Raw genomic sequence first — 55,963 nt, 5'->3', positions numbered from 1 at the left:
GGTACTCCGGCTCGCCTGGACCATCGCCGACCTGGACGGGCGGGATCGGCCGGGCCACGGCGACGTGGCGGAGGCCATTCAGCTCAGGACGGGAGAGGTCGCGTGAGCGCCGACGACCAGCGGTTGGCCCGGGTCGCGCTCACCTGGCTCACCGAACCCGGCAACCGGTCGACGCACGCCCTGGTCGCTCGATTCGGTCCGGTGGCCGCGCTCGACCTGCTGCTGTCCGGGAACGCTCCGGAAAGGGCGCTCCGGTCGGCCGTCGCGGCCCGCACCGCGGCCGGTGATCCCCGCGCGGTCGCGGCCGAGGCACTGACCCGGGGCGAGCGGCTCGGTGCCCGCCTGGTCACACCGGAGGACGACGAATGGCCGACGCGGGTCGGCGACCTGGAGCGGCTGGAGTTGCCCGGCGCGAGCCGCCGGGTCGACATGGAGACCGACCCGCCGCTGTGCTTCTGGGTACGCGGGGCGTGGCCCCTGGGCGAGACGCTGGCGCGCTCGGTGGCCGTGGTCGGCGCCCGGGCGGCCACCCCCTACGGCACGCACGTCGCCACCGAACTGGGCTACGGCCTGGCCGACCGGGAGTGGACCGTCGTGTCCGGCGGGGCGTTCGGCATCGACTCCGCCGCACATCGCGGGGCCCTGACCGCGGGCGGGCGCACCGTGGCCGTGCTCGCCTGCGGGGTGGACCGCCCCTACCCGATGGGCAACGCCGCCCTGTTCGACCGGATCACCGAGACCGGCCTGCTGGTGAGCGAGTGGATGCCGGGCGCGGAACCGCTGCGGCCACGGTTCCTCATCCGCAACCGGGTGATCGCGGCGGCGACAGGTGGCACGGTGCTGGTCGAGGCGGCCTCGCGCAGCGGCGCCACCCAGACGCTGAACCGGGCGCTCGGCCTGCACCGGCCGGCGATGGTGGTGCCCGGGCCGGTGACCTCCGCGATGTCGGTAGGCGGGCACGAGGTGCTGCGCGAGCGGCCGGAGGCCCGGCTGGTCGCCAACGTCGCGCACGTGCTGGAGGAGGTGGGGCGGATCGGATACGACCTGGCTCCGCTCGCCCGCGCGCCCGAGCGTCCCCGGGACCGGCTCGACGAGGAGGCTACCCAGGTGTTGGAGGCGTTGCCCCGCCGCCGCGCGCTCGACCTGGAGAGCGTCGCGGCCCGCGCCGGGGTGGACCTGCGCACCACCATGCGCAAACTGTCCATGCTGGAGGCGCTGGCGATGGTGGTGCGGCGGGACGGCGGTTACGCGCTCGCACCACCGCCGGCCGGTCCACCGTGACCCGAGCCGCCGTGCCACGGGGCAGTGGGGCCAACGCCGCTCTCCTAGGATTGTCCTTCCCGTGCGGCGCAGGCCGTTGCGGGATCGTTTGTGCCGGGCCGAGTTCCGGACGTGCCACGGGGGAGAAAGCTTGATCGAGACGGCAGACCGGCGGACATCTCCACCATCACTCACCCGGCAGCGGGCCGACACCGAGGCGCTGCGCGCGGTGCCGGGCGAGCCCGGGCCGCACCGGCGTGGAGGTGGCCGATGACCGCACCGCAGAAGGCCTCGCGCCGCGACCCCGCAGCAGGGCCGCCCGGCACCGGCCGCCGCAGCCTCGGCGGGATGACGGTGGCCGTCAGCCTCTTCGTGCTGTTCTTTGCGTTCCTGTCCCACAGCCGCGCCGGTGACTACGACCCGAACGGTCCGACGATGTGCGGCGACAAGGTGATGACTCCCCGGTACCACTGCATGTTCGGCGCCGGCGACGGCTCCTACGAGGCGCAGAAGGCGGAGGCGCGGAAGAAATACGAGCAGAACCGCAAGATCCGGGACATCGGCTTCGTCGCCGGTCCTGCCCTGTTCACGGTGGGTGTCCTGCTGATCGTGTGGGGAAAACGCCGCATCCGGGCCGCTCGGTCGACCGCCGAGGGCTGAGCCGACCGACGCCGCAGCGGGAAGCCCGCGCGCCATGGTGTCAGTCGCCCTCGAACCGGATCTCGACGTCGCGGCGCTCCCCGCACCGGCGGGCCAGCCGGGCCAACCGGCGGATGTGGTCCACCTCGGCCGGGGCCCGGGCCATTTCGGCCAGACACGGCAGCTCGGCGACCAGCTGAGCCACCCGGTCGGCGTGCACGGTCAGCTCGCCGACCGGGTCGACGCGGTCCAGCAGCGGGGTCCGACCACTGCCGCGGACCCGCTTGAGCAGGTCCAGCAGCACGTCCTGCGGGTCGGCGACGACCTCGATCGAGACGTACACCGGCCGGCGACGGTCGCTGCCCGCCCGCACCTGCCGGTAGAGGACGGCATCCACTCCCACTCCCGATCCCCTCCTCGTGCCGGCGTCACCGTCGCGGGGACGCTCCCTGTGTTGCGGCCGGGCCGGTGACCGGTTGGGGCCGCGACCGGGCCGCCACCGCCGGCTTGTCGCACCGAACCTCGCCGCGGCATGAGTTTCCCCTGTCCAGAGCCGCCTCGGCCAGCCTCCCCGGCGCGCCGTCGCGTACCGCACACCTGGAGGGCGCGTCGCAGTGGCGGAGCGCACACGTCACCGGCGGCGGGCGGGCCCGACGCCGGTACCGCAGCGACGCGGCCGAAGCGTTCCGGCCGTAGGCTGGAGCGGTGATCGGTGTCCGCCTCCGCAGGTGCGAGCGCGTGCGCCAGGACGGGGCGCGGCGGTGAGCGGGCGGCGGCGCGCCACCCGGGCCGCGCACGAGGAACTGCCGGCGTCGATGCGGGACGCGGTGGACGACTTCGCCGACCACCTGGCCCGGGTACGCAACCGGTCCGCCCACACCGTCCGGGCATACGTGACGGACGTCGTCTCGCTGCTCGACCACGCGGTGCGGATGGGCTGCGCCGACCTGCCGGAACTGGATCTGGCCGTGCTGCGGAGCTGGCTGGCCAAGCAGCGGACGACGGGCGCGGCCCGGACCACGATGGCCCGGCGGGCCGCCGCCGCCCGCACGTTCAGCACCTGGGCGCACCGGACCGGCCGGATAGCCGAAGACGTGGCCGCGCCCCTGGCCAGCCCCCGGGCCCGGCGGGAGCTGCCCACGGTGCTGCGGGCCGACCAGGCCGCCGCCCTGATGGACGCCCCGGGTGCGCGGCCGGCCGGGGACCACCGGCCGACGAACGCCGGGACGCCCGCCGAGCCGGACCCGGCCGGCGACGGCCCGCCCGACCCGGTGGTGTCGCGCGACCGGCTGCTGCTGGAACTGCTCTACGGCACCGGGATACGGATCAGCGAGGCGTGCGGGTTGGACGTCAGCGACGTCGACCAGGCCCGCCGGGTGGTCCGGGTGCTGGGCAAGGGCGGCCGGGAACGGTCGGTGCCGTACGGGATGCCCGCGCAGCGGGCGCTGGACGGGTGGCTGGCTTCCGGCCGACCCGCGCTGCTGACGCCCGGCTCGGGTCGGGCGCTGCTGCTCGGCGCGCGGGGCGGGCGGCTCAACCCGACCACCGCGCGGCGGATCGTGGCCGGCTGGTCGGGAGTTGCCGGCGTGCCCCGGGTGACACCGCACGGGCTGCGTCACTCGGCGGCCACGCACCTGCTGGAGGGCGGCGCGGACCTGCGGGCCGTGCAGGAGCTGCTGGGGCACTCGTCGCTGGCCAGCACGCAGATCTACACACACGTCTCGGTGGAGCGGCTACGCGCGGCGTACCGGCAGGCCCATCCGCGCGCCTGAAACCGCCGATCGACCCGTCCGGTGCCCGGGGCGGCCCCGGGGCGAATCCCCCGGGTGATGATCCATCCCGGGCTAGGATCGACCGATGACGGTGCCGCGGCCACCCGAGCCGATACCCGGGGCTCGGCTGCTCTTCTCCCTCGACCCGTCCGTCAGTCACCTCAACCACGGCGCGTTCGGCGCCGTCCCCATCGCCGTGCAGCGCGCCCAGCAGCGCCTGCGCGACGAGATGGAGGCCAATCCGCCCCGGTTCTTCACCCGGGGTCTGGTGGAACGGATCGCCCACACCCGGCGGCACCTGGCCGGGTTTCTTGGCGCCGACCCGGACGGCACCACCCTGGTCGGCAACGCCACCACCGGGGCGGCCGTGGTGTTGCAGTCCCTCGGTCTGAAGCCCGGCGACGAGATCCTGACCACCGACCACGGGTACGGGGCGATCGCCCTGGCGGTGGCGCGGGAGTGCGGTCGGACCGGGGCGGTGGCCCGCACCGTGTCGGTGCCGCTGGCCGCCTCCGACGAGGAGGTGGTCGAGATCGTCCGCAGCGGGCTGCGTCCCGGCCGGACCCGGCTGCTGATCGTCGACCAGCTCACCTCGCCGACCGCCCGGCTCTTCCCGACGGCGGCGTTGACCGCGGTGGCCCGGGAACAGGGCGTGCCGGTGCTCGTCGACGCCGCGCACGCGCCCGGCATGCTGCCGGCGACTGTCGCGTCGGTCGGCGCCGACTTCTGGGTGGGCAACCTGCACAAGTGGGCGTACGCGCCGCGGGGCACCGCCGCGCTGGCGGTGACGCCGCCGTGGCGGGAGCGGATCCAACCGCTTGTCGTGTCGTGGGAGCAGGACAGCGGGTTCCCGGCCCGGGTGGAGTGGCAGGCGACGCTCGACCACACCGCCTGGCTGGCCGCTCCGGTGGGGCTGTTCACGATGCGCAGCCTCGGCGTGGACCGGGTACGCGCGCACAACGCGGCACTGGCCGCGTACGGGCAACGGGCGGTCGGGGACGCCCTCGGCGTGGCGCCCGAGCGGTTGCCGGAGCCCGGCGGACCGGCGGTCGCCATGCGACTGGTGCCGCTGCCGCCGGGTGTCGCGACGACCCTGGCGGCGGCCACCGAGCTACGCGCCCGGATCGCCGACGAGCTCCTCACCGAGGTGTCCGTCCCCTCCTGGAACGGGCGCGGCTACCTGCGGGTGAGCGCACAGGTCTACAACACCGCCGAGGAGTACGAGCGGTTGGCCGTCCGGCTGCCCACGCTGCTCGCCCGACGTTGACATGCGTGCCACGCCGGGCCGGGTGCAGGGGAAGCAACCGGACCCGGCCGAGCCCCAGCAGGGCGAGGGGGTCGAGGTAGTCCTCGCCGCGCCGCAACCCCCAGTGCAGGCACGCTGCGGCGGCGCAGCCGGGATGCCCGGCGAGCAGGTCACCGACGGGCGTGCCGGCGTCCACCCGGGTGCCGGCGGTGAGCCGGGAACGGACCGGTTCGTAGGTGGTGCGGAGCCCGTCGCGGTGCCCGACGGTGAGCACCGGCCGCCCGGCGACCGGGCCGGCGAACAGCACGGTGCCGGCGCCGGCCGCGTACACCTCGACGCCCGGGTCGGCGACGAGGTCGACGCCCCGGTGCCCGGGACGCCACGGCTGCGGCGGTGGGTCGAATCGGCGGCCCACGCGGGGCAGGCCGGGCAGTGGCCACCGGAACGACGCACCGGAACCGGCAGGCGGCGGCCCACCGTTGTGCGTCACGGGAGCGCGCGGGGGCGGGGCGGAACCGGCCGGCAGGCCGGCTACGAGAAGCACGACCACCAGCGCGGCTCGACCGGTCGGTGTCCACATGGTGTGCACTGTGCCCGTCGCGCCCGACGGCCCGCCACCACCGGTGTGGACAACCCCGGCTTGTGGACGGCCACCGAATTCGGGACGGATCTGCTACCGCCGAGCGGCCTATGCTGGCGTCGTGACGAAGGACTGGTACGCCTGGCACCTGGACTACGACCAGCCCGAATCGGCACTGGCCCGCCGGCTCGCGGAGGTGCGGCGTCGCGTCGTCGAGGCGCTGGACGCGGCGCCGCCCGGTCCGCTGCGCGTGCTGAGCCTCTGCGCCGGGCAGGGCCGCGACCTGATTCCCGTGCTGGCCACCCACCGCCGGGGCGGCGACGTGACCGCCCGGCTGGTCGAGCTGGACCCCCGCAACACCGAGCTGGCCCGGGCGGCCGTCGTCGAGGCCGGGCTGACCGGGGTGGAGGTGGTGACCGGGGACGCGTCGCTGACCGACCGGTACGCCGATCTGGCCCCGGCGCACCTCGTGCTGGCCTGCGGCATCTTCGGCAACGTCAACGACGACGACATCCGGACGACGGTGCGGCACTGCGCCTCGCTCTGCGCCACCGGCGGCACGGTGCTGTGGACGCGGCACCGGCGCGAGCCGGACCTGGTGCCCGTCATCTGCGAGTGGTTCGCGCAGGAGGGCTTCACGCCGGTCGCGGTGGGCAGCCCGGCCGACGGCGTGGGGGTGGGCGCGCACCGGTTCACGGGCACGCCCCGCCCGCTGGCGGCGGGGGCGCGGATGTTCGAGTTCGTGGGCTACGACGTGTTGGAGCGGACGGAGCAACCATGACCACTGTGGGCGACGCGAGCGGGCCCTCCCGGGTGGCCGGCCCGGACGAGGCGATAAGCGTCGAGGAACTCCAGTTGGCGGCGCGCAACCACGGCATCCCGCTGGAGGCGTTGCGCTACGACGTGACCCCGGCGGGCCTGCACTACCTGCTCATCCACTACGACATCCCGGACGTCGACCCGGCCGCCCACGCGCTGACCGTCTCCGGCGCGGTCCGGCGTCCACTGCGGTTGGACCTGGCGGCGCTGCGCGACCGGCCGCGGGTCACCCACCGGGTCACCCTGGAGTGCGCGGGCAACGGCCGGGCGTTGCTGCGGCCCCGCCCGGTCAGTCAGCCCTGGCTGGTGGAGGCGGTGGGCAACGCCGAGTGGACGGGTACGCCGCTGGCGCCGTTGCTGCGCGAGGCCGGCCTGGACGACGACGCGGTGGACGTGGTCTTCACCGGCGCGGACCACGGGGTGGAGCGTGGCGTCGAGCAGGACTACCAGCGGGCCCTGCCGGTGGCCGACGCGCTGCGCGAGGAGGTGCTGCTGGCCTACGAGATGAACGGCGCTCCGCTGCTGCCGCAGCACGGTGCGCCGCTGCGGCTGATCGTGCCCGGCTGGTACGGCATGGCGCACGTCAAGTGGCTGCGCGACATCCGGGTGACGACGGAGCCGTTCGCGGGCTACCAGAACGCGGTCGCCTACCGGCTGCGCCGCGACGCCGACGACCCGGGGTTGCCGGTGACCCGGATCGAACCGCGTGCGTTGGTGCGTCCGCCGGGGTTCCCGGACTTCATGTCCCGCACCCGGATCGTGCGGCCGGGCCCGTGCGTGGTGGACGGTCGGGCGTGGTCCGGGCACGGGCCGGTGACGTCCGTCGAGGTGACCGTGGACGGTGGCGACACGTGGCTGCCGGCGACCCTCGACGGGCCGGCCGGGGGTGAGTGGGCGTGGCGCCGCTGGTCGGTGGCCTGGACGGCGACGCCGGGGCGGTACGTGCTGGGCGCGCGGGCCACCGACGCCTCGGGGCGTACGCAGCCGGTCGAGCAGCCGTGGAACCGGGGCGGGTTCGCGAACAACCTGGTGCAGCGGGTCGAGGTGGTCGTGCCGGCGGAGTGATCCGCCGGCCGCCGGTGCTCAGCTCCCGAAACCGGAATCCGCAGGAAGCGAGATGTCGGGCTTTTCGAGCTCTTCGACATTGACGTCCTTGAACGTCATTACTCGGACGTTCTTGACGAAACGGGCAGGTCGGTACATGTCCCACACCCAGGCGTCGTGCATCTCGACCTCGAAGTAGACCTCGCCGTCGGAGTTGCGCACGTGCAGGTCGACCTGGTTGGCCAGGTAGAACCGGCGCTCGGTCTCCACCACGTAGGAGAACTGGCGGACAATGTCGCGGTACTCCCGGTAGAGCTGCAGCTCCATCTCGGTTTCGTACTTCTCGAGATCTTCCGCGCTCATCGCACTCCGCCTTCCATGACCACATCTTCCCCCACCGACACCGGAGGTCGCGGCTGCTCGCCCAACGCCACGCCGACGGTACCCCCTGGCGCGCCGGGGCGCTCAATCGGCTCATCCGAGCGCTCGCTGAAGGCCCTCGGAGCCAGCCCGGGCAGCGTGGCGTCGGGCGTTGTAGCGGCCGGACGGCGGGCCCGGGGAGGCCGTCCGTCCCGACCGGAGACGGCGGCCACGTTCACGTACGAGAAGCGGTGTTCCCGGCACGGCCCGAGCGCACGCAACGCGGCGCTGTGCTCGCTGGTGACGTAACCCTTGTGCTCGGCGAAGCCGTAGCCGGGGAACCGCCCGTCCAGTTCCACCATGATCCGATCCCGGGTGACCTTGGCCAGCACGCTCGCCGCCGCCACGCAGGCGGCCACCCGGTCACCCTTCCAGACCGCCAGCCCCGGCACGTCCAGGCCGTCGACGCCGAAACCGTCGGTGAGCACGTACTCCGGGCGGGTGCGCAGCGAGGCGAGCGCCCGGCGCATCGCGGCGAGGTTGCACACGTGCAGCCCGCGCGCGTCGACCTCCTCGGCCGGGATGACCACCACCGCGTAGGCCAGTGCCCGCGCCACCACCTCGTCGTAGACCCGTTCGCGGGCCGCCGGGGTGAGCAGCTTCGAGTCGGCCAGTTCGTCGATCTCACCGCGCCGACCCTCCGGCAGCACCGCGGCGGCGGCCACCAGCGGCCCGGCGCACGCACCGCGGCCGGCCTCGTCCGCACCCGCCACGTGCCGGAAACCCCGGCGTTGCAGAGCCCGCTCCAGCGCGTAGAGACCTCCGTCGCGGCGCACCACCGTGCGCGGCGGGGTCAACATCCGCCGCTCCCGCGCAGCACCGAGCCGAGCCGGCCGGGCAGGTCCGGCGGGTAGTAGCGCTCGGCGGACGCGGCCAGGTCGGCGACTGCCCACCAGCGGTGCCCGTGCACGTTGGCCCGTTCGATCTCGTTGAACCCGGCGGTGTCGACCTCCCAGTCGGGCACCCGGACCAGGAAGAACTCCTGCTCCTGCCGGTACCAGACCCCGTCGAACGGGAACTCGACGGTCTCGGCCCAGATCGGCGCGCCCAACTCGGCCGGGGCCAGCCGCAGGCCGGTCTCCTCGGCCAGCTCACGCGCCGCCCCGGCGGCCGGGGACTCCCCCGGGTCGAGCCCGCCACCGGGGGTGAACCAGTAGCGGTGACCAGGCCGGGCGGGGTCGCTGCCGGCGAAGAGCAGCACCCGGTCGGACGCGTCGAGCAGCAGCACCCGGGCCGCGCGACGAGGGGTGTAGACGGTCACCGCACCAGCCTGCCAGACGCCGGCGACGAACGGCCACGGCGTCCGGCCGGTGGCGCGTCGCGTGCGGCGGCCGGCAGGTCAGGGATTGGGGATTCCCTCGAACTGCTTCGGCACGCTGAGCCAGGTGGCGCGGCCGACCGGCCAGAAGATGGTGAAGGCGCGACCCACGACCTCGCCCTCCGGGATCGTGGCCGAGTTGATGTCCTCGCCGGACTGCTGCCAGTGCTCCAGCGAGTCGCCGGACGCCTCCCGGTGATCACCCATCACCCACAGGCGACCCTTCGGTACCTTGACGTCGAAGTCCTGGTCGGCGGGCTTGTTGCCGGGGAAGATGAACGGCTCGTCGACGGGCTTGCCGTTGATGATCAGCCGGTCCTGCCCGCCGGTGCGATCACAGCACACCACGTGGTCGCCGCCGACGCCGATCACCCGCTTGATGAAGTCCTCGCCGTCGGGGTTGCCGCTCCACTCGGTGGGCGCCTTGAAGACGATCACCTCGCCCCGGTGCGGCGAGCGGAAGTCGTAGACCAGCTTGTTGACCAACACCCGATCGTCGATCTTGAGGGTGTTCTCCATGGACGGCGACGGGATGAAGAAGGTCTGCAGCACGAAGGCGCGAACCAGCACCGCGACCAGGATCGCCACGCCCAGAAGGATGGGCAGCTCCTTCCAGAAGGAGCTGCGCGGCTTTTCGGTCTGCTCGTCGATCACGGGAGGAGCCTACGTCCCCGGGTACGGCCGGGTCGCCCCGAACCCGCGAGAACGGTGAGCGTCGCCACCACCGGAAGAATCAGGACGGCTCCCTCCAGGGGATCGGGATCGACGGGCGCCGGGGCGGCCGGCGCGGCGTCCGCGTGGGGCAGGCCGCCGAACGTCTCCGGTACGGGCAACGAGGTCCACCGCTGCGACGGCCAGACGATCATGAAGGCGCGGCCGACCACGTTGTCTATCGGCACCGGCCCCTGACAGCGGGCGTCCTGCGAGACCAGCCGATGGTCACCCATCACGAAGATCTGCCCCGGTGGCACCACCACCTCGGTGAACTGCCGCGACCGGCACTCCTTCGGGTTGGGTGGCAGCTCCAGCGGGGAATCCTCCAGGACGTACTCCCGCTCGTCGAGCGCCACCCCGTTGACCACCACCCGGCCCTCGTCGCAGCACCAGACCTTGTCGCCGGGCAGGCCGATCACGCGCTTGATGAAGTCCTTCTCGCCGGGGCGGCTCACGCCCACCAGATCACCGAGGGTGCGGCCGACCCGCCCGGCGAGGTCGGTCGGCGGGGCCGGCGCCTCCTGGGCGACCCAGCGGTCGGTGCCCCGGAACACCACGATCTCGCCGCGGACCGGTTCACGGACGTCGTAGACGACCTTGTTGACGAGCACCCGGTCACCGATGAGCAGCGTGTCCTCCATCGACCCGGAGGGGATGAAGAACGCCTGGAGCAGGAACGTGCGGATCAGCACCGCCAGGCAGAACGCCACGACGAGCAGCAGCGGCAACTCCTGCCACAGCGGCATCTGCCGTCGGCGCCGGCGGGCCCGTCGGCGCCAGGGATCGACGGTGCCGCCCTCGTCAAGCATCTGCGCCATGCCACTCTCCGGTCCGCAGAAACGACACTACCGCCCGGGAGTCTTCGGAAAGACCCCACGGGCGGCAGTGGACCGCTTCGCACCGTCCGGCTACGCCCGTACCGACCAGCGTAATGCGATCCGGTCGATACGACATCCGCGCAGGCCGGGCGGCGTGGCGAGCAGAAATCAGTTCGCCGGCTGCTTCTCCCGCAGCTCCTTGATCTTGGCCTTCTTGCCGCGCAGCTCACGCAGGTAGTAGAGCTTGGCCCGGCGGACGTCACCGCGGGTCACGACCTCGATCCGGTCGATGCCCGGGCCGTTGAGCGGGTAGGTCCGCTCCACGCCGACACCGAAGCTGACCTTGCGGACCGAGAAGGTCTCGCGGAGACCGTCACCCTGGCGGCGGATGACGACGCCCTGGAAGATCTGGACCCGGGACCGGTTGCCCTCGACGACCCGCGCGTGCACCTTGACGGTGTCACCGGCACGGAAGTCGGGCAGGTCGGTACGCTTCGACTGGGCGTCAAGGGCGTCCAGGATGTTCATCGCTGCGTCCTCGTGATGCTCACGGCGCATCGTCAGTCGATGCGCGGATGGGTGATTCTGACCCCCGGGTGGCCACCGGCGACGCCGGCCCCGGTCGAGGGCCCTCGCATCCGCCCACGGCGTGGACGGATGCGGCAACCCCTCTACTTTGCCACATGCCCCGGCGGCGGGGAAAACCCACCCCGGTCCAGGGCCGCCCGGTCCCGCTTGTCCAACGCCTCCGGCGCCAGCGCGTCGAGCATGTCCGGGCGGCGGCCCGCCGTCCGCAGCAGCGCCTCGTCGCGTCGCCAGCGGGCGATCCGGGCGTGGTCGCCGGACCGCAGCACCTCCGGCACGTCCAGGCCGCGCCAGCTCGCCGGCTTGGTGTAGAGGGGGGCCTCCAGCAGCCCGTGCGCGTGCGACTCCTCGTCCAGCGAGCCGGCGTTGCCGAGCACGCCCGGCAGCAGCCGGGTCACCGCCTCCAGGATCACCAGCACCGCGACCTCGCCGCCGAACAGCACGTAGTCGCCGAGGGAGACCTCGGTCACCCGCATCCGGGTCGCCGCGTGGTCCAGCACCCGCTGGTCGATGCCCTCGTACCGGCCGCAGGCGAAGAGCAGGTGCGACTCGGCGGCCAGCTCGTGCGCCATTGCCTGGGTGAACGGGACGCCGGCCGGGGACGGCACGAGCAGCCGGGGCAGGGTGTGCCCGTCCGGGCTCAGCTCGTCCGGAGCCAGCGCGTCCAACGCCTCACCCCACGGCTCCGGCCGCATGACCATGCCGGGACCGCCGCCGTAGGGGGTGTCGTCGACCGTGCGGTGCACGTCGTGGGTCCAGGCGCGCAGATCGTGCACGGCCAGCCGCAGCGTGCCGTTCGCGCGGGCCCTGCCGGTCAGCGACAGATCCAGCGGGGCGAAGTACTCGGGAAAGATCGACACGACGTCGACGCGCATGGGTGGCTCCAGCTACAGGTCGAGCAGGCCGTCGGGCGGGTCGACGACGACGCGACCCCCGGCCACGTCCACCTCGGGCACGATCGCCTTGACGAACGGGATGAGCGCGGTACGCCCCTCCGGGCGCCGCAGCACCAGCAGGTCGGACGCGGGCGCGTGGTCGATCCGGGCCACCTCGCCCAGGTGCTCACCGGCCCGGTTCACCACGGTGAGCCCGACCAACTGGTGGTCGTGGAACTCCTCCGGGTCCTCCGGCGCGGCGACGTCGGAGCTGTCCACGCCGAGGAGGGTGTTGCGCAGCGCCTCGGCGACGTCCCGGCCCCGCACGCCCTCGAAGACCACCAGCAGCCGTTCCTGGTGCCAGCGGGCCGACTCGACTGTCAACGTCGGGGGCACCCGCCAGGCGCCGGGCTCGGCCGGGACGACCCCCGGTTCGGTGACCAGCACCGAACCGGGGGCGAACCGTGCTTCGGGCTCGTCGGTGCGCACCTCCACGGTGACCTCACCGCGGATGCCGTGCGGCTTGCCGATCCGGCCGACGACGAGAAGCATCAGTACGAGTCGACGATGTCGACGCGTACTCCGCGCCCGCCGACGGAGCCGATCACCTGGCGCAGCGCCTTGGCGGTCCGACCGGACCGCCCGATCACCGTACCGAGGTCCTCCGGGTGCACGCGGACCTCGAGCCGCTTGCCCCGACGGGAGTCCACCAACCGCACCCGGACGTCGTCCGGGTGGTCGACGATCCCCTTGACCAGGTGCTCCAGGGCCGGACGCAGCGCCATGTCAGGCCTGCTCGCCGGAGGCGGCACCGGTCTGCTCCTCGGCCTTGGGTGCCTCGGCCTTGGGTGCCTCGGCCTTGGGTGCCTCGGCCTCCGGCTTCGCAGCCTCGGACTTCGTGGCCTTCTTGACCGGCTTGGCCGGGGTCTCCGCGACACCGGCGGCAGCCTTCGCCTCGGCCTCGTAGGCCGCCTTACGGTCGGCCCGCTCGGAGGCGACCTTCAGCGGCGGCGGCGCGGGCAGGCCCTTGAACTTCTGCCAGTCACCGGTCAGCTCCAGCAGGCGCTGCACGGCCTCGCTCGGCTGAGCGCCGACCGACAGCCAGTACTGGACCCGCTCCGACTTGACCTCGATCACCGAAGGATCCTCCTTCGGCTGGTACACACCGACGAACTCGATCGCGCGACCGTCACGCTTGGTGCGCGAGTCGGCGATGACGATGCGGTACTGCGGGTTGCGGATCTTGCCCATCCGCAGGAGCCGGATCTTTACGGCCACAGTTGTTTCGCTCCTGTTGCGATCTCACCGGCCCGTACGGGCGGTGTGCGGGTGAGCGCCGACCGGCACAGTGGGGTTTGGGCCGGAGACTGCTCGGTGAACTGGCGACGCGCCCGGGTTAGAGGGCGCCTGACGCGTGCCGGATACCAGCGACCCATTCTGCCAGATCCGGCGGGGAACTCTCACACCGGACCCGGACACCACGCCCGTCGGCAGGCGGGACGTGACCGACGACACCGTTCAGCGCACCGGCGGCCGGTCCCAGCCGGGCGGCAGTTCGTCCGGTACGTCCCACTCGGCGGGTGGGGTGAAGTCGCACCAGGTGCCGTCGAACGGGAACGCGCCCGACTCGGCCAGCCGGATCACCCGCTCCCCCTCGGCGCGTACCGCCTTCTCGTCGGTCACCCAGTAGTGGCCCGGAAACGCCAGCCGCTCGACGAACTCGCCCTCGTCCTTCCACTCCCAGGTCAGGTCCGGCCGGACCACCACGTCGAGGTCCTGGTCCACCATGTCGACCCCGGCCACCGGCCCGTCGTCCCAGCGGACACCGGGCTCCTCCAGGTTGACGTACCAGTTCTGGAAGCGCCCCCGCTCGTCGGCGAACCACCACACCGAGTGGGCCGCGTCGACGGGCAGGAACTTCAGCACCGGCGGGCCGTTCCACCGGCCACGCGCCAACCGGTACGACGAGGTGATCCACTCGGCGAACGGGACCGCGCGCATGCCCAGCCCGGCCGCCGTCACCTCGTGCGCCACCGGCGTGCCCCGGGCCACCCAGAGCAGCAGGCCCCGCTCGTCGTCGCTGACCACCCGGGCCGGGCGGACCCAGCCGATCCGGCCGTGCCGCACGTTCCGGTGCATGATCAACCGGCCCGGGGTGAACCGCACGTCAGTATGCGCGGGCGAGGATGGCCACGAGGTCGGGCTCGGACTCCGAATCCGGCACCGAGCCGTCCGCGCGCAGCAGGCAGCGCACCGTCACGCCCTGGCCGTTCGCCTCGGCCTCACCCTCGACGCCGACCGCCGACCACGGCACCCGCGCCCAGCCGGTGGCGGACGCCTCGATCGCCTCGGCCAGCGTCGACACCTCCACGGTGCGCGAGCGGCGGAACTCCAACGCCTGGTCGTGCAGCGTCCGCTGGTCGGCCTCCAAGGCGGCCAGGACCGCGCCGACCACGTCGGCCACCGGCGTGGGGGCCTTCGAGCCGTCGGTACGCCGCACCACCACCGCGTTGCCGGCGGCCAGGTCGCGCGGGCCGACCTCGACGCGTACCGGGTAGCCGCGCAGTTCGGCGTCGACGGCGCGGCGGCCGAACGCGGTGTCGGTCCGGTCGTCGAGCGCGACCCGGACCCCGGCGTCGCGCAGCGCGTCGACGAGCTTGCGGGCCGCCTCGGGCACGCCCTCGCCGTCCTTGACGACCATCACGTACGCCTGGACCGGGGCCAGCTTCGGCGGCACCCGCAGCCCGTTGTCGTCGCCGTGGCACATGATCAGACCGCCGAGCATCCGGGTCGAGGTGCCCCAGGACGTGGTCCACGCGTGCTCCCGGCCGCCCTCGGCCGAGGAATAGCTGATGTCGAACGCCTTGGCGAAGTTCTGCCCCAGCTCGTGGCTGGTGCCGAGCTGGAGGGCCTTGCCGTCACCCATCATGCCTTCGCAGGTGTAGGTGGCGGTCGCGCCGGCGAAGCGCTCGCGGGCGGTCTTGAGGCCGACCACCACCGGGATGCCGAGCACGGTGACCATCAGGTCCTCGTACGCCTCGTGCAGGATCCGCCGGGCGTAGGCCCGCGCGTCGGAACGGGTGGCGTGCGCGGTGTGCCCCTCCTGCCAGAGGAACTCGCTGGTACGCAGGAAGATCCGGGGACGCAGCTCCCAGCGCACGACGTTTGCCCACTGGTTGAGCAGCAGCGGCAGGTCCCGGTAGGAGTCGATCCACTTGGCCATGAACTCGCCGATGACCGTCTCGCTCGTGGGGCGGACCACCACCGGCTCGGAGAGCTGCTTGCCACCACCGTGGGTGACCACGGCCAGTTCCGGCGAGAAGCCCTCGACGTGCTCGGCCTCGCGCTTGAGGTAGCTCTCCGGGATGAACAGCGGGAAGTACGCGTTCTCCGCGCCGGCCGCCTTGATCCGGGCGTCCATCTCGGCCTGCATCCGCTCCCAGATGGCGTAGCCGGCCGGTCGGATCACCATGGTCCCCCGGACCGGGCCGTTGTCGGCCAGCTTCGCCTTGGCGATCAGGTCCTGGTACCAGCGGGGGAAGTCCTCCGCGCGGGGAGTGAGCACGCGTGCCATGACCGCACATCCTATGCGTCCCGCGACGGGGGGACGCGAGCGGGCGCGCCCGCACTACCATCTGCCGTCATGCTCTCCCCCGCCCCGGACCCGGCCTCGGCACTGGCCCCGCTCGCCGTCCGCTGGGTGGCCTGGGTGGCCGCCCACCGCCAGCCGGTCAACCCGCTCAAGGACCACACCGGCCGGCACGGCGGGCGTCACCAGCCCGACGACGTGTGGTTCCTCGCCGGCACGCTGGGCGGCGGGGTCAGCCGGCGTTGCGTGGTGCCGGCGGGCCGGCCCCTGTTCTTCCCGGCGTTCTGCTGGTGGGAGGTGGGCCGCCGGGACGGCCCGGCGGAGCCGGTGTCGCACGCCGGCGGGCACGCCGAGCTGGACGGGATCGCGGTGCCGGTCCGCCCGGCCGGCTCCCCGGCCTCGTTCCCGGTCCGGGGGTTCTTCAACAACGTCGTCACCGCGTGGCCGTGGTCGGTGCAGGTCTCCTGCTGGGGCCTGTGGGGGTTGGTGCCGCCGCCCCCGCCGGGGCCGCACCGCCTGTCGTTCGCCGGCCACGACGGAGGGCGGTTCCGGGTCGAGGCGGAGTACGAACTCGAGGTGCGCTGAGCAGCACCCGCGGACGTCGGCCGCCGGGCGCCGTCGAGGGGACGGCGGCCGACGCGCCGACCGGGTGACTCAGCGGACCACCCGACCGCGCAGGACGATCCGGCTCGGTGCCCGGACCACGCGCAGGTCACGCCGCGGATCCTCGGGGTAGACCACCAGGTCGGCGAGGCCGCCCTCGACGAGTCCGGGGAAGCCGAGCCACTCTCGGGCCCGCCAGGAGGCGGCGCCGAGCACGTCCGGCGCGGCCATCCCGGCCTGCTCGTGCAGCAGCAGCATCTCCTCGGCCGCGAGGCCGTGGTCGATGCCGCCGCCCGCGTCGGTGCCGACGTAGATCGGCACGCCCGCCTCGTGCGCGGCGCGTACCACCTCGGGGAAGCGGTCGCGCAGGGCGAGCATGTGTTCGGCGTACCCGGGGAACTTGGCGCGGGCCTGTTCCGCGATGTGGCCGAAGGTCCGGATATTGATCATGGTGGGCACCAGCGCGGTGCCCTGCCGGGCCATCAGGTCGATCAGGTCGAGGCTCAGGCCGGTCCCGTGCTCCACCGAGTCCACCCCGGCCCGCACCATGATCTCCACCGCGGACTCGGAGAACGTGTGCACCGCGGCGCGCGCCCCGGCGGCGTGCGCGGCGGCGACCGCCGCCGTCATGGTGTCGGCGTCCCAGGCCGGCGCCAGGTCGCCCACGCCCCGGTCGATCCAGTCACCGACCAGCTTGACCCAGCCGTTGCCGGCCGCCGCCTGCGCGGCCACCGTCGCGGCCACCTCGGCCGCGCCGACCTCCACGCCGATGTCCCGCAGGTAGCGCTTGGGCGGCGCGACGTGCCGGCCGGCGCGGGCCAGTCGCGGCAGGTCCGGCTCGTCCTCCAACTCGGGGTACGGGTACGGCGATCCGGCGTCGCGGATGGCCAGCACGCCCGCGTCCCGGTCGGTCCGGGCCAGCTCCCGGGCCTGGTCGAGCGACGTGATCGGGGCGCCACCGCGGGCGATGCCGATGTGACAGTGTGCGTCGGTCAGGCCGGGCAGCACGAAACCGCCGTCGGCCACCGTCTCGGCACCCGGCACCGGTTCGAAGGTGACCCGGTCGCCGACCAACCAGACGTCCCGGACCTCGTCGTCGGGGAGGAACACACCGCGCACGTGCAGAGCCATGTGCACAGTCCTACCCGATCAGCCGTCCTCACCGGCGAGCAGGTCGTTGCGGCGCGCGGTCAGCGCCGGCAGATCGACCGAGACCTTCCAGGGCAGCTCGGTGACGAACAGGTCCTCGGTCTGGCTGACCTGCTGGTACTCGCGCTTGACGCCGAGCACGTACTCGGTCAGCGTGATCTTTTCCTTGACCGGGTCGAGCACCCAGTACGAGCGGACGCCGGCGTGCGCGTAGACGCGGGCCTTGTCGTACATGTCGCGGAAGGTGGACGTCGGCGAGATGACCTCGACGGCGAGCACCGCGTCCTCGACCGGCAGTGGGCTGCGGTTGGCGTTACCCCGCACGACCGCGACGACGTCCGGCCGGGGCTCGTTACGATGGTCGACCCGCATCGACAGGTCGATCCCGACCTGGTATTCCTTCGGGCAGCTGGCCTCCAGCGCGAGCAGGAGACGGACGCACATGTCCTGGTGCAGCAGCGTGGGCGACGGCACGATCAACCGTCCGTTGATCAGTTCGTACGGAAGGTCCCTGGGCAGTTCGCCCAGGTCGTCGACCGTCCACTCGTGCCGCTCCGGCAGGATCGGGGCCGCGGTCATTGACATCTCCTTCCCGGGGGCGACATCACCCTAGGAGATGACGACGTCGCCCACCGTCACCGACACGCTAGCGCGGGCCCTTGTCGCCGCCCTTGCCGAGCTTGTTGAAGTCGATCTTCGGGAGCTTGAAACCCGGGGGCAGGCCCTGGCCGCCGGCCAGGTCACCCGGGTCCAGGCCCGGCGGGAGCTGCGGCATGCCGCCCGGGAAGCCGCCCGGCGCGCCGGCCCCGGTGCGCGGCCGGTTGCCGCCCTTGGTGCCCTTGCGCTTGTTCTTCGGCGACTTGGTCGCCTTGCGCCGGCCGCCACCGCCGGGCAGGCCCATCATGCCGCCCATCTGCTTCATCATCTTCTGCGCGTCGGCGAAGCGGTTGAGCAGCTGGTTGACGTCCATCACGGTGACCCCGGAACCGCCGGCGATGCGGGCGCGACGCGAACCGTTAATGATCTTCGGGTTGGTGCGCTCGGCCGGGGTCATCGATCGGATGATCGCGGTGACCCGGTCGAAGTGCGTGTCGTCCAACTCGGCGATCTGGTCCTTCATCTGCCCCATGCCCGGCATCATGGCCAGCACGTTGGCGATCGGACCCATCCGCCGGACCGCGATGAGCTGATCGAGGAAGTCCTCCAGGGTGAAGGTCTCCCCGCCCATCAGCTTGGCGGTCATCTTCTCCTTCTGATCGGTGTCGAAGGCCGCCTCGGCCTGCTCGATCAGAGTGAGGACGTCGCCCATGCCGAGGATCCGGCTGGCCATCCGGTCGGGGTGGAAGACGTCGAAGTCCTCCAGCTTCTCGCCGGTGGAGGCGAACAGGATCGGCTGGCCGGTGACCTCACGCACGGAGAGCGCCGCGCCACCGCGGGCATCGCCGTCGAGCTTGGACAGGACCACACCGGTGATGCCGACGCCGTCGCGGAACGCCTCGGCGGTGCGGACCGCGTCCTGGCCGACCATGGCGTCGATGACGAAGATGACCTCGTCGGGCTGGACCGCGTCCCGGATGTTCGCGGCCTGCTGCATCATCTCGGTGTCGATACCGAGCCGGCCGGCCGTGTCGACGATGACGATGTCCCGGGCGGCGCGGCGGGCATGCTCGATCGAGTCGCGGGCCACCTGCACCGGGTCGCCGACGCCGTTGCCGGGCGCGGGAGCGTACACCTCGACCCCGGCGCGACCGCCGAGCACCTGCAACTGCCCGACGGCATTGGGGCGCTGGAGGTCGGCGGCGACAAGCAGCGGCTGGTGCCCCTGGCCCTTGAGCCAGCGGGCCAGCTTGCCGGCGAGCGTCGTCTTGCCGGAGCCCTGGAGGCCGGCCAGCATGATCACCGTCGGCGGGTTCTTGGCGAACTGGAGCCGTCGCCCCTCGCCGCCGAGGACGTTGATCAGTTCCTCGTTGACGATCTTGATGATCTGCTGGGCCGGGTTGAGCGCCTGGGAGACCTCGGACCCCCGCGCCCGCTCCTTCACGTTCGCGATGAAGCCCTTGACCACCGGCAGGGCGACGTCGGCCTCCAGCAACGCCATCCGGATCTCACGCGCGGTGGCGTCGATGTCGGCGTCGGTGAGCCGGCCCTTGCCGCGGAGCTTGGTGAAGATCCCGGACAGGCGGTCACTCAAGGTGTCAAACACGCGAACATCCCGTTTGTCGTGGTCGGCGGGCACGGCGGCCGGGCCGGCTGTCCAGCCCACCGTTAGGGTAGCCCGCCGCCCGCACCCCCGCTCCGACCCCGCCGCAGGCTCAGGACACGACCAGACCCGACTGGTACGCGAAGACCACCAACTGGGCCCGGTCCCGGGCGCCCAGCTTCACCATGGCCCGGCTGACGTGGGTACGCGCGGTAGCCGGACTGACCACCAACCGCTCGGCGATCTCCGCGTTGCTCAGCCCTTCACCGACCAGCCCCACCACCTCACGTTCCCGGTCGGTCAGCGCGGCGAGCCGGGGATGCGGGCGCGGCACCCGGGCCGGCCGGGTGGCGAACTCCCGGACCACCCGACGGGTCACCGACGGGGACAGCAGCGCCTCCCCCTCGGCGACCAGGCGGATCGCCCGCAGCAGCTCGACCGGGCGGGTGTCCTTGGTGAGGAAGCCGCTGGCGCCGTGGCGAAGCGCGTCGAAGACGTACTCGTCCAGCTCGAACGTCGTCAGCACCACCACCCGGGTCCCGGCCAGCGCCGGATCGCCCACGATCCGGCGCGTCGCCTCGATGCCGTCCACACCGGGCATCCGCACGTCCATCAGCACCACGTCCGGGCGTTCCCGACGGGCCGCCGCCACCGCGGCGAGCCCGTCCGCGGCCTCCCCGACGACTGTCAGGTCGTCCTCGCTCTCCACCAGCGCGCGCAGCCCGATCCGGACCAGGTCCTGGTCGTCGGCGAGCAGCACCCGGATCATGCGACCTCCCGCGTGGGCAGCGTGGCGTGCACCCGGAAGCCACCGGACGCGGCCGGCCCGGCATCGAACGTACCGCCCAGCGCGATGACCCGTTCGCGCATGCCGCCCAGGCCGGAACCAGTGGACCGGTCCGCCGCGGCGGAGCACCCCCGCCCGGTGTCGGTGACCTCCACGGTGACCTCGCCTGTGGCATACCCGACGCGGACCGCGGCGGTGGCCGGGCCGGCGTGGCGCAGCACGTTTGTCAGCGCCTCCTGCGCCACCCGGTAGGCGGCCAGGTCCACCGCCACCGGCAGCGGACGCGGCTTTCCGACGGTCTCGACGGTGACCGGCACCCCGGCGCCGGCCAGCCGCTCCCGCAGCTCCGGCAACTGAGCCAGCCCTGGCACCGGCGCGCGCTGCCCGTCGGTTCCCGCCTCGTCACCGGCCCCGGCCCGCCGGACCACGGTGAGCGTGACCCGCAACTCGTCCAGCGCCTCCTTGCTGGTCCGGCTGATCGCGGTCAGCGCCGCCTCGGCCTGCTCGGGCCGACGGGCCAGCAGGTGCAGCGCGACCTCGGCCTGAAGGTGGATCGCGGCGAGCCCGTGGCCCACCACGTCGTGCACCTCCCGGGCCACCCGCAGCCGCTCCGCGTCGGCCAGCCGGCGTGCCTCGTCGACCCGGCCGCGCGCGGCGGCCTCCCGGCTCAGCCGCACGGTCACCCCGACCGCGAACGGCACCACCACCCAGGCGGCGACCGGCATGAGACCGACCGGGCCGGGCGGACGCACGCCGACGAAGACGTACGTCACCAGCGCCGCCAGCACGGCCGCGCCGGTCACCGCCGCGGCACGGACCGGCCGGTGCGCGGCCACCGTGTAGACCGCGACGAGGAACGACAGCAGGATCGGACCGTACGGCTGGCCGAGCAGCAGGTACATGGTGGTCGCGGCGGCGACCACCGCCAGGGTGGGCAACGGCCAGCGCCGGCGCGCCGCCACCGCGAGTGCCGCGACCACGACCGGCGGGTAGGCTGCGGAACCGGTGTACACGCCCTGGTTCAGGCCGGCCGGCCCGGTGCCGACCAGCCCGATCACCAGCAGCCCCAGGGCGAGCAGCCCGTCGAGGAGCCACCAGCGCCGGTCGCCGCGCCCGCGATCCACGTCCGCTCCCCCGCCCTGGCTCAGTCGATGTCCCGCCTGCGCAGCAGCGCCGCGCCGACCACCGCGAAACCCACCAGGTACACGGCCACCACCACCGCCGCCTGCCCGCCACCGACGGTGGCCTCGACGCCGGGGGTGTCCCCCGGTGCGCCCAACGCCGCAGCCAACGCCCCGGCGTTCGGGCCCGGCAGCCCTTGCTGGACGGTCGCCACCCAGTCGACGAGCGGGGCGGCGATCGCGGCGAGCAGGTTCTGCACCGCGAGCATCCACACCAGACCCAACCCGACCGGCAGCGCGACCGCCCGCAACGCGACCGCGAGCACCGCACCGAGCATCGCCCACATCGTCGCGACGAGCCACCCCGCGCCGACGCCGATCAGCAGGTCACCGACGGAGGGCCAGCGCACCGGCTGCGCCTCGGCGGTCGCGATCATCACCGCGGCAACCGCACCGACCGCGAACACGGCGAGCACCACGGCCAGCGCGGCGAGCGCGAGGGTGAGCAACTTGCCGGCGTACACCTCCAGGCGCGTCGGCCCCTGGGTGAGCACGGTCTTCCAGGTGCCCCAGCCGTACTCGCCGCCCACCGTGAGCACGCCGAGGATCAGCAGGATCGCGCCGAGGAAGATCGGCAGGCCGCCGAGGGAGTTGCCGACCAGGTGGTCGGGGAACATCGCGGGCAGCGCCCGGTCGGTGTTCGGGCCGTCGGCGCCGCCGGCCGCCCCGGCGTACGGGAAGACGTAGGTGAAGACCAGCGACAGCGTGAGCGTGATGGCCAGCAGCAGCCAGGCGGCCGGCCGCCGGACCAGCTTGACCAGTTCGGCGCGGAAACTACGCGACATCGGCCGTCCCTTTCTCCACCAGGTCGAAGAAGACCTGCTCCAGGTCACGTTCCCGGGGCCGCAGCTCACGTACGGCGAACCCGGCCCCGACCATCTCCGCGTTCAGCCAGGCCGCCCGCGCCGGCTCGACCGCCAGGTCCAGCCCGCCGTCGACGACACGTACCCGGTCCGCGCCGACGAGCTCCCGGGCCCGCGCCGCCGCCTGCTCCGGCGGGTCGGCGAGCAGCCGCAACCCGGTCGCGCCGCGCAGCTCGTCGACGCGGCCCTCGGCCACCAGCGCACCGCGGGCGATCACGCCGACCCGGTCGCAGACCTGCTCGACCTCGCCGAGCAGGTGACTGGAGACCAGCACGGTCGATCCGGCCGCGCCGAGCCGCCGGACCAGGGTCCGCATGTCCGCCATGCCGGCCGGGTCGAGGCCGTTCGTCGGCTCGTCCAGGATCAGCAGGCGCGGGTCCTTCAGCAGCGCGGCGGCCACCCCGAGCCGCTGCTTCATGCCCAACGAGTAGGCGGCGTACCGGTCGCCCGCCCGGTCGGTGAGGTCGACCAGGTCGAGCACCGCCGCGACGCGGTCCGCGCCGACACCGGCGTAGCCGGCCAGCACGCGCAGGTTGTCCCGGCCGGACAGGTACGGGTAGAAGGCCGGCCCCTCGATCAGCGCGCCGACGCCGGTGAGCCGCCCGGCGCCGGGGGCGCGACCGAGCAGCCGCACCGTGCCGGCGCTGGGACGGACCAGGCCGAGCAGCATGCGCAGCGTGGTGGTCTTGCCGGCCCCGTTGGGGCCGAGGAAGCCGTACACCTCGCCGGCCCGCACGGTCAGGTCGAGATTCCGGACGGCGGTCAGTTCGCCGTACCGTTTGGTGAGCCCTTCGGTCTGCACTGGCAGGTTCATGCCCCCGAGCGTCCCGCCGACGGCGGCGCGGCGCGTCGTGCCGTCGGCGGCTCCCGGCGTACGTCAGCGGGCGTAGCTCGTGGACGGGGTGTTAACAAGGGGCCCCTGCTCTACCGGAGGCGTTAAGAGGGGCCCCTTCCTTACACCGCAGCGAGCACGGCGGCCTCGACGCGGGCGCGCTGCTCGTCGGAGGGCCAGCCGCCGGTCAGGTAGAAGGCGTCCACCACGTCGCCGCCGAGCGTGGAGATGCGCGCGGCGCGCACCTGGGCGCCGGCCTCGTCGAGCGCGCAGGTGACCCGGTAGAGCAGCCCGGCCGCGTCGGCCGCGCGCAGCTCCAACAGGACCGCGTCGGTGGCCGCCTCCCGGTGCCAGACGACGCGGGGCGCGGCGCTGCGGCTGCGCGCGGCCAGCGCCCGGCCGCGCAGCCGCTGGGTGACGGAAACGTCGCCGGTGACCGCGCGACGCAGGTCGGCGGTGAGCGCGATCGGGTCCGCCGCCAGCCCGTAACGCGGCTGCACCCGGCACTGCACCAGGGCGCGGCCGTCGACGGTGGCGGCGTCGGCGGAGATGACGTCCAGACGGTGCAGGGCCAGGCACCCGGCCACCGTGGCGAGCAGCCCTCGACGGTCCGCCGCGGCCACCGACACCCGGTCCTCCCCCACGTGTACGACCGGCAGCGAACCCGCGACAAGCGCCGGGTCGGGGGCCGGCGGGGCGGGCACCTCGCCGGTGTCCAGCGTGGTGCGCACCCGGGACACCAGTTCGGCGACCAGCCGACCCTTCCAGCCGGACCAGGCGGCCGGGCCGGTGGCGGCGGCGTCGGCGCGTACCAGCGCGTGCAGCAGCTCCAGAGTGCCGGTGTCGCCGATCCGCTCGGCGACCCCGGCGATGGTCTTCGGATCGGACAGGTCCCGCCGGGTGGCCACGTCGGGCAGCAGCAGGTGCAGCCGCACCAGCGTGCCGATCAGCGCCGCCTCGGCCGGCGGCAGCCCGACCCTGGCGGCCACCGACTCGGCGAGCGGCGCCCCGACCGTGGAGTGGTCGCCGGGCAGCCCCTTGCCGATGTCGTGCAGGAACGCGCCGAGCAGCAGCAGGTCGGGGCGTTCCACGTCGCGGGTGTGCCGGCTCGCCTCGTACGCGGTCTGCACGAGGTGCCGGTCGAGGGTGAACCGGTGCACCGGGTTGTGCTGGGGCAGGCTGCGCAGCCGGGTCCACTCGGGCAGCCAGCGGTCGATCAGGCCGTACCGGTCGCAGGTCTCCCAGGCGGGCACCAGGCCGGGGCCGGCGCCGAGCAGGGTGATCAGGGCGGCGCGGGCGGCTGGCGGCCACGGCGCGGGCAGCGGCGGGCAGTACGCGGCGAGCCATTCGCAGGTGGCCCGCGCGATGGGCAACCCGGTGGTGGCCGCCGCGGCGGCCACCCGCAGGGACAGGCTCGGGTCGGGACGGGCCCCGATGGCGGTGCGGGCGAGCACCAGCTCGCCGTCCTGCTCCACCACGTCCCGGGCGACCGGGCGACGCGGCGGACGACCGGGGGCGCCCCGGTGCCGCCCGGAGCGCAGCCGGTCGGCGGCCCGCCAGGCGTCGTCGAGGGCGTGCCGGACGGTACGGGCGTCACCGGCCACCAGGCGCAGCAACGTGTCGCCCTCGGCGGCCTCCGGCCGCGGCTCGACGTCGGCGGCCTCCGGCCGCGGCGTGGCATCGGCGGCGCCGGGCGGGGACGGGCGCAGCCCGAGCAGGGCCGCCACGCCGTCGCGTTCCTGGGCGACCAGCCGGTCGACCCGCCGGCCGACCTGCTGGTGCAGGGCGTCGCGGGTGTCCAGCAGCCGGCGGTGCGCGGCGTGCACGGCCGGGCGCAGCGCGTCGGTGACCCCGGCGGTGGCGATGGCGCGCAGGATGCCGACGTCCCGCAGCCCGCCGGCGGCCTCCTTGAGGTCTCCTTCGAGCAGGAACGCCAGCTCGCCGTGCGCCTCCCAGCGGGCGGCGGTGATCTCCCGCAGGCCGGGCAGGTGCCGGATCGCGGTGCGCCGCCAGTGGTCGGTGGCGGTACGGGCGAGCTGGTCGGTCAGGGCCGGGTCACCGGCCACGTGCCGGGCGTCGAGCAGGCCGAGGGCGACCTTGACGTCGTCCTGGGCCACCGACAGCGCCTCGGCGACCGTGCGTACCGAGTGGTCCAGCCGCAGCCCGGCGTCCCAGATCGGATACCAGAGGGAGGCGGCAAGCGCGTCGATGCCGGGCACCCCGGCGTGCAGCAGCAACAGGTCGAGGTCGCCGTAGGGGGCGCACTGGCGGCGGCCCAGCCCGCCCACCGCGACCAGGGCGACCCCGGGACGGTCCGGGAAGAGGCGGCACAGCCACGCGTCAAGCGCGTCGGCCCGCGCGGCCCGGGCCGCCGCGCCGATCCCCCCGGGTACGCCGACGACCTCGTTGACCACGGGCACGCCGTCCCCCAGAGGGCCGGTGGCCGTGGTCAACGAGGTCATGTCGGCGGATTCCGGTGTCAGAGGGCGTCGAGCCCGCGCTCGCCGGTACGCACCCGGACGACCTCCTCGACGCCTGTCACCCAGACCTTGCCGTCACCGATCTTGCCGGTCCGGGCGGCGCCCACGATCGCGTCCACGATCTTGTCGACGTCCATCTCGTCGGTGAGCACCTCGACCCGGATCTTGGGCAGGAACTCGACCGTGTACTCGGCACCCCGGTAGACCTCGGTGTGCCCCTTCTGCCGGCCGTAGCCCTGGACCTCGCTGACCGTCAGCCCGGCCACCCCGAGGGCGTGCAGAGCCTCCTTCACCGCGTCCAGCTGGTACGGCTTGATGACCGCGGTCACCAGCTTCATGTCCAACCCCTCCATCCCAGGAACGTTAACCGGCGACCTTCGCGCTTACCGGCGCGGACTCGTCCGCCTCGACGGTGGGCTCCGGACCCGGCTTGGTGGCGCCGATCCCGGCCATGGCGAACGCGCCGCCGCTGCTGCCCGTGGTGGGCGACAGGTCGTAGCCGCTCTCCGCGTGCTCGGCGATGTCGATGCCGTCGACCTCGGCCTCGGCGGTGACCCGGAAGCCGATGGTCTTGTCGATCGCGAACCCGAGGGCGTAGGCGACCACGAAGGAGTAGACGGTCACGATCAACGCGCCCAGCGCCTGCTTGCCGAGGAGGGTGGCGTCGCCACCGACCAGCAGACCGTCGGTGGCCACCAGGGAGCTGACCGAGGCGGTGCCGAACAGGCCGATCCAGAGGCAGCCGATCCAGCCGCCGACGAAGTGCACGCCGACCACGTCGAGGGAGTCGTCGTAGCCGAGCCGGTACTTCAGGCCGACCGCGAGGGCGCAGACCGCACCGGCGACCAGACCCAGCAGCACCGCTGCCGCCGGGGTGATGAACGCGCACGCCGGGGTGATGGCGACCAGACCGGCGACGGCGCCGGACGACGCGCCGACCAGGGTGGGCCTGCCGTCGCGCACCCACTCCACCACGATCCAGCCGAGCAGCGCCGCGGCGGTGGCGACCTGGGTGTTGATGAAGGCCAGCGCGGTGACGCCGTCGGCGGTCAACTCGGAACCGGCGTTGAAGCCGAACCAGCCGAACCAGAGCAGCGCCGCGCCCAGGGCGACCATCGGCACGTTGTGCGGCTTCATGCTCTCCCGCGGCCAGCCGACCCGCTTGCCGAGCACCAGCACCAGGGCGAGCGCGGCCGCACCGGCGTTGATGTGCACCGCGGTGCCACCGGCGAAGTCGAGCGCGCCGATGTCGCCGCCGATCAGGCCGCCGCCCCACACCATGTGGGCGACCGGGAAGTAGACCAGGGTGGACCAGCCGAAGGCGAACAGCAGCCAGCCGGCGAACTTGGCCCGGTCGGACAGCGCCCCGCTGATCAGGGCGACGGTGATGACGGCGAACATCATCTGGAAGGCGATGAAGACGTAGATCGGGATGCCGGTCTCGCCCCACAGGTCGTTCTCGCCGACGAACGTCTTGGTGCCCAGGTACTGACCGAGGTCACCCCAGAACTTGCCGCCTTCGCCGAAGGCGACGGTGAAGCCGTAGAAAAGCCAGAGGATGCTGATGAGCCCGATGGACGAGAAGCTCATCATCATCATGTTCAGAACGCCCTTGGACCGGTTCAAGCCGCCGTAGAACAGCGCGAGACCGGGGGTCATGAGCAGCACGAGCGCAGTCGAGACAAGCAACCAGGCAGTGTTCCCGGTGTCGATCTCCACGCTGCCTCCTCTCGGTGTCGAATTCCTCCACCGACTGAAGACCTGGCAGCATCGCCCGTCAGCCGGTTGGGCGGAAGCTTTGTCGCCGGCTGTTTCCTGCACCGACACCGCGCGGTTTCCGACGCGTGACGGGTTGTTTCCAGCGTGTGAAGAACACCGATCTTGGTCAGCGGAGCGCGTACTCCAGGTGGTGCCGCTCGTAGTCGAGCAGCCGCAGGTCGCGCATCGGTCGGCGCAGGTGTCCCTTGTGCACGATCCGGACGAACGCCGGCTCACCGGCGGCGGCCATCCGGCGGATGCCCTCGACGTGGTCGACGATGCGCTTGCGGATGGTGCGGACGAGCCGGTGCCGGTCCCGGGGGATCAACCCGTAGGCGTCGGCGAACAGGCGCAGCCGGCGCGGCCGGTCGGGGCGCTTCCAGCCGAGCGTGACGGAGTCCCGGTCGGAGAAGATCGGCACCCAGGTCCAGGCCGCGTACGCCACGTCGTAGATGCGCGCGCCGGGCGAGGCGAGGTCGAAGTCGATCAGCCCGAGCGTGCCGTCGGGCCGCCAGATCACGTTGTGCGGCGCGGCGTCGTGGTGACAGATGACCTCGGTGTCCGGCGGGGGCGGTCCGAACGAGCGCCACACCGCACCGGGCGGCGGGGTGAAGCCGTACTGCGCGTCGTGGAACATCCGCAGCATGGTGGCCACCGTGACCAGTGCCTCGTCGGTGACCCAGTGCGGGGCCAGCGGGTACTCCCCGCACTCCCCCTCCAGGTACGACAGGACCTCCCGGTTGCGCTCGTCCATGCCGAACGCGCGGGGGGCGCCGGTGAACCCGACGTATTCCAGGTGGCGCAGCAGCGCGTGCACCGAGGGGGTCCACGGGCCGACGTTGCGCCGCACCGTGTCCCCGACGCGGACCACGGTGCTGACGTTCCCGCCGTGCAGCGGGATCTCCTGCGAAGTCACGTACGGTCTCCCGAGGCGTGGCGCCGGTTCGCTGGGGTCGCGCCACCCCGAGTAGGCGCGATCGTCAGTCGTCACGTCGAGGCTACGCGTCCCGGGCGAGCGGCTCGGTGCCGAGCAGCGCGTCGACGAACTGGGCGGGGTCGAACGGGGCCAGGTCGTCCTTGCCCTCGCCGAGGCCGACCAGCTTGACCGGGATGCCGAGCTTGCGCTGCACGGCGATCACGATGCCGCCCTTGGCGGTCCCGTCGAGCTTGGTCAGCACCACGCCTGTGACGTGCACCGCCTCGGTGAAGACCCGGGCCTGCTCCAGCCCGTTCTGACCGGTGGTGGCGTCGAGCACCAGCAGGGTCTCGTCGATCGGGCCGTGCTTCTCCACCACCCGCTTGACCTTGCCCAGCTCGTCCATCAAGCCGACCTTGTTCTGCAGCCGGCCGGCGGTGTCGATGAGCACGGTGTCCACGCCGACCTCGATGCCGCGCTTGACCGCGTCGAACGCGACGCTTGCCGGGTCGGCGGCCTCCGGCCCGCGGACGGTCTCCGCGCCCACCCGGCCGCCCCAGGTCTCCAACTGGTCGGCGGCGGCGGCGCGGAACGTGTCGGCCGCCCCGAGCAGCACGCTGCGGCCGTCCGCGACCAGCACCCGGGCAATCTTGCCGCAGGTCGTGGTCTTGCCGGCGCCGTTGACGCCGACCACCAGCAGCACCGCCGGCACGCCGTCCTTCGGCGCGGTGCGCAGCGACCGGTCCAGGCCCGGGTCGAGCGCGTCGACGAGTTCGGCGGCGAGCAGCGTGCGCAGCTCGTCGACCGTGCGGGTGCCCTGCACCCGGGTCTGCTCCCGCAGCCGGTCGACGATCTCCCGGGTGGCGTCGATGCCGACGTCGGCGGTGATCAGGCTGTCCTCGATCTCCTCCCAGGTGTCCTCGTCCAGCCGGTCCCGGCTGAGCAGGCCGAGCAGGCCCTTGCCGAAGACGTTCTGGGAGCGGGACAGCCGCGAGCGCAGCCGCACGAGCCGGCCGGCCGTGGGCTCCGGCACTTCGACCGGGGGTGCCTCCACCGGGGGCGCCTCGACCACGACGCCTGTGGTGAGTTCCGCCTCCTGGGCCTCGACGGGCGGCCCGGCCAGTTCCTCCTCTGGCCGGGTGTCCACCTCGGTGTGCGGTACCGGCGGCTGCGGGCGCCGGCGCAGCCGGGGCACCACGAGGCTCAGGCCGCCGATGATCAGCACGCCGAGCAGGGCGAGAGCGACGAGGAGGTATTCCGTCATGCCCGAAATCCTGTCAGATGCCGGCGACGGCGTCCCACTCACCGCCTCGGCACGCGAACAAGCTGCGGGTACGCTTCGCCACAGGAAGGCGTACCGCAACCGCCGGCCGGGTAGGAAAGAGCCGAAACGATCTTGTCGGAGGTGCGTGGTGCCCGGTTCCCGCCTGCTCATCGGCCCGCTGTTGCGGCGGGTCGTCGACACGCGGGCGACGGTCTGGGTGGAGACCAGCGGCCCCGCGTTGGTCACCGTCCGCACGGCCGACGGCGCCACCGGCAGTGCGCCCACCTTCTCCGCGTACGACCACCACTACGCGATCGTCGTGGTCACCGGGCTCACGCCGGACAGCGTCACGACCTACGAGGTCCTCGTCGACGACGAGCCGGCCTGGCCACTGCCGAACCACGCGTTCCCGCCGAGCGTGATCCGCACCCGCCCGCTCGACGACGCCGACCAGCCGGTGCGCCTGCTGTTCGGCTCGTGCCGGGAGACCACCCAGCACTCCACCGCCCGCCGGCTGCCACCGGACGCGCTCGACGCGTACGCCCGGCGGGCGATGGCCTCGACCGACCCGGACGCGCTGCCCGACCTGCTGGTGCTGCTCGGCGACCAGGTGTACGCGGACGAGACCTCACCGACGGTGCGCCGGCTGCTCAAGCGGCGCCGGCGACGGCCGAAGAACGCCCCGGCGACGCAGGTGGTCAGCTTCGACGAGTACACCAAGCTCTACCTGGAGTCGTGGCGCGACCCGGAGATCCGCTGGCTGCTCTCCACCGTGCCCAGCGTGATGATCTTCGACGACCACGAGGTGATCGACGACTGGAACACCTCGCAGTCCTGGCGGGCGGACATGCGCCAGCAGCCGTGGTGGGCGGAGCGGATCCGCAGCGGCCTGGCCTCCTACTGGGTCTACCAGCACCTGGGCAACCTGAGCCCGGACGAGATCGCCGCCGACCCGGTGTACGCGAAGGTGGCCGCCGCCGAGGATGCCACCGGCGTGCTGCACGAGTTCGGCGAGCGGGTGGACACCGAGGCGGACCTGGCCCACGACACCGAGCGCTGGCGGGCCGTGCAGTACCAGTGGAGCTACGCCCTCGACCTGGGCCGCACCCGGCTGGTGATGCTGGACAACCGCTCCAGCCGGGTGCTCCTGCCGGGCCACCGGGCGATGCTGCCGTCCGGCGAGTGGTCGTGGTTCCTGGACCAGGCGCACGGCGAGTACGACCACCTGGTGGTGGGCAGCTCGCTGCCCTGGCTGCTGCCGCCGGGCATCCACCACGTCGAGGCGTGGAACGAGCGTCTCGCCGACTCGGGCCGCCCGTGGGTGGCGCGGCTGGCCGAGCAGATGCGCCGGGGGTGGGACCTGGAGCACTGGGCGGCGTTCCGGCGGTCCTTCGAGGCGCTCGGCGAGTTGTTCGCGCGGCTGGGCAGCGGCACCGCGCCGCGCACCGGGGCGCGGGTGGGCGCCGGTCCGGCGTACGCGCGCCCGGCGTCGATAAGCGTGCTCTCCGGTGACGTGCACCACTCGTACGTGGCCCGGGCGCGGTTCGCCGACCGCGAGGTCCGCACCCCGGTGCACCAGCTCACCTGCTCGCCGATCCACAACCAGGTGCCGGCGGGCATGCGTCCGCTGATGACGCTGGGCTGGAATCCGGGGCCGTCCGGATTGACCCGGGCGCTGGCCCGCTCGGCCGGGGTGCGCCGCCCGCCGGTGCGGTGGCGGAAGCTGGCCGGGCCCTACTTCGGCAACGCGGTTGCCACGTTGACGCACCGGGGGCGCTCGGCGGCCGTGGTGATCGAGGGCACCACGAGTGAGGGCGAGTTGCGTCCGGTGGCTCGGCAGCAACTCAGCGACGACGGGTGAGTACCCTCTGATCGTGGACGAGACGCTGCGCGCGGTGGAGCACGAGCTGGCCGCGTTGTTGCGCCGGGGTCGGGCGCTGTCCTGGGAGATCGCCCGCGAGGTCCACCCGAACCTGGAGCCGAACGCCTACGGCCTGCTGCTGTGGCTGCGCCGCTCCGGTTCGATCCGGCTCACCGATCTGGCCGTGAAGCTGGGCATCGGCAAGGGCACGTTGAGCCGGCAGATCGGTGGCCTGGAGGCGTTGGGCCTGGTGTGCCGCGATCCGGACCCGACGGACCGGCGGGCCGCCCAGCTCAGCCTGACCGAGGAGGGAACCCGCAGGTTCGACGCGGCCCGCGCGGCCCGACTCGGACAGATCAGGCGTTCACTCGAAAGTTGGCCGAAAGAGGACGTGGCGGAGCTGGCCCGGCTGATGCACCGGTTCAACGAGACGTTCTGACCCGGACCGAAGGCGGGGAACAACGCCACCGTCCGCATGGTTGTTGCTTCAGGCAACGACATTCAACGGTTGCCCGAGGCAATCAGATCCCCCGTTCCGGAGGCACCCCACGATGACTCAGGCGACCGCGCCCACCCGGGCGACCGCTGTCGACATGTCCCACCGGCAGATCCTGGAGGCCCTCTCCGGCCTGCTGCTGGGCATGTTCGTCGCGATCCTCTCCTCCACGGTCGTGTCGAACGCGCTGCCGCGGATCATCACCGAGTTGCGCGGCAGTCAGTCCGCGTACACCTGGGTGGTCACCTCCACGCTGCTGGCGACCACCGCGACCACGCCCATCTGGGGCAAGCTGGCCGACCTGTTCAGCAAGAAGCTCCTGGTCCAGATCTCCCTGGTGATCTTCGTACTCGGCTCGGTGCTGGCCGGACTCGCCCAGTCCACCGGCGAGCTGATCGCCTGTCGCGTGGTGCAGGGCGTCGGCGCCGGCGGCCTCACCGCCCTGGCCCAGGTGATCATGGCGACGATGATCGCCCCACGTGAGCGCGGCCGGTACAGCGGCTACCTCGGCGCGGTCATGGCCGTCGGCACCATCGGCGGCCCGCTGATCGGCGGCGTCATCGTGGACACCTCCTGGCTCGGCTGGCGCTGGTGCTTCTACGTCGGCGTGCCGTTCGCCGTGCTCGCCCTGATCGTCCTCCAGCGCACACTGAGCCTGCCCGTGGTCAAGCGCGACGTGAAGATCGACTGGTGGGGCGCGACCCTGATCACCGCCGCCGTCTCGCTGCTGCTGGTCTGGATCACCCTGGCCGGCGACCGGTACGACTGGATCTCCTGGACCAGCGGTGTGCTGGTGGCCGGAGCCGCCCTGCTCGGCGCGCTCGCCGTACGGGTCGAGAAGCGGGCCGCCGACCCGATGATCCCGCCGCGGCTGTTCCGCAACCGCACCATCACCCTCGCCGTGATCGCCAGCATCGCCGTCGGCGTCGGCATGTTCGGCGCCTCGGTGTTCCTCGGCCAGTACTTCCAGATCAGCCGCGGCGCCAGCCCCACCATGTCCGGCCTGATGACCCTGCCGATGATCGGCGGTCTGCTGGTCTCCTCGACCGTGGTCGGCCGGATCATCACCAACACCGGCCGCTGGAAGAGCTGGCTGGTCATCGGCTCGGTGCTGCTCACCGCCGGCTTCGCGCTGATGGGCACCATGCGTGCGGACACCCCGTACTGGCGGCTCGCCGTCTTCATGGCACTGATCGGCCTCGGCGTCGGCATGTCCATGCAGAACCTGGTGCTGGCCGTGCAGAACACCGTCCGCCCGGACGAACTCGGCGCGGCCAGCTCCGTGGTGGCCTTCTTCCGCAGCCTGGGCGGCGCGATCGGCGTCAGCGCGCTCGGCGCGGTGCTCGGACACCGGGTCACCACCTACACGGCCGACGGTCTGAGCCGGCTGGGCATTCCCGCCTCCGGTTCCGGCGGCGGACTGCCGGACGTGCACACGCTGCCCGGCCCGATCCGGACCGTCGTCGAATCCGCGTACGGGCACGCCGCCGGTGACATCTTCCTGGCCGCCGCCCCGTTCGGACTGCTGGCCCTGATCGCCGTGGTCCTCATCCGGGAGGTGCCGCTGCGCCGCAGCAACGCCGGGACCGCACCGGCCGAGAGGCTTCCGCAGCCGGCCCCGGTCGCCGCCACCGGCGCGCGGGACTGACCGTGAACGCACCCGAACGTGAGCGGTACGGCCCGCGCGCCCGCCCACTTCCCTACGAACGGGGCACCGACGGGCCCCGGGTGGTGCTGGTCGGCGTGGACGGCAGTCGCACCTCGATGCGCGCCGCCGCCTACGCCGCCGGTCTGGCCCGGCGGCAGGGCGCCACACTTGTGGCGGTGTTCGTCAGCTCGCCGACCTCGTACACCGCGGTGCTCTCCGACGTGGTGGCCGGCGTGGTCCAGCAGACCCACGACGACCTGACCGACGACCTGCGCGACGAGTGCCGGCGTACGGCCGAGGAACTGGGCCTGCCGGTGACGTTCCTGAGCCGGCGCGGCGACGCCTACACCGAACTGTGCCGGGCCGCCGACGAGCAGCAGGCGGACATGGTCGTGGTCGGCTCCTCCGAGCAGGCCGGGCACCGCCTGGTCGGCTCGGTCGCCACCCGACTGGTCCGCGCCGGCCGATGGCCCGTCGTCGTGGTGCCCTGAGGTGTAAGGAAGGGCCCCCTGTTAACGCCTCGCGTTGTACAAGGGGCCCCGTTTAACATCTGCGCCCATGACCTGGACCGTGCCCGAGATCGACCGCCGCCACGAGCCCTTCGTCGCCGACGAGCGCACCATGCTGCAGGGCTGGCTCGACCTGCACCGTGACACCCTGGTGCACAAGTGCGCCGGGCTGACCGCCGAACAACTGCGCACGCCAAGCGTGGAACCCTCCGGGCTGACCCTGCTCGGCCTGGTCCGGCACATGGCCGACGTCGAACGGTGGTGGTTCCGCCACCGCGCCGCCGCCCTGGAGCTGCCCGACCTCTACGACTACAGCGCCGACCCCGACGCCGACCTCAACGACATCGCCGACGCCGACCCGGCCGAGGCGTTCGCCACGCTGCGGGCCGAGATCGAGGCGGCCGACCGGGCCGTCGCCGACCTGCCGCTGGAGCACACCTTCGTGCACCGCCGGGGCGAGGCCACGAACGAGATCAGCCTCCGCTGGGTGTACGTGCACATGATCGAGGAGTACGCCCGGCACAACGGTCACGCCGACCTGCTCCGGGAGCGCATCGACGGCGTCACCGGCTGCTGATCCCCGCCGGGCTGCCCGCCCCTCAGCAACTGCTCGCCCAACGGGGTGAGGCAGTGCCGCACCCCGGCACCGGAGCGCCGGGTGGTGATCAGGCCGGCGGCCCGCAGGACGGCCGCGTGCTCGCTGGCCGTGGCGGCGGAGACGCCGACCCGACGGGCGAGCGCGGTGGTGCCGGGGGCGTCCGCGGTGGCCGCCAGCACCGCCGCCCGGGTGCGCCCGAGCAGATCCGCCAGGGGCGCCCCGGCACCCAACTCGCGCCGGCCGGGACGGATCGGGTAGACCAGCACCAGCGGACCCTCCGGGTCCGCCAGCAGGTAGGGCTGCGGGGCCAGGTAGCACGGCAGCAGCGTCAGGCCGCGCCCGCCCGGGGCGAGTTCGACGTCGTCGTACACCGCGCACCGGTAGGAGAGCGTGTAACGCTCCCCCGACTCGGCCCAGGCCAGGTACGGGCTGAGGTCACGCAGCACGCGGTCCAGCCCACCGGACGCCATGGTGTGCCCGCGTACCGCCCGGTCGGCGCGTACCGCGTTCTCGACGTGCGGCCAGTACAGCGCGAGCGCCGCGGCGTGGAAGGCGAGCATCGCGGCGCGCAGCCGAGCCCGGGCGGCGGGTTCCCCGGCGGCCAGCGGCGCCACCCGGGCGGGCAGCGCGCCGGATTCCACGAGCGGGCCCAGCTCGCCGGCGAGCACCTCGTCCGGGGTCCCGGCGACCCGGTCCACCAGGGCGGCGAGGCCGCCGTCGAAGTGCGGCGGGGTAAGCAGGTCCGGCAGCAGGTACGGCACCCGGCACAGGTCCAGGTAGGGCCGCATGCCGGGACGCAGCGCCGCCCGGGTGCGGGCGCGCCAGCCGGTGAGGTGCTCCGGCACGTCGGCCAGGAACAGCCGTTGCGCGGCCATCGCCAGCTCGACCAGCACCGCCGGCTCGGACCGCAGGACCGTGCGGCTCAGATCGGTCGCGTCGAGCCGCAGCGTGGTCACGGGCGCACGGTAGCGACCGTTCGGGCGTGGCCGAAAGGGACTTCCCGCCGGTTCGCCGCCGCCGGAGGCTACGTCCCGTGAAGACACTTCTCGCCGCCGCGACCGCGGTCCTGACGGTGCTGACCGTCGGCGCACCCCGGTCCGGCCCGGTCGACGTCCGTCCCGACACCTACGTCGTCAGCACCGAACCGGGGGTGCTGCCCGAGGGCATCGCGGTCACCCCCGCCGGCACCATGTACGTCACCAGTTCGGCCACCGGCGCGGTCTACCGGGGCGACGTGCGCCGGCCCGGGCTGCGACCGTTCCTCGCCGCCGGGGTCGGCGGCCGGACCAGCGCCGCCGGCGTCCGGGTGGACCACCGGGGCCGGATCTTCGTGGCCGGCTGGACCACCGGAGCGCTCTTCGTCCACGCCCCGGACGGCACGCTGCTGGCCCGCCGCGACGCCGCGCCGGGCGCCGCCCTCAACGACCTGGCGGTCACCGGCGACGCCGTCTACGTCACCGACTCCGCCACCGGCACGCTGTGGCGTGCCGCCCTGGACGGCGGGCGGGTGGGCGAACTCGTCCCGTGGGTACGTGCCGCCGACTTCCCGGCCGCGCCGGTCTTCCTCAACGGCATCGTGACCGACGCGCCGGGCCGGCTCGCCCTCGTCGCGGAGCAGGGCGAGGAGCGCCTGTTCCGGGTCGACCTGGCCGCGCGCACGGCGACCGAGGTGGAGGTGACAAGCGGCCGGATGGGCGCCGACGGGCTGCTGCTGGCGGGGCACCGCCTCTACGGGGTGGTCAACGAGCCCGACGGCGCGGGCGGCTGGCGGTTCGTGGTGAACCGGGCCGACCTGGGCCCCGGGCTGCGTACCGCCCGGGTCGTCGAACGGTCCCACCCGGTCGGCGTGGACAGGTCCCCGACCACGCTTGCGCGCGACGCCGACCGGCTGCTCTGGGTCGACAGCCAGCTCTTCGCGGCCACCCCGACCCCGCCGTTCACGGTCACCGAGGTGCCCGGCCTGCGGTGAGCGGCGTACGGGCCGGGCGGGACACGGGGCCCGTCCGGCTAGTACTCCAGCGCCGCCCGCAGGTAGCGCAGGTCGGCCGGCCCGCTCCAGCGGTGTGCGGGCAGGCCCGCCACCCGCGCCCCGGCCACCGCGCGGTCCTGGTCGTCGACGAACAGCACCCGGGCCGGCGGGGTCTGCAACGCCGCGCAGGCAGCCTGGAAGTACTCCTTCGCCGGCTTGTGCACCCCGATGACCGAGGAGTTGACCACCACGTCCAGCTCGTCGGTCAGGCCCAGCGCGGCCAGGTCGGCGTCGAGCAGGTCGGTGGCGTTGGTGCCCAGCCCGACCCGGATGCCGGCCGCCCGCACCTCGCGGACGAACGCGAGCACCTCCGGATCGACCTCGCCGCGGTAGCGCTGCCACTCCTGGACCGCCGCGCGGGCCCGATCCACGCCGACCGTGGGGGTCAGCGCGTCGGCCACGCTCGCCATCCACTGGGCATGGCTCACCTGGCCGGTCAGCACCGGCCGGAGCATCCCCCACGACATCGCGATCTCACCGAGGACGCCCTCGGTGAGCCCGTACTCCCGCTCGACTCCGGCGGCGACCGCCGGATCCCAGCGGCGCAGCACGCCGTCGAAGTCCACCAGGAGCGCCGTGGCCCGTTCCCTCACTCGCTTGTCCCCCACCCCTCGTCGTCGGCCCGGTTGAGCCGCTGGCTGATCACCTGGGTCACGCCGGCGCGCATGGTCACCCCGTAGAGCGCGTCGGCGATCTCCATGGTCCGCTTCTGGTGCGTGATCACGATGAGCTGACTCTTCTCCCGCAACTGTGCCAGCAGCGTGATCAGCCGGCCGAGGTTCACGTCGTCGAGCGCCGCCTCCACCTCGTCCATGATGTAGAACGGGCTGGGCCGGGCGCGGAAGATCGCCACCAACATGGCCACCGCGGTCAGCGACCGCTCCCCACCGGAGAGCAGCGACAGCCGCTTGATCTTCTTGCCCGGCGGCCTTGCCTCGACCTCGACGCCCGTGGTGAGCATGTCCTCCGGGTCGGTGAGCACCAGCCGGCCCTCGCCGCCGGGGAAGAGCACGGTGAAGACCTGCTCGAACTCCCGCGCGGTGTCGTGGAACGCGCTGGCGAAGACCTCCAGGATCCGGTCGTCCACGTCCTTGACCACGGTGAGCAGGTCCCGCCGGGTGGCCTTGAGGTCCTCCAACTGCTCGGAGAGGAACTTGAAGCGCTCCTCCAGCGCGGCGAACTCCTCCAGCGCCAAGGGGTTCACCTTGCCGAGCAGGGCCAGTTCGCGTTCCGCCTTGGCGGCGCGTTTCTCCTGCACCGGCCGCTCGTAGCGGACCGGGTCAGGCACCGGCCGGCCGTCCTTCTCGGCCAGCGCGACATCCGCGTCGGTGGGCGGGACGAGCTGGTCCGGACCGTACTCGGCGACAAGCGTGGCCACGTCCAACCCGAAGTCCTCGGCGGCCTTGGCCTCCAACTGCTCGATGCGCATCCGCTGCTCGGCCCGGGCCACCTCGTCCCGGTGCACCTGGCTGGTCAGTCGGTCCAGCTCGGCGGCGAGCCGCTTGGCCGCACCGCGTACCTCGGACAGTTCGGCCTCACGGGCGGCGCGCTCGCGGGCCACCGCGTCGCGGTGCTCCTCGGCCCGGGCGATGGAGACGGTCAGCCGGGTGTGTGCCTCCCGCGCGCCGCCGACCACGGCCCGGGCGATCTGGGCGCCGCGAGCGCGGGCCTCGCGCCGGGCGGCGGCGCGTTCCCGCGCCGCCCGCTCGGCGGTCGCCTGCCGGGCCAGCGAGTCGGCCCGTCCGGCGATCGAGGCCACCCGCTCCTCGGCGGTACGCACGGCGAGCCGGACCTCCATCTCGTTCTGCCGGGCCCGGGGCACCATGGCGGCGAGCTGGTCCCGCTCCTCGGTGGACGGTTCGGCGTCGATCGGCGTGGCCTCGGCCAGCCGCAGCCGCTCCGCCAACTCGGCGAGCGTCGCCAGGTCACGTTCCCGGGCCGCCTCGGCGCGCGCCCGGGACTCGCCCAGCCGGTCGGTCTCCGCCTTGGCCGAGCGGGCGGCGGCGCCGAGCTCGGCGAGGCGACGCGCGGCGGCGTTGCGGTGGCTCTCCGCCTCCCGCCGGGCGGCGGCGGCGTGCTGCACGACCTCCTTCGCGGCGGCCACCTCGGCGCGCGCCTCGGCCAACCGCTCCCGCAGCTCGGCGGCGGTGCGTTCGGCGGTGGCCCGGTTGGCCCGTGCCTCCTCCACCGCGGCCTGCACCTCGATGAAGCTGGGCGCCTTGGCCGACCCGCCGGCTGCCGCGTACGCGCCGACCACGTCGCCGTCGGGGGTGACCGCGCGCAGCTCCGGGTTCGCGGCGACCAGTTCGGCGGCGGCCGCCAGGTCGTCGACGAGCGCCACGTCGCGCAGCGCCCGGTGCACGGCCGGCCGGATCTGCGCCGCACACTCCACCAGGTCGGGCGCCCAGCGGGCACCCTCGGGCAGCTTCGGGCGCAACGCGTCGGCTGGGCCGTCCATCCCCGGGCCGGCAGGGCTGCCGACCAGCAGCCCGGCCCGGCCGGCGTCGGAGATCTTGAGCATTCGCATCGCCTCGACGGCTTCGTCCACACCGCTGACCGCCACCGCGTCGGCGAGTCCACCGAGCGCGGCGGCGAGCGCCGCCTCGTCGCCGGGGGCGACGGTGAGCATGCTCGCGAGGCTGCCGAGCAGGCCGGGTACGTGGTCGGCGCGGGCCAGCAGTTCCCCGGCGCCGTCCTTGCGCCGCAGGCCCATCGCGAGTGCCTCCTCGCGGGCCTTCCAGGTGGCGGCGTCCTTCTCGGCGGTCCGCTCGCCGTCGGCGAGGCCACGCACCGTCGCCTGGGCCCGCTCGTGCGCGGCGACCGCCTCGGCGTGCCGGGCGTCCAGGTCGGCGTTGTCCCGGTCGGCCTCGGTGGACTGCTCGGCGACCGCGTCCAGTTCGGCCTGTGCCTGTTCGGCGCGACCCAGCGCGTCGGTGTGCGCGGCGGCGAGCCGTTCGATCTCCTCACCGGCGCTCGTGGTCCGCGCCCGCGCGGAGTTGACCTGCCCGGTCAGCCGGGCCAACCCCTCCCGCCGGTCGGCGATCGCCTTGGCGGCGGCGACCAGCTCCCGCTCGGCGGAGGCGAGCTGCCGTTCCAGTTCCTGCCGGTGCTCGACCGCCTCGGCCAGCCGGATCTGGTCCTCGGTGAGCGCGGCGCGCAGCTCCTCCTCCTGCTCGCGGACCCGCCGCGACTCCGCCTCCAGCTGCTCCGGGTCGCGGCCGGGGCGCTCGTCGTCGCCGGTGGCGCTGAGGTGACGCAGCCGTTCCCGGGCCACCTGCTCGATCGAGCGGAACCGCTCCTGCAGCGCGGAGAGGCGGTACCAAGTGTCCTGCGCCGCGGCGAGCAGCGGGGCGTCCTCGGCCAGCGCCGCCTCCAGCTCACCGAGGCGGCCCTGCACCTCGCCGTGTTCGGCCTCGACCTGCTCGCGTCGCTCCCGCAGCGCCGTCTCGTCGGCGATCTCCTTGTCCAGGGTGGACCGCAGCGTGTGCAGGTCGTCGGCGAGCAGCCGGAGCCGGGCGTCGCGCAGGTTGGCCTGGATGGCGGCGGCGCGACGGGCCACCTCGGCCTGTCTACCCAGCGGCTTGAGCTGGCGGCGCAGCTCGGCGGTGAGGTCGGTCAGGCGGTTGAGGTTTGTCTGCATCGCGTCGAGCTTCCGCAGCGCCTTCTCCTTGCGCTTGCGGTGCTTCAGGACGCCGGCCGCCTCCTCGATGAAGGCACGCCGGTCCTCCGGCTTGGCGTGCAGCATGCCGTCCAGGCGACCCTGGCCGACGATGATGTGCATCTCCCGGCCGATGCCCGAGTCGGACAGCAGTTCCTGGATGTCGAGCAGGCGGCAGGAGTCGCCGTTGATCTCGTACTCGCTCTCGCCGGAGCGGAACATCCGGCGGGTGATGGAGACCTCGGTGTACTCGATCGGCAGCGCGCCGTCGGTGTTGTCGATGGTGAGGGTGACCTCGGCCCGGCCCAGCGGCGCCCGCCCGGCGGTGCCGGCGAAGATGACGTCCTCCATCTTGCCGCCGCGCAGCGCCTTGGCGCCCTGCTCGCCGAGCACCCAGGCGATGGCGTCGACGACGTTGGACTTGCCGGAGCCGTTCGGACCCACCACGCAGGTGATCCCGGGCTCCAGCTTCAACGTCGTGGCGGAGGCGAAGGACTTGAAGCCCTTCACCGTCAGGCTCTTGAGATGCACCTTCTCGATCCTCGTCCGGTGGCCGCCGTACCGTCGCCGGCTGCGCGGACCTGGTGAACCCGCAGACTAACCCGCGACCGGGACGCCGCCGGCACGCGACCCACCCGACGCCGGCGGTGTCCGCTTTCAGCCCCGCCGGTCACCTACCGCACGGAAATGCATGATCACAATTACTCGACGCAATTTCCGGCCGGTCCCGCAAGATCGAGAATTGCGGAGGAACCACAGAAACGGGTACGCACATGGCTGCGCGCCGGCACTGAAGTGTCGGCGCGCTTTTCGGGTGGTGCGATTCAGTTTTCCGACAACTGGAGATCAGGTCAGTGCGGGCTCGGCCAGACGGAGGAGGTCGTCCGCCTCCGCCGCAGCCGCCGCGAGCCGATCGTTGTCGGCACGCAGACGCGTGATCTCGAACTCCAGTGCCTGAACCCTGGCACGCAGCCGGGTGACCTCGTCGAGCAGACGCCGGTCGGGCGCTGCACCTACGTGGCCGTAGAGGGCCTTCGCCATGCTGACTCCTTGATATGCGCTGCCGGAAAAGCCGGCCAACGCGCGCCCATGATGTTCGCGGCTGTCATTTCCCCACTGCATCGGGACATGACTGGGCGCGACTGGCGACACCTACATATTGGGCCGGAACCCCCTGCCGCGTCAAGTTGACCAAGGCCGTAGATCATCTGCACGTCGGCCGGACCACTTGCCGGGGGCTGCCACAAGGCGCGGACACGCTCTGTCCGGACGCCTTTACCGTACGCCGGAAACGAGGGAACGCCCCACCCGCTCCGCCGGGTTGGCCTTAACTCTTCCTTAGCCACGTTGCCGCAGCTCCGACCCCGCCCGTAGCGTCACCCCGGCTGGCAACCGACCGTGGAGGACACAGGCGTGTACCGCTGGAACGACCCGATCGAACCGCACGACGCCTCCCGGCGCCCCGAGCCGCCGACCGACGGAGGACCGGCATGGCTCACCGACCGGGCCGAGCCACAGTCGTCGTACCTGTTCGGTGACGAGGCGCGACACGCGCCCGGCGGGTTCGGGGGCGAGGCGCGACACGCGCCCGGCGGGCGGTCCCACGCCGGATACGACGCCGAGCCGGCCGCCTCGGGTCCGGGATACGGCCCCGGGAACGCGCCCCCGCCCTACGGTGCCGCCCCCGGCCCGGCCGGCTACCCGCCGCCGCGGGACCGGTGGAACGGCGAGGAGCAGCCCACCGGCGCGTGGCGCGGCCAGGAGCAGTCGGCCGGCCAGGAGCAAGCGGCCGGCTGGGAGCAGCCCGGCGCGACCTGGCGACCGGCGACCGAGAGCCCGGCCGACGACCGGCGACGTCCGAAGCGGCGCCTGACCCGGCCGCTCGTGATCGGCGGGGCCGCCGCCGCGGCGACGCTCGTGGTGAGCCTCGGGGTGGGCGCCGTGCTGCTGCCCGGCGACGACCGGGCGACCCGGCGGACCGCCGCCGACGCGCCGGTGGCCGCCGCCTCGGAGGTGCCCGGGGAGACCGAGGCGACCCCGGCGGACCCGTCCCCCGCGGAGTCGGCCAGCCCGTCCGCCGTACCGACCACGGCCGCGCCGAGCCCGACCAGGAAGGCCACCCCGAAGCCGAGCCGCAGCACCTTCCCCTCGCGGCAGGAACGCAGCAGCGCCCCGAGCGGCGGCACGTCCGGCGGCGGCAGCACCAAGGCCACCTCGACCAGCGGGCTCAGCGCCGAGCTCCAGAAGGTCGTCACCCTGACGAACCAGGAGCGGGCGAAGGCCGGCTGCAAGGCGCTCACCGTCAGCTCCAAGTTGACGCTCGCCGCCCAGCGGCACAGCCAGGACCAGGCCGACCACAAGAAGATGGACCACACGGGCAGCGACGGCAGCCAGCCCTGGGACCGGGTCGGCCGCGCCGGATACGTCTACAGCATGGTGGCCGAGAACGTGGCCTGGAACTACCCGACCCCGGCGGAGGTCGTGACCGGCTGGATGAACTCCTCCGGCCACCGCAAGAACATCCTCAACTGCTCGTACACCCAGATCGGGGTGGGCGTGGCACGCAGCAACGGGCCGTACTGGACGCAGGTCTTCGCCACCCCGCGCTGACGGCGCGTCGTGGGCGCACCGGCGCTCGTTGACCGGTCGGGGGCGGCGTCGGGCCGCCCGCGTCCGGGGAGCTGTCGATGCGGGTCCGGCCCGCCCTGCCGCGCTCCCGGCCGGCCCGCGTCCGTCGACGTGGACCGCGCCGGTGGGTGGCGCTCGCGCTGACCGTGCTGCTGGCCGCGCCGACGTCGGGCTGCCGGGAGCCGCTCGTCCCACCGGGCGCGCCCACGCCCTGGCCGGCCGGCCGGGCCGACCGGTGGCGGTGGCAGTGGCAGCTCACCACGCCTGTGGACGTCACCGTCGACGCCGACGTGTTCCTCCTCGACCCGGTCGGGGCCACCTCGACCGAGACCGCGGCGCTGCGCGAGCGGGGGCGCCGGCTGGTCTGCCACGTCCGGGTCGGCACGTACGCCGGTAGCGACCCGGACGTCACCCGCTTCCCCGTCGCCGTGCGCGGCGCGGCGGTGCCGGGCCGGCCGGGGACCCGTTTCCTGGACGTCCGGCGGTGGGAGTCGCTGGCGCCCGTGCTGTCCGACCGGTTCCGGCTCTGCCGCGGCAAGGGCTTCGGCGCGGTGGCGTTCGCCGACGCGGACGGCTACCGGCACCGGTCCGGTTTCCCGCTGGGCTTCGACGACCAGTTGCTGTTCAACCGCCGGCTGGCCGGGCTGGCCCGGCGCGTCGGCCTCTCCCCCGGGCTGGTCGACGACGTGGCGCAGGTGGCCGCGCTGGCCCCCGACTTCGACTTCGCGGTCAACCAGGAGTGCGTACGCCGCGGAGAGTGCGCGAAGCTGCTGCCGTTCGTCGACGCCCACAAGCCGGTGTTCCACGTCGAGTACGCGGGTGAGCCGGCGCGGTTCTGCGTCACCTCGGTCGGCTACGGCTTCGCCTCGATCCGCAAGGACCGGTCGTTGGACGCCTGGCGGGAACCCTGCGCGCCGCCGTGACGCGACGGCGCCCCCGCCCGGCCGGAGCGGGGGCGCCTGGCTACCGGCTCAACCGGCGGTGGCGTCGGTGGCCGGGGTGGTGGCCTCGCCGCCGCGCGGCGACGGCACCGCGGCGTGTTCCGCGCTCAACGGGGTGGCCAGTTCCTCAAGCGACTTCCCCTCGGCCCGGACGCCGAGCGTCAGCTCCACCAGACCCCCGATGATCATCACGGTGGCGCCGATGACGAATGCGAGCACGGTCTGGTCGACCTTCCCGCTGCCGACCAGCTCGGCGAACAGCAGCGGACCGGTGATGCCACCGGCGGCGGTGCCGATCGCGTAGAAGAACGCGATGGCCATGGCCCGGGTCTCCATCGGGAAGATCTCGCTCACCGTCAGGTAGGCGGCACTGGCGCCGGCCGAGGCGAAGAAGAGCACCACGCACCAGCAGGCCGTCATGGTCACCGCGGTCAGCACGCCGGAGTGGAACAGCCAGGCGGTGCCGAGCAGCAGCACGCCCGAACCGATGTACGAGCCGGCGATCATCGGCACCCGGCCGACGGTGTCGAACAGCCGGCCCAGCAGCAGCGGGCCGAGCAGGTTGCCGACCGCGATGACCGCGAAGTAGTAGCCGCTGTTGCCGGTGGGCACGTCGAAGAACGTCTCCAGGATCTGGGCGAACCCGAACGTGATCGCGTTGTAGAGGAACGCCTGCCCGATGAAGAGCGCGAAGCCCAGCGCGGCCCGTTTCGGGTAGCGGCGGAACAGCGTCCGGGCGATCTCCAGGAAGTTCGTGCTCTTGCGCTGGCGGATCTCGAGGTAGTTGTCCACCTCGGCCAGGTCCCGCCCGGTCTCCCGTCTCACCTCGGCCTCGACCGAGTCGACCAGGTGGTTCGCCTCGTCCGCCCGGCCGTGGATGAACAGCCAGCGCGGACTCTCCGGTACGTGCCGGCGGACCAGCAGGATCACCACGCCGAGCACCGCGCCCAGTCCGAACGCCACCCGCCAGCCGAGGTTCGTCGGCAGGCCGTTGAGCAGCGGTACGGTCAGCAGCGCGCCGATCGCCGCGCCGAGCCAGAAGGTGCCGTTGATGATGATGTCGATCCGGCCCCGGTGGCGGGCCGGGATCAGCTCGTCGATCGCGGAGTTGATGGCGGCGTACTCACCGCCGATGCCCATGCCGGTGAGGAACCGGAACAGGAAGAACCACCAGGTGTCGAACGACAGCGCGGTAAGGGCGGTGGCGACCAGATAGAGGCCGAGGGTCAGCAGGAACAGTTTCTTGCGGCCGAACCGGTCGGTGAGCCACCCGAAGACGAGCGCGCCGGTGCAGGCGCCGGCCACGTAGAGCGCGGCGGCCAGGCCGGTGACCTGACTCTGGGTGATGTCCAGGCCGCTGCCCGGCTCGGCGAGCCTGCCGGAGAGGTTGCCGACGATGGTCACCTCGAGGCCGTCGAGGATCCACACCGTGCCCAGACCGATCACGATCATCCAGTGCCAGCGGGACCAGGGCAGCCGGTCCAGGCGGGCCGGGACGTTGGTCCGTACGGTGCCGGTCGGTGCGTCGGTGCTCATGACGCACTCCGGGGGGATGCGACTGCCGGGACCCGACAAAGATCGACCGGCGTGAACTTTTCGTCCATGGCCGCCCAGATGCCCAGCGGTCCGGTGCGTTAATCCTGCCCGCCGGTCATCAGAATGACCGGCGGGCGGATCGACGAACGTGAGCCCGAGGTCAGCCGGCGCTGACCAGTTCCGGCGTCGGTGCGGGCGGCTCGATCGGCCGCGCGGCCGATCGGCGGCGCATGAAGCGCGGCGCCCACCAGTTCGCGTCGCCCAGCAGCGTCATCACCGACGGCAGGACCACCGCCCGGATGATCGTGGCGTCCAGCAGGATCGCCGCGGCCAGCCCGATGCCGAGCTGCTTGAAGTCGATCATGCTGAGTGTCGCGAAGATGGAGAACACCGCCACCATCACCACCGCCGCGCTGGTCACCACCGGAGCCGAGGAGGTGATGCCGTGCGCCACCGCGTCCCGGTTGGACATGCCCCTGTCGACCGCCTCACGGATGCGGCTGACCACGAAGACGTGGTAGTCCATGGACAGTCCGAACAGGACCACGAACAGGAACAGCGGCAGCCAGGTGACGATCGCGCCCATCGAGGTGAAGCCGAGCAGGCCCTCCGCCCACTCGCCCTGGAAGACAAGCACCAGCAGCCCGTACGCGGCGCCTGCGGAGAGCAGGTTCAGCAGGATCGAGGTCAACGCCACCACCACGGAGCGGAACGTCCAGGCCATCACCAGGAACGTCAGCGCCAGCACGAACGCCGCGACGAGCGGCAACTTGGCCCAGATGTGAGCGGCGTAGTCCTCGCTGGCGGCCACCCCGCCACCGATCGCGTACTCCACGCCCGGGACGCCGCCAAGCGCGGCCGGGGCCAGGTCCTCGCGCAACTCGTGCAGCGACCGGGTCGCCTCCCCGGAGCGGCTGGCGTGCGGGGTGGCCACCTCCAGCACCGACACCCGCCGGTCCGCCGACACCTCGATCCTCGCGCCGTCCCCCTCGGCCGGCGCGAAGAGCGGATCGGCGGCGGCCCGGCCGGCCAGGTCGGTGAGCGCGGCGCGCACCCGGTCTGCCTGCTCCGCGGGTGCCCGCACGGCCACCGTGTGGCTGGTGCCGTTGCTCGGGAAGGCGGCGGTGAGCCGGTCGTAGGCCTGCATGGCGGCCGTGTTGCGCGGCACGTCCTCCGCCCCGGGGAACTTCAGCTTCATGCCGAGCGCCGGCGCGGCCAGCGCCAGCAGCAACGCGACGGACACCAACAGGGTGGCCACCGGCGCGCGCAGCGCGGGCCGGAGCACGGCCGGCCAGAACCGAGGGCGGGCCGGTTCCCCGTGCCGGCCGCCGCGCGGCGCGGTGAGCCGCCACAGCAGCGGCACCCGGGGCCGGTCGACCCAGCGCCCCAGCTTGGCCAGCAGCGCCGGCAGCACCGTCAGCGAGCCGATCACCGCGACCGCGACCACCAGGATCGAGCCGACGGCCAGCGACGAGAAGACCGCGTCCTGGGCGAGCAGGAGCCCGGCCATCGAGATGATCACTGCGGTGCCGGAGACCACCACGGCGTGCCCGGAGGTCTCCGCGGCGATCTCCACCGCGTCCAGGCCGGACCGTCCCCGGGCCCGCTCCTCCCGTTCCCGCCGTACGTAGAACAGCGAGTAGTCCACGCCCACGGCCAGGCCGATCAGCAGGATCACGCTGGCCGTGGTGTCGGTGGCCGGCACCAGGTGCGAGGCGAGCGTGGAGAGGCCCATCGCGGCGGCCACCGAGGAGAGCGCCAGCAGCACCGGCACCCCGGCGGCGATCAGCGCGCCGAACGCGATGATCAGGATGGCCAGGGTCACCGGCAGGCTGAGCAGCTCGGCCCGCTTGAAGTCCGCGCCGAGCGTGTCGTCGAGCGCCTTGTCGATCGACGGGCCGCCCACCTGTTCGACCCGCAGCTGCGGGTGCGCCTGCTGCACCTTCGCGGTGGTGTCCCGCAACGGCTGCACCCGCTCGCCGGCGGTGGACGGGTCGCCGGACATGGTGATCGGCACCAGCAACGCGCTGCCGTCGCGGGACGCCTGCGCCGCGCCGACCGAGGCCACGCCGTCGACCTGGCGCAGCCGCTCGGTCGCCTCCCGCGCCACGTCCCGCGCGGCGGCCTGGTCCAGCGAGCCGCCGCGGGCCGTGATCAACACGTTCTCGGTGGCCGGGCGGTCGAAATCGCCACTGTCGACGATCATCTGCGCCCGGCCGAACTCGCCGATCGCCTGGTCGGAGTCGGTGGCCTCGTTCAGCCCGGCGGCGTTTCCGCCGACGAAGCACACCGCGACGAAGACCACCCACATCGCGATGGCCCGCCAGGGATGCTCCGCACTCCACCGCGCCAACCGCACGGTCACCGGTCGCCTGTCCATGATCCCGGGTCCCCCTCCACCGGCCGGCGCGGTGCCGACCGTGGATCACGCTAGGCAGCGGGCGTGGCCCCGACATCAGGGAACGGCCCCGGCTCCTCCCCGACCCCGCGGCGGCCGGCCGCGACGCCGGAACCGGCCGCACCGGTCGGGCGGAAAGGACATTTCCGGATACGCCCCGGCGCGTCCCCCAAGGGCCGTCAGGCGCGGCACGCCCGCGCAACCCCGAGCCGGCTCCGGGTCATCCCCGGAGGGTGCCCCGGGGGCGCGGCTGGCAGCGCGGGCAACTGTAGGAGGACCGGTTCATGAACGCCTCCCGCCGGATCGGCGCGCCGCAGCGGGAACAGGGCTCCCCCTCCCGCCCGTACGCGTTCAGGGACCTGTCGAAGTAGCCGCTCTCCCCGTTGACGTCGACGTACAGCTCGTCGAAGCTGGTGCCGCCCTGCTTGATCGCCTCGGCGAGCACGTCCCGGACGTGGCCGAGCAGGCGCAGGGCGGCCGGGCGGGTCAGCGCGTCGGTCGGACGGGCACCGTGCAACCTCGCCCGCCACAGCGCCTCGTCGGCGTAGATGTTGCCCACGCCGGAGATCAGTGTCTGGTCCAGCAGCGCCCGTTTGACCTCCGTACGCTTGCGGCGCAACGCCGCCACGAACGCCTCGTCGGAGAACTCCGGGTCCATCGGGTCCCGCGCGATGTGCGCGATCTCGGCCGGCAGTTCCGCCCCGCCTGGTGAGACGGACAACCCGCCGAACGTGCGCTGGTCGACGAAGCGCAGCTCCGGCCCGTCGTCGGCGAACCGGAACCGGACCCGCAGGTGCAGCTCGTCGGCCGCGCCGACCGGCTGCACCAGCAGCTGCCCGGACATGCCGAGGTGGCCGATCACCGCGTCGCCGCTGTCCAGCGGCAGCCACAGGTACTTGCCCCGGCGGCACACGCCGGTGACGGTCCGGTCGGCCAGCACGTCGGCGAAGTGCGCGCCGCCCGGCGCGTGGCGGCGTACCGCCCGGGGGTGACGGACCTCGACCGCGGCGATCCGCCGGCCGACGACCCACTGCGCCAGCCCCTGCCGGACGGTCTCGACCTCGGGCAGCTCAGGCACGGCCGGCGCCCGCCTCCGCGTCCGCCGGATCCGCCGCGCCGACCGCTGCCGCCTCGGCCTTCGCCGCCGCTTCCGCCTGCTCGTTGAGCGTCCGCCAGGCCGACTCGGCGGCCCGCTGCTCGGCTTCCTTCTTGCTGCGCCCCTCCGCGCCGCCGTAGCGGTTACCGGCCACCACCACCCAGGCGGTGAACGTCTTCAGGTGGTCCGGGCCGGTGCCCTCGATGCGGTACTCGGGCACGCCCAGCCCCAACGCGGCGGTCAACTCCTGAAGGCTGGTCTTCCAGTCCAGCGCCGCGCCCCGGCCCGCCGACTCGGCCATCAGCGGGTCGAACAACCGGTGGATCACGATGGCCGCGGTGTCCAGGCCGTACTGGAGGTAGATGGCGCCCAGCAGCGCCTCCAGCGTGTCGGCGAGGATGCTCGCCTTGTCCCGCCCGCCGGTGGCCTCCTCGCCCTTGCCCAGCAGCAGGTACGCGCCCAGCCCGTCCGGGCCCAACCCGCGTGCCACGTCGGCCAGCGCGCGCATGTTCACCACGCTGGCGCGCAGTTTGGCCAACTGCCCCTCGGGCAGGTCCGGGTGGTTGTGGAACAACGCGGTGGTGATCACCACGCCGAGGACCGAGTCGCCCAGGAACTCCAGCCGCTCGTTGGTGGGCAGGCCACCGTTCTCGTACGCGAACGAACGGTGGGTCAGCGCGCGTTCCAGCAGCTCCGGGTCGAGCGACACCCCGAAGGCCGCCTCCAGGTGGCCCACGGAAGTACGCCGTCGCTTGTCGTTGGTCATGGTGCTACCTCGGTGTCGATTCGGTCAGGTCCATGATCGTGCGGGATCTCGGCGAGCATGGCGCGGACCGCCCCGGCGGCGTCGCGGCGCCAGAGACGGGCGGCCAGGGCGATGCCCGAGGCGACGTCCTCGGAGCGGGCCGCACCGTGGCACACGACCACGGTGCCGCCCACCCCGAGCAGCGCGGCCGCGCGGGGCGCGTCCGACGGCGGGCCACCGGCCATGAGGTACGCGCCCTCGATGGCCTTGAGCAGGACGTTGCCGGTGAAACCGTCGGTCACCACCACGTCGGCGCGGGCGCCGAGGGAGATGTCGTAGCCCTCCACCAGGCCGACGTAGCGGGCGGCGCCGGGCAACGGCGCGGCGGCCAGCGCCGGGTCGGCGGAGCGGCGCGGCCGGTCGCCCTTGCCGGTCTCGCGGCCCACGGAGAGCAGCCCCACCCGGGGTACGGCGACCGCGAGCGCCACGGCGGCGTAGGCGGCGCCGAGGACGGCGTGGCGGGTGAGCGTGGCGGCACCGGTCTCGAGCGTCCCCCCGACGTCCAGCAGCGCCACCGGGCCGTCGACTGCGGGCAGCGTGGCCACGAGCGCGGGTCGGCGGATCCCGGCCCAGCGGCCGAGGCCGAGCGCGGCGGCGGTGACGGTGGCGCCTGTGGAACCGGCGGAGACGACCGCGTCGGCGAACCCGTCCCGGACGGCCTGCACGGCGGTGCGTACCGTGCTCTCGCCACGGGCGGCGGTCGGATGGTCGGCCATGCCGACGGCGGCCCGCACCTGGCGGACCGTGACCCGGGCACGTTGGGCCGGGTCGAGCGCACCGAGCAGCCCGTCGGCGACTTCGATCGGGCCGACGAGCATCAGGTGCAGGGAAGGATCCGCGCGTACCGCTCGCAGAGCGCCGTCAACCACGACGGCGGGAGCATCGTCCCCGCCGAGGAGGTCGACGGCGATCCGCGCGGTGCCCGGCTCCGAGGGCCCGCCGGCCGAGGAACGGTCGGTGGCGGAGGGAGCCGGGACACCGGGCGACTGCCTTGGTGCGCGCGTCACCCGACCTGTGGTCGGGGACGTCATTCGGCGTCCGGATCAGACGTCGAGGACCTGACGACCGTTGTACGTGCCGCAGACGGAGCAGGCGGCGTGCGGCAGCTTCGCCGACTTGCACTGCGGGCAGGCCACGGTCGCCACCGCCGTGGCCTTCCAGTTCGCCCGGCGGGCGCGGGTGTTGCTGCGCGACATCTTGCGCTTGGGGACGGCCACGGTTCTTACTCCTCTGTACGGGTCAGTTGCGACAGGCCCGCCCAACGCGGGTCGACCTGCTGGTGACTGTGGTCGGCCGGCAGATCGTCCCAGTGCACCCCACACTCGGGGCACAGGCCTGGGCAGTCCTCCCGGCAGAGCGGGTTGGTCGGCAGTGCGAGCACCACCGCGTCCCGCAGCGCCGGCTCCAGGTCGATCAGATCGCCCTGCATCCGGCCCACCTCGTCGGTGTCGGTCGTCTCGTCCGTGGTGCTGTCCTCGTACGCGTACAGCTCCTGGACGTTCACGGCCACCGAGTCGTCGATCTCGCGCAGGCAGCGGCCGCACTCGCCCTTGACGGGACCGGTGACGGTCCCGGAGACGAGCACGCCCTCGGACACCGACTGCAACCTCAGGTCGAGGTCGAGGTCCGCGCCCGCCGGCACGCCGATCAACTCCACGCCGAGGTCCGCCGGTGCCGTCACGACCCGCTGGAGCGTACGCAACGCGCCAGGCCGACGCGGCAGGTCCCTCGTGTCGAGGACCAGCGGCGACCTGGGGTCGAGTTGGCTTGGCGAATGTTTGGGCATAGTCAGACTCCGGCCGATGAGAGGCCGACAAAGAAGGTTACCTGCCAGGGGGGCGGACCGTCGAACCGGGGCGCACCCCGGCTCGTCGGCGGCCGGCTGTCGGCGACCGGCCGGTGCGCCGCTCAGAAGGGTAGCGGGCGGTCCGCCTCGTCTCCGGCGAAGGTACCGATCTCGCGCAGCGCGTGCATCTTGTCCCGGCCACGCTCTATCGACGCCAGCGCCCGGGTGAGGAACTGCTCGAAGTTGGCCAGGGCGGTGTCGACGTAGTCGTCCACCTCCTCGCGGAGGCGCTGCGCCTCGGCCCGCGCCTCGCCGATGATCCGGGCGCCCTCGTGCTCGGCGGACACGGTGATCTCGTTCACCGACACCAGGCGGGCGTGTTCCGCCTCACCCTCGCTGATGATCCGGTCGGCCTCACGCTTGCCGGCCTCCATGATCTTGTCCCGCTCCTCCAGCAGGGCGGCGGCGCGACGCAGGTCCGCGGGCAGCTCCGCGCGCAACTCGTCCAGCGCGACGATCATCTCGCCCCGGTCGACCATGCAGTTGTTGCGCGACATCGGGACGGAGCGGGCCTGCTCCACCATGGCGATCAGTTCGTCGATGCGATCGAGCGGGTCCACCGGTACCTCACTCCTGTCTTCGTCGGCCGCCCTCCATGATGCGGCCTGACGCCCGGTTTCGGCGCTGCACACATCATGTCGCGCCCGGACCACCCCGGCGCCACCCGCCCCGCCCGGCGCGTCGCCGGCGGGACGCCCCCGCCCCGGTCAGGGGCGGAGTCGGGCGGTGAGCTGCGCGCGGACCAGGTCGGGAACGTGGGAGGAGATGTCCCCGCCCCACTTCGCCACGTCCTTGATCAGGCTGGAGGAGATGAACGAGTAGAGCGGGTTGGTGGGCATGAACAGCGTCTCCACGCCGGCCAGGCCGATGTTCATCTGGGCCATCTGCAACTCGTAGTCGAAGTCGCTGACCGCCCGCAGGCCCTTGATCAGCACGCTCGCCTGCTGATCTCGGCAGAAGTCCACGAGCAGGCCGCGGAACGACTCCACCCGCACGTTGTCGTACGAGGCAGTCACCTCGCGGAGCATGTCGATCCGCTCCTCGACGGTGAACAGGCCCTGCTTCGACTGGTTGACCAGCACGCCGACGATCACCTCGTCGAACAGGCGGCTGGCCCGGCCGATGATGTCGAGGTGACCGTTCGTGACCGGATCGAACGAGCCCGGACAGACCGCACGTCTCATGATCGGCGACCGTACCAAAGTGTGGTCTCGCCGTAACGTCTACTGCGCTGCGCAGTGACACCGTCCACCCACTCGACCGGGCCAGTGCGACTGGACCGCTCCACGATCACCAGCGCCTCCGGCGCGAGCCAGCCGCCGCCGACGAGCGCGGCGAGCAGCGCGGTGATCTCCGCGTCCGGCACCGCGTAGGGCGGATCGGCGAAGACCACGTCGTACGCCCCGCCGTCCGGCCCGGCGGCCAGCACGCTGCCCACCTTCCCGGTGACCAGGCGGGCGGCCGGTGCGGCCCGCAGCGCGGCGATGTTCTCCCGGATCACCTTGGCGGCCCGCGCGTCGGACTCCACCAGCAGCACGTGCGCCGCGCCCCGGGACAGCGCCTCCAGGCCGACCGCGCCGGAACCGGCGTACAGGTCGGCGAAGCGCGCCCCGTCCAGGTCGAGTTCGGCCTGGACGGCGCTGAACAGCGCCTCCCGGACCCGGTCGGAGGTGGGGCGGGTGCCGGCGCCGGGCGGGGCGGCGATCCGCCGCCCGCCGAGCACGCCGGCCACGATCCGGGTCACCGTCGCTCCCTGCGCATGCCCCGACGCTACGCGACCCGACGCGGCGGGCCGGCAGAGCACCCGCAGCGACGACCGGCGAACGCAGCGTCCATCAATGATCTCAAATCAATCACAGACCCTTTACAAGACATCGATCGTGGTAACGCATCACGTGTCGATCTCGCTAGGGTCTGGCCCGATTGCCGTGCGGACGCGTGGCTGCCGCCCCGTCCGCCGCACCTCTGACGATCCTCCCCCTCATCAGGAGAAGACGTGAACCGTCTCCACCTCCGGCGTGCCGCCGTCCTCACCGCCGGCACGCTCATCGGCCTCGCGGGCGCCGCCGCCGTCACCGGCCCGGCCGCCGCCCACCACCCCGAGCCGTCCGGCAGCTACTGCGCCGCCAAGGACGGCACGGTCACCGTGACCTGGTCGGTGATCAGCAGCGAAACCGACATCGCCGGCCGCATCACCAAGGTCGAGTCCACCGTGCCCGGCCCGATCAGCGGCGGCCTGGCGGTCGACGCGGAACTGAAGCCGGCCGGTCAGGGCCCGCTGACCGGCACCCAGACCCACACCTTCTCCGGCCCGATCCCCAAGCTGAAGCTGACCGTCGGGGCGCACTGGGAGCGGGGCAGCAAGTCGCACGACGGTGAACGCACCGTGGTGGCCCGCCGCGGCACCAACTGCGGGGCGCAGCAGACGCCGTCGCCGACGCCGACGCCGCGCGTCCCGACGCCGCCTCCGGCCACGCCGACGACCACCCCGGAGCCGACCCAGCCGCCGGAGCCCACCCCGACGCCGTCGACGTCCGTCCCGCCGTCGGCACCGCCCGTGACGCCGACCCCCTCGGCCGAGCCGGCGGAGCCGATCTTCAAGCTGGACCAGGACTGCGACTCGATGACCTTCACCGTGGAGAACCCGGCGAAGGGTGTCCCCTTCACCGCCACGATGACCACCGAGAAGGGCGTCAGCAAGAAGCTCGCCTCCGAGCCGGGCAAGACCGCCTCGGTCGAGTTCGACGCCTACCAGGGTCTCAAGGTCACCGTGAAGTACGACGTGGTCGACGAGTCCGAGACCGTCCCGTACACCCAGCCGGAGGACTGCTCCGGCCAGGGCGGCGGCCTGCCGGTCACCGGCCCGACCGCGGGCGCCATCGCCGGTGGCGCGATCCTGCTGCTGGGCGCCGGCGCGGTGCTGTTCGTGGTGGCCCGCCGCCGCCGGATCAGCTTCACCGCCTGATCCACCCGCTCACCGCCGAGGGCGCGTCGACCACCGGGTCGGCGCGCCCTCGCCGTGGGTACGGCCACCGTCGGTCAGCCGGCGTCGAGCACCGACGTGACGGTGGCCGGGTCGACCTCGGCCTGCGCCGCGAAGGTGTCGACTCTTCAGAGTCTCTGATGGACAGCGCTAATCTACACATGTAGTTTAAGGCCCCATGGAACCGCTCGCCCGTGTAGGCAGGGCAACTGTTGACGTCCTGGCCGTCCTGCTTGACTCTGCGCAGCCGCGATGGGGGCTGGAGATCATCAAGGCTACCGGTCGGCCGTCCGGCACGGTCTACCCACTGTTGGACCGCCTGGAGAGAGCCGGGTGGGTCGCATCCTCCTGGGATGACCAGGACCGCAAGGGTGCCCGGCGGCGACTGTACGTGCTGACGCGTGACGGGGCGACCGAGGCTCGTCGGATCTGCCAACGCGCCGCACAGCGGAGCACGCTGCGGCTTCCCAACGTTCGGCCGGACCTGGCCCGATGACGGCATCCCGCCGAGTGCGCCTCGCCTTGGCCGTCAGCCGGTTTGCCTCGGCCGCGTTGCCAGTCTCCGATACCCGTTCGCGCTACCGCGAACAGTGGGAGGCCGACATACGCGGTGCTGCCGACATGGGGCTGTCCCCGCTGCGGCTCGCTCTCGGTACCGCAGTGGCCGCCCTCCAACTTGCCGCTACAGCCAGAAAGGGGACAGCAGTGCTTGCTTCGGGGAGCATTGCGCTGGCAATCCGGGCAGCGGGTGCGCCCCGCGTACGTACCCGTCTTGCAATGACGCAGTTGGGATTCGGCGGTCTATATCTGGTCGTGCTGGTGTTATACGCCGTCAGCCGGATCCGGTTGGGACTCGGCCACTACGAACTCACCCACGAAATGCACGACCCCAAGGACCTCGTGCCTTTCGGTTTCTCCCTGTTCAACCCCTTCACCTGGCTGTTCATGACCTCGCAGCTGTACATGATGCTTCATGGCTGGATGCTCGGAGCCGTCCTCGCCGCAGGGTCACTCGTCCACGCGCTTACCGGCAACGACCATCGGCGGCGGCTCCCCATGACCGCGACGGCGGTCAGCGTCGTCGTGCTGGCCATCGCTCTCAGTGGCTTCGGCCGGGACATACTCGTTTGGGTCAGGGACTAACGACCTCGTGCGTGGTTGGCGGTAGCAGGATCTGTGCCGTCTCATCGTTGGTGGGGTGCGGCGGGTAGGGCACGGA

58 protein-coding genes and 1 pseudogene (1 of these 59 cut by a window edge) are annotated in these 55,963 nt (G+C 73.1%); 19 read left to right on the top strand and 40 right to left on the bottom strand.

Annotated features, from left to right (window positions below; genetic code table 11):
• The 3 genes from ACLQ2X_RS18195 to ACLQ2X_RS18185 all read left to right on the top strand — a co-directional run.
• Positions 1–106: the 3' portion of a YifB family Mg chelatase-like AAA ATPase gene (locus ACLQ2X_RS18195; RefSeq protein WP_425682224.1), read on the top strand. 1,415 nt of this gene lie to the left of the window's left edge; only the last 106 of its 1,521 coding nucleotides appear in the window; the start codon falls outside the window, past its left edge; the stop codon is at positions 104–106.
• Entirely contained in the window at positions 16–1,281 is a 1,266-nt protein-coding gene (locus ACLQ2X_RS18190; RefSeq protein WP_425682371.1) for a DNA-processing protein DprA, read from the top strand. Before ACLQ2X_RS18195 ends, ACLQ2X_RS18190 begins: the two co-directional genes overlap by 91 nt.
• Positions 1,282–1,530: 249 nt before the next feature.
• Positions 1,531–1,920, top strand: coding sequence for a hypothetical protein (locus tag ACLQ2X_RS18185; RefSeq protein WP_425682223.1), 390 nt, complete (start codon positions 1,531–1,533; stop codon positions 1,918–1,920).
• Between the two features lie 40 nt (positions 1,921–1,960).
• On the opposite strand, the gene ACLQ2X_RS18180 is transcribed toward ACLQ2X_RS18185, so the two are convergent.
• Positions 1,961–2,302 (bottom strand): hypothetical protein, encoded by a 342-nt coding sequence (locus tag ACLQ2X_RS18180; protein WP_425682222.1) that lies wholly within the window; start codon positions 2,300–2,302, stop codon positions 1,961–1,963.
• Positions 2,303–2,714: 412 nt separating this feature from the next.
• On the opposite strand from ACLQ2X_RS18180, the gene ACLQ2X_RS18175 reads away from it, so the two are divergent.
• Both ACLQ2X_RS18175 and ACLQ2X_RS18170 read left to right on the top strand, forming a co-directional pair.
• Entirely contained in the window at positions 2,715–3,671 is a 957-nt protein-coding gene (locus ACLQ2X_RS18175; protein ID WP_425682370.1) for a tyrosine recombinase XerC, read from the top strand.
• 85 nt (positions 3,672–3,756) lie between these two features.
• Positions 3,757–4,938 (top strand): aminotransferase class V-fold PLP-dependent enzyme, encoded by a 1,182-nt coding sequence (locus tag ACLQ2X_RS18170; protein ID WP_425682221.1) that lies wholly within the window; start codon positions 3,757–3,759, stop codon positions 4,936–4,938.
• Between the two features lie 10 nt (positions 4,939–4,948).
• Here the strand turns inward: ACLQ2X_RS18170 and ACLQ2X_RS18165 are convergent.
• Positions 4,949–5,497 (bottom strand): annotated as a pseudogene (locus ACLQ2X_RS18165) (M23 family metallopeptidase); the annotation flags it as partial.
• A gap of 121 nt (positions 5,498–5,618) precedes the next feature.
• Here ACLQ2X_RS18165 and ACLQ2X_RS18160 point away from each other — a divergent pair.
• Both ACLQ2X_RS18160 and ACLQ2X_RS18155 read left to right on the top strand, forming a co-directional pair.
• Entirely contained in the window at positions 5,619–6,278 is a 660-nt protein-coding gene (locus tag ACLQ2X_RS18160; protein WP_425682220.1) for a class I SAM-dependent methyltransferase, read from the top strand.
• Positions 6,275–7,381, top strand: a complete 1,107-nt coding sequence (locus ACLQ2X_RS18155; protein ID WP_425682219.1) for a sulfite oxidase — start codon at positions 6,275–6,277, stop codon at positions 7,379–7,381. Before ACLQ2X_RS18160 ends, ACLQ2X_RS18155 begins: the two co-directional genes overlap by 4 nt.
• Before the next feature lie 18 nt (positions 7,382–7,399).
• On the opposite strand, the gene ACLQ2X_RS18150 is transcribed toward ACLQ2X_RS18155, so the two are convergent.
• The 12 genes from ACLQ2X_RS18150 to proS form a co-directional block, all read right to left on the bottom strand.
• The gene (locus ACLQ2X_RS18150; protein ID WP_011905215.1) at positions 7,400–7,723 is read right to left on the bottom strand and encodes a DUF2469 domain-containing protein; all 324 of its coding nucleotides are present in this window, start codon (positions 7,721–7,723) and stop codon (positions 7,400–7,402) included.
• On the bottom strand, positions 7,720–8,580 hold the full coding sequence (locus ACLQ2X_RS18145) for a ribonuclease HII (protein WP_425682218.1): 861 nt from the start codon (positions 8,578–8,580) through the stop codon (positions 7,720–7,722). The genes ACLQ2X_RS18150 and ACLQ2X_RS18145 overlap by 4 nt, the downstream gene beginning before the upstream one ends.
• Positions 8,574–9,041, bottom strand: a complete 468-nt coding sequence (locus ACLQ2X_RS18140) for an NUDIX hydrolase (RefSeq protein WP_425682217.1) — start codon at positions 9,039–9,041, stop codon at positions 8,574–8,576. The genes ACLQ2X_RS18145 and ACLQ2X_RS18140 overlap by 7 nt, the downstream gene beginning before the upstream one ends.
• 78 nt (positions 9,042–9,119) lie before the next feature.
• On the bottom strand, positions 9,120–9,752 hold the full coding sequence (gene lepB, locus ACLQ2X_RS18135) for a signal peptidase I (protein WP_425682216.1): 633 nt from the start codon (positions 9,750–9,752) through the stop codon (positions 9,120–9,122).
• Entirely contained in the window at positions 9,749–10,630 is an 882-nt protein-coding gene (lepB, locus tag ACLQ2X_RS18130) for a signal peptidase I (RefSeq protein WP_425682215.1), read from the bottom strand. The genes lepB (ACLQ2X_RS18135) and lepB (ACLQ2X_RS18130) overlap by 4 nt, the downstream gene beginning before the upstream one ends.
• A 168-nt stretch (positions 10,631–10,798) precedes the next feature.
• Positions 10,799–11,158, bottom strand: a complete 360-nt coding sequence (rplS, locus tag ACLQ2X_RS18125; RefSeq protein WP_013284591.1) for a 50S ribosomal protein L19 — start codon at positions 11,156–11,158, stop codon at positions 10,799–10,801.
• Positions 11,159–11,301: 143 nt separating this feature from the next.
• Positions 11,302–12,090 (bottom strand): tRNA (guanosine(37)-N1)-methyltransferase TrmD, encoded by a 789-nt coding sequence (trmD, locus tag ACLQ2X_RS18120; RefSeq protein WP_425682214.1) that lies wholly within the window; start codon positions 12,088–12,090, stop codon positions 11,302–11,304.
• 12 nt (positions 12,091–12,102) lie between these two features.
• Positions 12,103–12,642 carry a ribosome maturation factor RimM gene (gene rimM, locus ACLQ2X_RS18115; protein WP_425682213.1) on the bottom strand — a complete coding sequence of 180 codons (540 nt, stop codon included), beginning with the start codon at positions 12,640–12,642 and terminating at the stop codon, positions 12,103–12,105.
• Positions 12,642–12,902: an RNA-binding protein gene (locus ACLQ2X_RS18110; RefSeq protein ID WP_425682212.1), complete on the bottom strand. Its 261-nt coding sequence runs from the start codon at positions 12,900–12,902 to the stop codon at positions 12,642–12,644. The genes rimM and ACLQ2X_RS18110 overlap by 1 nt, the downstream gene beginning before the upstream one ends.
• Positions 12,877–13,368 (bottom strand): 30S ribosomal protein S16, encoded by a 492-nt coding sequence (gene rpsP / locus ACLQ2X_RS18105; RefSeq protein WP_425682211.1) that lies wholly within the window; start codon positions 13,366–13,368, stop codon positions 12,877–12,879. Before rpsP ends, ACLQ2X_RS18110 begins: the two co-directional genes overlap by 26 nt.
• Positions 13,369–13,608: 240 nt before the next feature.
• Positions 13,609–14,256 carry a DUF402 domain-containing protein gene (locus ACLQ2X_RS18100; protein WP_425682210.1) on the bottom strand — a complete coding sequence of 216 codons (648 nt, stop codon included), beginning with the start codon at positions 14,254–14,256 and terminating at the stop codon, positions 13,609–13,611.
• 1 nt (position 14,257) lies between these two features.
• Entirely contained in the window at positions 14,258–15,664 is a 1,407-nt protein-coding gene (gene proS / locus ACLQ2X_RS18095) for a proline--tRNA ligase (protein ID WP_425682209.1), read from the bottom strand.
• Positions 15,665–15,733: 69 nt separating this feature from the next.
• Between proS and ACLQ2X_RS18090 the strand changes: the two genes are divergently transcribed.
• Positions 15,734–16,264: a hypothetical protein gene (locus tag ACLQ2X_RS18090; RefSeq protein ID WP_425682208.1), complete on the top strand. Its 531-nt coding sequence runs from the start codon at positions 15,734–15,736 to the stop codon at positions 16,262–16,264.
• Between the two features lie 69 nt (positions 16,265–16,333).
• On the opposite strand, the gene ACLQ2X_RS18085 is transcribed toward ACLQ2X_RS18090, so the two are convergent.
• The 12 genes from ACLQ2X_RS18085 to ftsY all read right to left on the bottom strand — a co-directional run bounded on the left by ACLQ2X_RS18085 (position 16,334) and on the right by ftsY (position 29,712).
• Positions 16,334–17,413: an amidohydrolase family protein gene (locus tag ACLQ2X_RS18085; protein WP_425682207.1), complete on the bottom strand. Its 1,080-nt coding sequence runs from the start codon at positions 17,411–17,413 to the stop codon at positions 16,334–16,336.
• 18 nt (positions 17,414–17,431) lie between these two features.
• The gene (locus ACLQ2X_RS18080; RefSeq protein ID WP_425682206.1) at positions 17,432–18,010 is read right to left on the bottom strand and encodes a Uma2 family endonuclease; all 579 of its coding nucleotides are present in this window, start codon (positions 18,008–18,010) and stop codon (positions 17,432–17,434) included.
• Positions 18,011–18,077: 67 nt separating this feature from the next.
• Positions 18,078–19,634: a signal recognition particle protein gene (gene ffh, locus ACLQ2X_RS18075; protein WP_425682205.1), complete on the bottom strand. Its 1,557-nt coding sequence runs from the start codon at positions 19,632–19,634 to the stop codon at positions 18,078–18,080.
• 109 nt (positions 19,635–19,743) lie between these two features.
• Positions 19,744–20,400: a response regulator transcription factor gene (locus ACLQ2X_RS18070; RefSeq protein ID WP_425682204.1), complete on the bottom strand. Its 657-nt coding sequence runs from the start codon at positions 20,398–20,400 to the stop codon at positions 19,744–19,746.
• A complete protein-coding gene (locus ACLQ2X_RS18065; RefSeq protein ID WP_425682203.1) occupies positions 20,397–21,542 on the bottom strand; it encodes a sensor histidine kinase in 1,146 nt (381 codons plus the stop codon). The genes ACLQ2X_RS18070 and ACLQ2X_RS18065 overlap by 4 nt, the downstream gene beginning before the upstream one ends.
• A gap of 20 nt (positions 21,543–21,562) precedes the next feature.
• A complete protein-coding gene (locus ACLQ2X_RS18060; RefSeq protein WP_425682202.1) occupies positions 21,563–22,384 on the bottom strand; it encodes an ABC transporter permease in 822 nt (273 codons plus the stop codon).
• Positions 22,374–23,276, bottom strand: coding sequence for an ABC transporter ATP-binding protein (locus tag ACLQ2X_RS18055; protein WP_425682201.1), 903 nt, complete (start codon positions 23,274–23,276; stop codon positions 22,374–22,376). The genes ACLQ2X_RS18060 and ACLQ2X_RS18055 overlap by 11 nt, the downstream gene beginning before the upstream one ends.
• Before the next feature lie 140 nt (positions 23,277–23,416).
• Positions 23,417–25,756 carry a [protein-PII] uridylyltransferase gene (locus tag ACLQ2X_RS18050; protein ID WP_425682200.1) on the bottom strand — a complete coding sequence of 780 codons (2,340 nt, stop codon included), beginning with the start codon at positions 25,754–25,756 and terminating at the stop codon, positions 23,417–23,419.
• A 17-nt stretch (positions 25,757–25,773) separates the two neighbouring features.
• On the bottom strand, positions 25,774–26,112 hold the full coding sequence (locus ACLQ2X_RS18045) for a P-II family nitrogen regulator (RefSeq protein ID WP_013284578.1): 339 nt from the start codon (positions 26,110–26,112) through the stop codon (positions 25,774–25,776).
• 25 nt (positions 26,113–26,137) lie between these two features.
• Complete coding sequence (locus ACLQ2X_RS18040; RefSeq protein ID WP_425682369.1) at positions 26,138–27,433, bottom strand: ammonium transporter; 1,296 nt, start codon at positions 27,431–27,433, stop codon at positions 26,138–26,140.
• A gap of 226 nt (positions 27,434–27,659) precedes the next feature.
• A complete protein-coding gene (locus ACLQ2X_RS18035) occupies positions 27,660–28,523 on the bottom strand; it encodes an aminoglycoside phosphotransferase family protein (RefSeq protein ID WP_425682199.1) in 864 nt (287 codons plus the stop codon).
• 7 nt (positions 28,524–28,530) lie between these two features.
• On the bottom strand, positions 28,531–29,712 hold the full coding sequence (gene ftsY / locus ACLQ2X_RS18030; RefSeq protein WP_425682198.1) for a signal recognition particle-docking protein FtsY: 1,182 nt from the start codon (positions 29,710–29,712) through the stop codon (positions 28,531–28,533).
• A 148-nt stretch (positions 29,713–29,860) separates the two neighbouring features.
• Between ftsY and ACLQ2X_RS18025 the strand changes: the two genes are divergently transcribed.
• From ACLQ2X_RS18025 to ACLQ2X_RS18005, 5 genes are all read left to right on the top strand, one after another.
• A complete protein-coding gene (locus tag ACLQ2X_RS18025; protein ID WP_425682197.1) occupies positions 29,861–31,573 on the top strand; it encodes an alkaline phosphatase D family protein in 1,713 nt (570 codons plus the stop codon).
• Between the two features lie 13 nt (positions 31,574–31,586).
• On the top strand, positions 31,587–32,012 hold the full coding sequence (locus tag ACLQ2X_RS18020; RefSeq protein WP_425682196.1) for a MarR family winged helix-turn-helix transcriptional regulator: 426 nt from the start codon (positions 31,587–31,589) through the stop codon (positions 32,010–32,012).
• Positions 32,013–32,124: 112 nt separating this feature from the next.
• Positions 32,125–33,717, top strand: a complete 1,593-nt coding sequence (locus ACLQ2X_RS18015) for an MDR family MFS transporter (RefSeq protein WP_425682195.1) — start codon at positions 32,125–32,127, stop codon at positions 33,715–33,717.
• Positions 33,718–33,719: 2 nt separating this feature from the next.
• Entirely contained in the window at positions 33,720–34,208 is a 489-nt protein-coding gene (locus tag ACLQ2X_RS18010; RefSeq protein ID WP_425682194.1) for a universal stress protein, read from the top strand.
• Between the two features lie 67 nt (positions 34,209–34,275).
• Complete coding sequence (locus tag ACLQ2X_RS18005) at positions 34,276–34,803, top strand: DinB family protein (RefSeq protein WP_425682193.1); 528 nt, start codon at positions 34,276–34,278, stop codon at positions 34,801–34,803.
• Here ACLQ2X_RS18005 and ACLQ2X_RS18000 read toward each other — a convergent pair.
• Positions 34,755–35,780, bottom strand: coding sequence for an ArsR/SmtB family transcription factor (locus tag ACLQ2X_RS18000; RefSeq protein ID WP_425682192.1), 1,026 nt, complete (start codon positions 35,778–35,780; stop codon positions 34,755–34,757). The genes ACLQ2X_RS18005 and ACLQ2X_RS18000 overlap by 49 nt on opposite strands.
• A gap of 77 nt (positions 35,781–35,857) precedes the next feature.
• Between ACLQ2X_RS18000 and ACLQ2X_RS17995 the strand changes: the two genes are divergently transcribed.
• Entirely contained in the window at positions 35,858–36,793 is a 936-nt protein-coding gene (locus ACLQ2X_RS17995) for an SMP-30/gluconolactonase/LRE family protein (protein ID WP_425682191.1), read from the top strand.
• 38 nt (positions 36,794–36,831) lie between these two features.
• On the opposite strand, the gene ACLQ2X_RS17990 is transcribed toward ACLQ2X_RS17995, so the two are convergent.
• The 3 genes from ACLQ2X_RS17990 to ACLQ2X_RS17980 all read right to left on the bottom strand — a co-directional run bounded on the left by ACLQ2X_RS17990 (position 36,832) and on the right by ACLQ2X_RS17980 (position 41,552).
• Positions 36,832–37,446, bottom strand: coding sequence for an HAD family hydrolase (locus tag ACLQ2X_RS17990; protein ID WP_425682190.1), 615 nt, complete (start codon positions 37,444–37,446; stop codon positions 36,832–36,834).
• The gene (gene smc / locus ACLQ2X_RS17985; protein ID WP_425682189.1) at positions 37,443–41,042 is read right to left on the bottom strand and encodes a chromosome segregation protein SMC; all 3,600 of its coding nucleotides are present in this window, start codon (positions 41,040–41,042) and stop codon (positions 37,443–37,445) included. Before smc ends, ACLQ2X_RS17990 begins: the two co-directional genes overlap by 4 nt.
• Positions 41,043–41,357: 315 nt before the next feature.
• A complete protein-coding gene (locus tag ACLQ2X_RS17980) occupies positions 41,358–41,552 on the bottom strand; it encodes a hypothetical protein (protein ID WP_007456482.1) in 195 nt (64 codons plus the stop codon).
• Between the two features lie 372 nt (positions 41,553–41,924).
• Between ACLQ2X_RS17980 and ACLQ2X_RS17975 the strand changes: the two genes are divergently transcribed.
• Complete coding sequence (locus tag ACLQ2X_RS17975; RefSeq protein ID WP_425682188.1) at positions 41,925–43,121, top strand: CAP domain-containing protein; 1,197 nt, start codon at positions 41,925–41,927, stop codon at positions 43,119–43,121.
• Between the two features lie 77 nt (positions 43,122–43,198).
• Positions 43,199–44,062 carry an endo alpha-1,4 polygalactosaminidase gene (locus ACLQ2X_RS17970; protein WP_425682187.1) on the top strand — a complete coding sequence of 288 codons (864 nt, stop codon included), beginning with the start codon at positions 43,199–43,201 and terminating at the stop codon, positions 44,060–44,062.
• A 48-nt stretch (positions 44,063–44,110) separates the two neighbouring features.
• On the opposite strand, the gene ACLQ2X_RS17965 is transcribed toward ACLQ2X_RS17970, so the two are convergent.
• The 10 genes from ACLQ2X_RS17965 to rsmD form a co-directional block, all read right to left on the bottom strand.
• On the bottom strand, positions 44,111–45,616 hold the full coding sequence (locus ACLQ2X_RS17965) for an MFS transporter (RefSeq protein ID WP_425682186.1): 1,506 nt from the start codon (positions 45,614–45,616) through the stop codon (positions 44,111–44,113).
• 160 nt (positions 45,617–45,776) lie between these two features.
• Positions 45,777–47,996: an MMPL family transporter gene (locus tag ACLQ2X_RS17960; protein WP_425682185.1), complete on the bottom strand. Its 2,220-nt coding sequence runs from the start codon at positions 47,994–47,996 to the stop codon at positions 45,777–45,779.
• A 238-nt stretch (positions 47,997–48,234) separates the two neighbouring features.
• Positions 48,235–49,092: a bifunctional DNA-formamidopyrimidine glycosylase/DNA-(apurinic or apyrimidinic site) lyase gene (gene mutM, locus ACLQ2X_RS17955; protein WP_425682184.1), complete on the bottom strand. Its 858-nt coding sequence runs from the start codon at positions 49,090–49,092 to the stop codon at positions 48,235–48,237.
• The gene (gene rnc, locus ACLQ2X_RS17950; RefSeq protein WP_425682183.1) at positions 49,085–49,876 is read right to left on the bottom strand and encodes a ribonuclease III; all 792 of its coding nucleotides are present in this window, start codon (positions 49,874–49,876) and stop codon (positions 49,085–49,087) included. Before rnc ends, mutM begins: the two co-directional genes overlap by 8 nt.
• Positions 49,873–50,946, bottom strand: coding sequence for a phosphate acyltransferase PlsX (locus tag ACLQ2X_RS17945; protein WP_425682182.1), 1,074 nt, complete (start codon positions 50,944–50,946; stop codon positions 49,873–49,875). The genes rnc and ACLQ2X_RS17945 overlap by 4 nt, the downstream gene beginning before the upstream one ends.
• Before the next feature lie 12 nt (positions 50,947–50,958).
• Complete coding sequence (gene rpmF, locus ACLQ2X_RS17940; RefSeq protein WP_425682181.1) at positions 50,959–51,132, bottom strand: 50S ribosomal protein L32; 174 nt, start codon at positions 51,130–51,132, stop codon at positions 50,959–50,961.
• Between the two features lie 5 nt (positions 51,133–51,137).
• Complete coding sequence (locus ACLQ2X_RS17935) at positions 51,138–51,701, bottom strand: YceD family protein (protein WP_425682180.1); 564 nt, start codon at positions 51,699–51,701, stop codon at positions 51,138–51,140.
• 122 nt (positions 51,702–51,823) lie between these two features.
• Positions 51,824–52,321, bottom strand: coding sequence for a hypothetical protein (locus ACLQ2X_RS17930; RefSeq protein WP_425682179.1), 498 nt, complete (start codon positions 52,319–52,321; stop codon positions 51,824–51,826).
• A gap of 147 nt (positions 52,322–52,468) precedes the next feature.
• Positions 52,469–52,945, bottom strand: coding sequence for a pantetheine-phosphate adenylyltransferase (coaD, locus tag ACLQ2X_RS17925; RefSeq protein WP_425682178.1), 477 nt, complete (start codon positions 52,943–52,945; stop codon positions 52,469–52,471).
• Positions 52,942–53,505 carry a 16S rRNA (guanine(966)-N(2))-methyltransferase RsmD gene (gene rsmD / locus ACLQ2X_RS17920; protein WP_425682177.1) on the bottom strand — a complete coding sequence of 188 codons (564 nt, stop codon included), beginning with the start codon at positions 53,503–53,505 and terminating at the stop codon, positions 52,942–52,944. The genes coaD and rsmD overlap by 4 nt, the downstream gene beginning before the upstream one ends.
• A 252-nt stretch (positions 53,506–53,757) precedes the next feature.
• Here rsmD and ACLQ2X_RS17915 point away from each other — a divergent pair, with 252 nt between their 5' ends.
• The 3 genes from ACLQ2X_RS17915 to ACLQ2X_RS17905 all read left to right on the top strand — a co-directional run bounded on the left by ACLQ2X_RS17915 (position 53,758) and on the right by ACLQ2X_RS17905 (position 55,887).
• Positions 53,758–54,726 carry a cell wall anchor protein gene (locus ACLQ2X_RS17915; protein ID WP_425682176.1) on the top strand — a complete coding sequence of 323 codons (969 nt, stop codon included), beginning with the start codon at positions 53,758–53,760 and terminating at the stop codon, positions 54,724–54,726.
• Positions 54,727–54,922: 196 nt separating this feature from the next.
• Positions 54,923–55,240: a PadR family transcriptional regulator gene (locus tag ACLQ2X_RS17910; protein ID WP_425682175.1), complete on the top strand. Its 318-nt coding sequence runs from the start codon at positions 54,923–54,925 to the stop codon at positions 55,238–55,240.
• A 281-nt stretch (positions 55,241–55,521) separates the two neighbouring features.
• Positions 55,522–55,887 (top strand): hypothetical protein, encoded by a 366-nt coding sequence (locus ACLQ2X_RS17905; RefSeq protein WP_425682174.1) that lies wholly within the window; start codon positions 55,522–55,524, stop codon positions 55,885–55,887.
• The last annotated feature ends 76 nt before the right edge of the window (positions 55,888–55,963 follow it).

It is taken from the genome of Micromonospora sp. DT31 (assembly GCF_049841795.1).
Lineage (GTDB): Bacteria > Actinomycetota > Actinomycetes > Mycobacteriales > Micromonosporaceae > Micromonospora.
The sequence above is the reverse complement of the archived record's forward strand: the minus strand, read 5'-3'. Positions and strand labels throughout refer to the sequence as shown.

Coding starts and splice junctions, on each gene's coding strand:
- ACLQ2X_RS18150 (WP_011905215.1), bottom strand. CDS start 7,723: ATGAGCGCGGAAGATCTCGAGAAGTACGAAACCGAGATGGAGCTGCAG.
- ACLQ2X_RS18070 (WP_425682204.1), bottom strand. CDS start 20,400: ATGATCCGGGTGCTGCTCGCCGACGACCAGGACCTGGTCCGGATCGGG.
- ACLQ2X_RS18040 (WP_425682369.1), bottom strand. CDS start 27,433: ATGACCCCCGGTCTCGCGCTGTTCTACGGCGGCTTGAACCGGTCCAAG.
- ACLQ2X_RS18155 (WP_425682219.1), top strand. CDS start 6,275: ATGACCACTGTGGGCGACGCGAGCGGGCCCTCCCGGGTGGCCGGCCCG.
- ACLQ2X_RS18085 (WP_425682207.1), bottom strand. CDS start 17,413: ATGGCTCTGCACGTGCGCGGTGTGTTCCTCCCCGACGACGAGGTCCGG.
- ftsY (WP_425682198.1), bottom strand. CDS start 29,712: ATGACGGAATACCTCCTCGTCGCTCTCGCCCTGCTCGGCGTGCTGATC.
- rplS (WP_013284591.1), bottom strand. CDS start 11,158: ATGAACATCCTGGACGCCCTTGACGCCCAGTCGAAGCGTACCGACCTG.
- ACLQ2X_RS17935 (WP_425682180.1), bottom strand. CDS start 51,701: ATGCCCAAACATTCGCCAAGCCAACTCGACCCCAGGTCGCCGCTGGTC.
- ACLQ2X_RS17980 (WP_007456482.1), bottom strand. CDS start 41,552: ATGGCGAAGGCCCTCTACGGCCACGTAGGTGCAGCGCCCGACCGGCGT.
- ACLQ2X_RS17970 (WP_425682187.1), top strand. CDS start 43,199: ATGCGGGTCCGGCCCGCCCTGCCGCGCTCCCGGCCGGCCCGCGTCCGT.
- trmD (WP_425682214.1), bottom strand. CDS start 12,090: ATGCGCGTCGACGTCGTGTCGATCTTTCCCGAGTACTTCGCCCCGCTG.
- ACLQ2X_RS17905 (WP_425682174.1), top strand. CDS start 55,522: ATGACGCAGTTGGGATTCGGCGGTCTATATCTGGTCGTGCTGGTGTTA.
- ACLQ2X_RS17965 (WP_425682186.1), bottom strand. CDS start 45,616: ATGAGCACCGACGCACCGACCGGCACCGTACGGACCAACGTCCCGGCC.
- ACLQ2X_RS18090 (WP_425682208.1), top strand. CDS start 15,734: ATGCTCTCCCCCGCCCCGGACCCGGCCTCGGCACTGGCCCCGCTCGCC.
- ACLQ2X_RS18175 (WP_425682370.1), top strand. CDS start 2,715: ATGCGGGACGCGGTGGACGACTTCGCCGACCACCTGGCCCGGGTACGC.
- ACLQ2X_RS18080 (WP_425682206.1), bottom strand. CDS start 18,010: ATGACCGCGGCCCCGATCCTGCCGGAGCGGCACGAGTGGACGGTCGAC.
- ACLQ2X_RS18015 (WP_425682195.1), top strand. CDS start 32,125: ATGACTCAGGCGACCGCGCCCACCCGGGCGACCGCTGTCGACATGTCC.
- ACLQ2X_RS18145 (WP_425682218.1), bottom strand. CDS start 8,580: ATGTTGACCCCGCCGCGCACGGTGGTGCGCCGCGACGGAGGTCTCTAC.
- ACLQ2X_RS17945 (WP_425682182.1), bottom strand. CDS start 50,946: ATGACGTCCCCGACCACAGGTCGGGTGACGCGCGCACCAAGGCAGTCG.
- ACLQ2X_RS17910 (WP_425682175.1), top strand. CDS start 54,923: ATGGAACCGCTCGCCCGTGTAGGCAGGGCAACTGTTGACGTCCTGGCC.
- ACLQ2X_RS18055 (WP_425682201.1), bottom strand. CDS start 23,276: ATGAACCTGCCAGTGCAGACCGAAGGGCTCACCAAACGGTACGGCGAA.
- ACLQ2X_RS18005 (WP_425682193.1), top strand. CDS start 34,276: ATGACCTGGACCGTGCCCGAGATCGACCGCCGCCACGAGCCCTTCGTC.
- ACLQ2X_RS18185 (WP_425682223.1), top strand. CDS start 1,531: ATGACCGCACCGCAGAAGGCCTCGCGCCGCGACCCCGCAGCAGGGCCG.
- lepB (WP_425682215.1), bottom strand. CDS start 10,630: ATGGCGCAGATGCTTGACGAGGGCGGCACCGTCGATCCCTGGCGCCGA.
- rimM (WP_425682213.1), bottom strand. CDS start 12,642: ATGCTTCTCGTCGTCGGCCGGATCGGCAAGCCGCACGGCATCCGCGGT.
- coaD (WP_425682178.1), bottom strand. CDS start 52,945: ATGAGACGTGCGGTCTGTCCGGGCTCGTTCGATCCGGTCACGAACGGT.
- ACLQ2X_RS18045 (WP_013284578.1), bottom strand. CDS start 26,112: ATGAAGCTGGTGACCGCGGTCATCAAGCCGTACCAGCTGGACGCGGTG.
- proS (WP_425682209.1), bottom strand. CDS start 15,664: ATGGCACGCGTGCTCACTCCCCGCGCGGAGGACTTCCCCCGCTGGTAC.
- ACLQ2X_RS18060 (WP_425682202.1), bottom strand. CDS start 22,384: ATGTCGCGTAGTTTCCGCGCCGAACTGGTCAAGCTGGTCCGGCGGCCG.
- ACLQ2X_RS18170 (WP_425682221.1), top strand. CDS start 3,757: ATGACGGTGCCGCGGCCACCCGAGCCGATACCCGGGGCTCGGCTGCTC.
- ACLQ2X_RS17960 (WP_425682185.1), bottom strand. CDS start 47,996: ATGGACAGGCGACCGGTGACCGTGCGGTTGGCGCGGTGGAGTGCGGAG.
- rnc (WP_425682183.1), bottom strand. CDS start 49,876: ATGACCAACGACAAGCGACGGCGTACTTCCGTGGGCCACCTGGAGGCG.
- ACLQ2X_RS18050 (WP_425682200.1), bottom strand. CDS start 25,756: ATGACCTCGTTGACCACGGCCACCGGCCCTCTGGGGGACGGCGTGCCC.